Origin of the sequence: Pseudomonas syringae pv. coryli str. NCPPB 4273, from assembly GCF_000972175.1 — a bacterium.
Lineage (GTDB): Bacteria > Pseudomonadota > Gammaproteobacteria > Pseudomonadales > Pseudomonadaceae > Aquipseudomonas > Aquipseudomonas syringae.
The window spans coordinates 1-53,010 of record NZ_AWQP01000045.1; the positions used below are offsets into that span (position 1 = coordinate 1).

Sequence of the window (53,010 nt, forward strand, 5' to 3'; positions counted from 1 at the left end):
CGAGGAACGGCCGGGGTCGCGTTCGACTCTACGTGTTGTAAATGAGCATTCCGAGCCTGTTTTTAACGAAGCATCACCGAGCGCAGCCACTTTTCGTACAGAGCCTAGGGTGTTCTGGGGGGAAACAGCAGCCGTAGTTAGGTCGCTGCCAGCATCGACTGACGATCCGCCGCCGGCTCCACGTATCGAGCGAGGTGACGTCATGAGTATATTCAGCCACTTCCAACAACGCTTCGAAAGCACGCGGCAAGAAGAGCTCTCGCTACAGGAGTATCTGGAGCTCTGCAAACAGGATCGCAGCGCCTACGCCTCTGCCGCAGAACGCCTTCTGCTGGCCATCGGCGAGCCCGAACTGGTGGATACCTCCGCCAACTCCAGGCTGTCGCGCATTTTCTCCAACAAGGTCATACGCCGCTATCCGGCCTTTGCCGACTTCCACGGAATGGAAGAATGCATCGACCAGATCGTTTCGTATTTCCGCCATGCGGCCCAAGGCCTGGAAGAGAAAAAGCAAATCCTGTATCTGCTCGGCCCGGTGGGTGGCGGTAAATCGTCCCTGGCGGAAAAACTCAAGCAACTGATCGAAAAAGTCCCGTTCTACGCCATCAAGGGCTCGCCAGTCTTCGAGTCGCCCTTGGGCCTGTTCAACGCCACCGAGGACGGCGCGATTCTCGAAGAAGACTTCGGGATTCCGCGACGCTACCTGAGCACCATCATGTCGCCCTGGGCGACCAAACGTCTGGCCGAGTTCGGCGGCGACATCAGCCAGTTCAAGGTGGTGAAGCTCTACCCGTCGATTCTCAACCAGATTGCCGTGGCGAAAACCGAACCCGGCGACGAAAACAACCAGGACATCTCTGCACTGGTCGGCAAGGTGGATATCCGCAAACTGGAAGAATTCCCGCAGAACGACGCCGATGCCTACAGCTACTCGGGCGCGCTGTGCCGGGCCAACCAGGGCCTGATGGAATTCGTCGAGATGTTCAAGGCCCCGATAAAGGTCCTTCACCCGCTGCTCACCGCAACCCAGGAAGGCAACTACAACAGTACCGAAGGGCTGGGCGCGATCCCGTTCACCGGTATCCTGCTGGCGCACTCCAACGAATCGGAATGGCACAGTTTCCGCAACAACAAGAACAACGAAGCCTTCATCGACCGTATCTACATCGTGAAGGTGCCGTACTGCCTGCGTGTCAGCGACGAGATCAAGATCTACGACAAGCTGCTGTTCAACAGCTCGCTGTCCAAGGCGCACTGCGCGCCGGACACCCTGAAAATGCTCGCCCAGTTCACCACGCTGTCGCGCCTCAAAGAGCCGGACAACTCCAACATCTACTCCAAGATGCGCGTGTATGACGGCGAGAACCTGAAAGACACCGACCCGAAAGCCAAGTCGATCCAGGAGTACCGCGACAGTGCGGGCGTCGACGAAGGCATGAATGGTCTGTCTACCCGCTTCGCGTTCAAGATTCTGTCCAAGGTCTTCAACTTCGATCCGCACGAAATTGCGGCCAACCCGGTGCATCTGCTTTACGTACTGGAACAGCAGATCGAACAGGAGCAGTTCCCCGCCGAAACGCGCGAGCGTTATCTGCGCTTTATCAAGGAATACCTGGCACCGCGCTATATCGAGTTCATCGGCAAGGAAATCCAGACGGCGTACCTGGAGTCCTACAGCGAGTACGGTCAGAACATTTTCGACCGCTATGTGCTGTATGCGGACTTCTGGATTCAGGATCAGGAATACCGCGATCCGGAAACCGGCGAGATCCTCAACCGCGTGGCCTTGAACGAGGAGCTGGAAAAAATCGAGAAGCCGGCTGGCATCAGCAACCCGAAAGATTTCCGCAACGAAATCGTCAACTTCGTGCTGCGTGCCCGCGCCAACAACAATGGCAAGAACCCGACCTGGCTCAGCTACGAGAAGCTGCGGGTGGTGATCGAGAAGAAAATGTTCTCCAACACCGAGGACCTCCTGCCGGTCATCAGCTTCAATGCCAAAGCCAGCAAAGAAGATCAGCAGAAGCACAACGACTTCGTGACACGAATGGTCGAGAGGGGCTACACGGACAAGCAGGTACGTTTGCTTTCCGAATGGTATCTGCGCGTGCGGAAATCGCAGTAAAGCAGCTGCAAGCTTCAAGCTATCAGCTGCAGGCGAGAAGCGATCAAGACCCGGGCTCGGGATTGATCGTGTACTCGCCTGCAGCTTGAGGCTTACAACTTGAAGCTCCCCGGAGGAGCCTATGAGCTATGTGATCGACCGACGTCTCAACGGCAAGAACAAGAGCACGGTAAACCGCCAGCGGTTTCTGCGGCGTTACCGTGACCACATCAAGAAAGCAGTGGAGGAAGCGGTCAGCCGGCGCTCCATCACTGACATGGAACACGGCGAACAGATCAGCATTCCCGGGCGTGACATCGACGAACCGGTGCTGCATCACGGTCGCGGCGGCAAGCAGACCGTGGTTCATCCTGGCAACAAGGAATTCACCACCGGTGAGCACATCGCCCGCCCTCAAGGCGGCGCTGGCGGTAAAGGTCCCGGCAAGGCGGGCAATTCCGGCGAAGGGATGGATGAGTTTTCGTTTCAGATTACCCAGGAAGAGTTTCTCGAGTTCATGTTCGAAGACCTGGAGCTGCCGAACCTGGTCAAGCGCAACCTGACCGGCACCGACACCTTCAAGACCGTGCGCGCCGGGATCAGCAACGAGGGCAACCCGTCGCGGATCAATATCATCCGAACCCTGCGCTCGGCGCATGCACGGCGTATTGCGCTGTCCGGCAGCAGCCGGGCGAAGCTCAGGGAAGCGACCGCCGAGTTTGAGCGCATGAAGCGCGAAGAGCCGGATAACTTCGGCGACCTTCAGGAACTGGAAGTAGAAATCGACCGACTGAAGGCTCGCATCCGTCGTGTGCCCTACCTCGATACCTTCGACCTCAAGTACAACCTGCTGGTCAAGCAACCCAACCCCAGCTCCAAAGCGGTCATGTTTTGCCTGATGGACGTCTCCGGCTCCATGACCCAGGCGACCAAGGACATCGCCAAGCGCTTCTTCATCCTGCTGTACCTGTTCCTCAAGCGTAACTACGACAAGATCGACGTGGTCTTCATTCGTCACCACACCAGCGCCCGCGAAGTGGACGAGGAAGAGTTTTTCTATTCCCGGGAAACCGGCGGCACCATCGTTTCCAGCGCATTGAAACTGATGCAGGAAATCATGGCCGCACGCTACCCGAGCAGTGACTGGAATATCTACGCGGCACAAGCGTCGGACGGCGATAACTGGAACGATGATTCGCCCATCTGCCGGGAAATCCTCACCAAACAGATCATGCCCTTCGTGCAGTACTACACGTACGTGGAAATCACGCCGCGTGAGCACCAGGCCTTGTGGTACGAATACGAACGCATCGGTGAAGATTTTGCCGACACGTTTGCCCAGCAACAGCTGGTCTCTGCCGGTGATATCTATCCGGTATTCCGCGAACTCTTTCAGCGAAGGTTAGTGTCATGACCGCCAGAGAGCAGAAGCGCCAACCCCTTTCCACGGGGTCAGAGTGGACATTCGAACTGATCCGCGCCTACGACCGCGAAATCGGCAGGATTGCCGAACGGTATGCGCTGGACACCTATCCCAACCAGATCGAAGTGATCACGGCCGAGCAGATGATGGACGCCTATGCCTCGGTGGGCATGCCGCTGGGCTATCACCACTGGTCCTACGGCAAACACTTCCTCAGCACGGAAAAATCCTATTCTCGCGGCCAGATGGGCCTGGCTTACGAGATCGTCATCAACTCCGACCCGTGCATTGCCTACCTGATGGAAGAAAACACCATCTGTATGCAGGCGCTGGTCGTGGCACATGCATGCTATGGCCATAACAGCTTCTTCAAGGGCAACTACCTGTTCCGCACCTGGACTGACGCCAGTTCGATCATTGATTACCTGGTGTTCGCCAAGCAGTACATCATGCAATGCGAGGAGCGCCATGGCATCGATGCCGTGGAGGACTTGCTCGACTCCTGCCATGCGCTGATGAACTACGGTGTCGACCGCTACAAGCGCCCCTACCCGATTTCCGCCGAAGAGGAGCGCCGTCGGCAGAAGGACCGGGAGGAGCACCTGCAGCGGCAGATCAACGACCTGTGGCGCACCATCCCGAAAAGTGCCGACAAGAGCAGCAAGGAAGACAACGCGCGCTTTCCGGCCGAGCCGCAGGAAAACATTCTCTACTTCATCGAGAAACACGCCCCGCTGCTGGAACCATGGCAGCGCGAAGTGGTGCGCATCGTGCGCAAGATCGCGCAGTATTTCTATCCACAGCGCCAGACCCAGGTGATGAACGAAGGCTGGGCGACGTTCTGGCATTACACGCTGATGAATGATCTGTACGACGAAGGGCTGGTCACCGACGGCTTCATGATGGAGTTCCTGCAGTCGCACACCAGCGTGATTTTCCAGCCCGGTTTCGACAGCCCCTACTACAGCGGCATCAATCCCTATGCGCTGGGCTTTGCCATGTATCAGGACATCCGCCGGATGTGCGAACACCCTACCGATGAGGATCGGCAGTGGTTTCCGGAAATTGCCGGCAGCGACTGGCTGACGGCGATCAAGTTCGCGATGACCAGCTTCAAGGACGAGAGCTTCATCCTCCAGTACCTGTCGCCCAAGGTGATTCGCGACCTCAAACTGTTCAGCATCATGGACGACGACCAGAAGGAAGACCTGCTGGTGCCCGCCATTCATGATGAAAACGGCTATCGGACCATCCGCGAAATACTCGCTGCGCAGTACAACCTGGGCAATCGGGAGCCCAATGTGCAGATCTACAGCATCGACAGACGAGGCGACCGCTCGCTGACCCTGCGCCACCAACAGCACAATCGCAAACCGCTCGGTGACTCGACAGACGAGGTGCTCAAACACCTGCACCGGCTGTGGGGCTTTGACATCCACCTGGAAACCTTGCAGGGCGATCAGGTGGTCAAGACGCATCACGTCCCCCCGAAAGGCGAGCATGCCGACAGTGAATATCCCCGGCTTGATATGGCGGTCGTCCACCTTTAAACGCTAGGGCACTAGCGCGTTAAACGCTTGCTCATACAGCTTTAGCCTCCATAAGCACGACACAAGGTTTATCCTGTCGCGCTTACGGAGGCTTTTTATGCAGATTTATAAAGTGGGCGGTGCTGTACGCGACCGTCTTCTGGGTCAACCTGTCACGGACATCGACTGGGTCGTGGTCGGCGCAAGCACCGAGGACATGCTGATCAAGGGCTATCGCCCGGTCGGTACAGATTTCCCGGTGTTTCTGCATCCGCTGACCAATGAGGAATACGCGCTGGCGCGCACCGAGCGCAAGAGCGGCGTGGGCTACGGGGGCTTTGTTTTCCACGCCAGCCCTGAGGTAACGCTCGAGCAGGATTTGATTCGGCGCGACCTGACGATCAATGCCATGGCTGAAGACAAGGACGGCAATTTAACCGATCCCTACAACGGCCAGAAGGATTTGCAAGCGCGGATATTGCGTCACGTTTCACCCGCATTCGCCGAAGATCCGCTCAGAGTCTTGCGTGTGGCGCGATTCGCAGCGCGCTACGCCGGTTACGGTTTTACCATCGCGCCCGAGACCTTGGAACTGATGCGACAGCTCAGTGAATCGGGCGAACTCAAGGCGCTGACTGCCGAGCGAAGCTGGAAGGAAATCTCTCGCGCGCTCATGGAAGAACAGCCTCAGGTGTTCATCCAGGTGCTGCACGACTGCGGCGCCCTCAAAGAGCTGATGCCCGAAGTCGAAGCGTTATTCGGTGTACCGCAGCCGGCGGCGCATCACCCGGAAATAGACACTGGCGTGCACGTGCTCAGTGTCCTCGAGCAATCCGCACGCCACAAACACCCGCTGACGGTGCGCTGGGCCTGCCTGCTGCACGACCTCGGCAAAGGGCTGACGCCGGAAGCCGAATGGCCAAGGCACATCGCCCATGAGCACACCGGCCTGCGGCTGATAAAAGCGGTCAACGAGCGTTTTCGTGTACATCGAGACTGCCAGGAACTGGCGCTGCTGGTCGGCCAGTACCACACTCACGGCCACCGTGCGCTGGAGCTGAAACCCTCGACCCTGCTGGAGTTGCTGCAAAGCTTCGACGTCTACCGCCGCCCGCAGCGCTTTGAAGAGTTCATTGCCGCCTGCGAGATGGACGCACGGGGACGTCACGGCTTCGAACAACGCAGTTATCCACAGGCCGACTACCTGCGCGGCGCCGCCGAGGTCGCACGCGCGGTATCAGTACAGCCGTTGCTGGAACAGGGCCTGAAAGGCAAGGAACTGGGTGACGCGCTGAAGAACGAGCGCTTGAAGGCACTGAAAACCTACAAGGCCGAGCACGTTGCCTGACAGGCAACGCTCATCGTCACACGCAGATCTAACTGCTTATCGTGCCAATGCTCCGCGTTGGCATGCAGTTCATGACGCTCTGCGTCAAAAATCTTCAGTCTGGCGAAACAGCACGGATAAACAAAGCTCAGGCTTTAAGGCGGCCTGCATCTCGTACAGACTGAATCAGGCGGCAACGCTGCACTGTGTGACGCGGAGCGTCACGAACTGCATTCCCACGCGGAGCGTGAGGAACGAGAGGTGTCCGGGGGAGCACTTTTCGTACCTATGCGCAGCCATGGACGCTCTGCACTCGGGCTGAAAGACGAGGATGACCTCAGCTACGCAGCAAATCCTCAGGCGTCAGTGCCAGCCCGCGCCACTCGAACGCCACCGGCCAAAGCTGCTGATCGATCTGCGCATCAGCCCAGAGTTTGCTGAAGGCAATCCCCACACCGGGATGCAGACGTTCAGGGGCAATCAACGCCAATGGCCGCAGTACGAAGGCATTCTTCAGGATTTCCGCCCTCGGCAAGATCAGCCCGTCGAAATTACCGACCTGTTCGCCGTACAGCAGCACATCGATATCCAGCGGCAACCCTTTGCGATCCGGGGCATAGCGGCCATTGTCCGCTTCGATGAATTTCAGGCGACGATCCAGCTCCATCAAGGGCAGATCGGTCAGCGCCGACACCACCAGATTGAAGAATGGTCCGCTCTTGATACCCACGGCATGGCTCTCAAAAACCGGCGAACAGCTCAGGTCGGTCAGGAAGCCATCCAGCGCATCGAGCCCCGCAACCAGATGGCGCTCACGCTCGATGTTGCTCCCCAGGCCGAGGAAAATCCGCGTCAGCGACATCCGCGCTCGATCTCCACGCCCACACCGGCAGCGGCCGCTACAGCACCGGGCTTGGTCAGTTTCAGGCGCAGCCAGGGAATATTGAATTCACCCATCAGCACTTCGGCCAGTCGCTCGGCGAAGGTCTCCACCAACTGGAACTGTGCCTGCTCGGCGAACGCCTGAATACGTGTCGAGACACTGGCGTAGTCGAGAGCCTTGCTCAGATCGTCCCCTGCGGCTGCGGGGCGATTGTCCCAGGCGAAGCTGAGGTCCAGACGCAGGCACTGACGAATGCCGCGCTCCCAGTCATAGGCGCCAATGACCGTATCGACCTCAAGGCCCTCGATGAAAACTCTGTCCAAGCACTACTCTCCACTGCACGACAAGGGCGCGATGCGCCGTTAGAATCAGGGCATCCTCGCCCGGAATGGTTCGCATGTTTTGGTTAATGGCCACCTTCGCCTACCTGCTTGGCTCGCTGTCCTTCGCCATCCTGCTCAGCCGCCTGAGCGGCAGGCCGGACCCGCGCGCCAGTGGCTCCGGCAATGCCGGCGCGACCAACATGCTGCGTCTGGCCGGGAAAAAACTCGCCATCCTGACCCTGCTCGGCGACCTCTGCAAAGGCCTGGTGCCGATCCTGATCGCCAGCGCCTGGAACATGGACACCGCACAACAGGGCTGGATCGGCGTCTGCGCAGTGCTGGGCCACCTGTTCCCGTTGTACTTCCGCTTCCGCGGTGGCAAAGGCGTAGCGACCGCCGCCGGCGTGCTGCTGGGCCTGTATCCGCCCGCCGCTGCCCTGGCGATAGTCGCCTGGCTGCTGACGCTGTACCTGACCCGCACCAGCTCGCTTGCCGCCCTGATCGCCACACCCCTGACCCTGCCATTGCTGGCGTGGCAGGAGTCTCATGCGCTACTGCCGATGAGCGTGTTGACCCTGCTCATCGTCTGGCGCCATCGCGGCAATCTACGCGACCTGCTCGCCGGGCGCGAACGACATTTCTGAGGCGTAGCCCGCCTCGTCTGCCGTCACAGCCCCGATAACTCCTCCATGGGCCAGCGCGCCTGTACGCTGATGCTCAAATCTTCCTTTTGCCCGACCTGCAAACGCTGACATCCGGCGAAGGCGATCATGGCGCCGTTATCGGTACAAAACTCGGGCCTTGCGTAATAGACATGGCCGCGCAAGTCGCCAAGCATGCTTTCCAGCGAAGCGCGCAGTGCCTTGTTGGCGCTGACGCCACCGGCAATCACCAGGCTTTTGAGGCCGGTCTGCTTGAGCGCGCGCTTGCACTTGATGGTCAAAGTCTCCACTACCGCCTGCTGGAAGGCCAGAGCGATGTCGCAGCGGGTTTGCTCACTGTCGTCTCCAGCGTTCCGGCATTGCTGCCAGGTATTGAGCGCAGAGGTTTTCAGGCCGCTGAAGCTGAATTCCAGACCGGGACGATCGGTCATCGGCCGAGGGAAGACAAAACGTCCTGCCACGCCCTGCAGGGCTGCCTTTGAAATCTCCGGGCCGCCGGGGTACTGCATGCCCATCATCTTCGCGGTCTTGTCGAACGCCTCGCCTGCGGCATCATCCAGCGTCTCGCCCAGCAGCTCGTACTGACCGATGCCATCGACGCGCACCAGCTGCGTATGGCCGCCCGACACCAGCAAGGCGACGAACGGGAACTGTGGCGGGTTTTCTTCCAGCATCGGGGCCAGCAGATGACCTTCCATGTGATGCACGCCCAGCGCCGGGATATCCCAGGCGAACGCCAGTGCCTGAGCGCACGAAGCGCCGACCAGCAAGGCGCCGACCAATCCAGGGCCGGCCGTATAGGCAATGGCGTCGATATCAGTGGCCACGCAGTCCGCCTCGGCCAGTGTCTGGCGAATCAGGGGCAGCATGCGCTTGACGTGATCGCGCGAAGCCAGCTCCGGCACCACACCGCCATAGGCACGATGCAGGTCGATCTGGCTGAATAATGCGTCTGCAAGCAAACCGCGTTCGCTGTCGTATAACGCGACGCCGGTTTCGTCGCAGGAGGTTTCTAATCCCAGTACTAGCATGGGGTTGCGCCTTGTAGGGGGCAGATTTGAAGGCGCGCATAATAGTCGCCGACCGAGGTGCCGACCAGCGGTTTTCGATCAGAGGCTTTGCATTCCTCTCAATGAGGGGTTAACATCCGCAACCCTTAAAAACCGACGTACTTTTGTGCAGTGTTTGCACTGAGCGTTGACCCCGGTAATGAATGAAGGTAGCTCTGGATGCCAGCCGTCAAAGTTAAAGAGAACGAACCCTTCGACGTAGCTCTGCGTCGTTTCAAGCGCTCCTGCGAAAAAGCCGGTGTTCTGGCTGAAGTTCGTAGCCGCGAATTTTACGAGAAGCCGACTTCGGAGCGTAAGCGCAAGGCAGCAGCTGCTGTCAAACGCCACGCCAAGAAAGTCCAGCGCGAACAGCGCCGCGCCGTTCGTCTGTATTAATTTACAGACCTTCGTCGCAAGCTTCTGCCTTGCCCGGCCAACCAGCCGGGCTGTCGGCAGTTACAGCTTCGCTGTTTTGCGTTTGCTTTATTGATTGACCCTGTCCAGGCCGCACATGCGACTCGGATATTCAGTCAAGCACGTCACGGCCTGTTCACAGGCTACATCGGTCATGCCCATTCGGGCAGCACATCGACCGATGACAAGACGAGTATGCCTTGATGACTTCGCAAGAAGCTCAGCCAAGGCAGCGTCTTCCGTGTCCTCAGGCTCTGACCACTCACCGTGGGCAAAAAAGCTTGTGGCCTTTCTGATCCACTTGCTGGATCAAGATCTATTCCTTTCAGGCCAACACCGTCCTTCGGATGCAAAGACGTGCCCGTTTATTGCCGACGTCTTCAAAAAGACGGCTGACAGGCTGACGGAACGCTCGTAGAGTCATCCGATACTTTTGCACCACGCTTGAATGATGAGAACGCCATGGCCGGGCTGATTCCCCAGAGCTTTATCGACGACCTTCTGAACCGCACCGATATTGTCGATGTTGTCAGTTCGCGCGTGCAGCTCAAGAAAGCCGGGAAGAATTACACCGCGTGCTGCCCGTTCCACAAAGAGAAAACACCCTCTTTCAGCGTCAGCCCGGACAAGCAGTTCTATTACTGCTTCGGTTGCGGCGCAGGCGGCAACGCGCTCGGCTTCATCATGGACCACGACAACCTGGACTTTCCCCAGGCTGTCGAAGACCTGGCCAAGGCCGCCGGCATGGAAGTGCCTCGCGAACAGAGCGTAAAAGGCCAGAAGCCCCGGCAACCGACCGATTCCCCGCTCTACCCGCTGCTGACCGCCGCCGCCGAGTTCTACCGCCAGGCCCTGAAAAGCCACCCGTCACGCAAGGCTGCGGTGGATTACCTCAAGGGCCGCGGGCTGTCCGGCGAGATCGCCAGAGACTTTGGCCTGGGCTTCGCCCCTCCCGGCTGGGACAACCTGTACAAGCACCTGAGCAGCGACTCATTACAGCAAAAGGTGATGATCGAAGCCGGCCTGCTGATCGAGAACGCCGAAACCGGCAAACGCTACGACCGCTTCCGCGACCGGGTGATGTTTCCGATCCGTGACTCACGCGGGCGCGTCATCGCCTTTGGCGGCCGCGTACTGGGCGATGACAAACCCAAGTACCTGAACTCCCCGGAAACACCGGTTTTCCACAAGGGCCAGGAGCTGTACGGGCTGTTCGAGGCGCGCAAATTCAATCGCAACCTCGATGAAATCATCGTCGTTGAAGGCTACATGGATGTCATCGCCCTGGCCCAGCAAGGCTTGCGCAATGCCGTGGCGACGCTGGGTACTGCAACCAGCGAAGAGCATTTGAAGCGCCTGTTCAGGGTGGTGCCAAATGTGCTGTTCTGCTTCGACGGCGATCAGGCCGGGCGTAACGCTGCATGGCGTGCGCTGGAAGCGACCCTGTCGAACCTGCAGGACGGACGCCGGGCGCGCTTTCTGTTTCTTCCCGAAGGCGAAGACCCGGACACACTGGTGCGCTCCGAAGGCACCGACGCGTTCAAGGCACGCATCAATCAGCACGCGCAGCCGCTGGCCGATTATTTTTTCGAGCAACTGACCAAAGAGTCCGATCCGCGCTCGCTGGAGGGCAAGGCGCACATGGCCACCCTCGCGGCGCCATTGATCGACAAGGTGCCCGGCGCGAACCTGCGTATTCTGATGCGTCAGCGCCTGACCGAAATTACCGGGCTGACCGGCGAGGCCGTCAGCCAGCTGGTGCAGAGCGCGCCGGCAGAGGCGCCACCGAGTTACGACCCGTATGTCGACTACGACGCCATGCCTGATTTTGCCGATTACCAGCCACAAGGCGGTTACGAGCCTCAGCAGGAATGGACGCAGAAGAAAACCGGCGGTCCGAATCAAAAAAAATGGGACAACAAATCCTGGGGCAAAAAAGGCAAGCGCCAGGACTTCGAACCTCGAACGCCGCGTGTTCCCACCGCCGTCGAGCCGCCCATGCAGGCCGCACTGAGAACCTTGCTGCATCACCCCGAATTGGCGGAAAAGGTCGAAAATGCCAGCCATTTCGCTGCAGAAGACCAATCCAACGCACAACTGCTGGTCGCTCTTATCGAGGCCCGGCAAAAGAATCCGAACCTTCGGTCGTTACAGTTGATAGCGCGATGGCACGGGACTGAACAGGGCCGCTTGCTGCGCGCACTGGCAGAAAAGGAATGGCTGATTGAGGCCGATAACCTTGAACAACAGTTTTTCGACACTATAACTAGCTTATCCGCTCGCCAACGCGAGCGCAGTCTGGAACATCTGATCAGCAAGGCTCGGCAGACCGAGTTGAGCGCAGAAGAGAAAATTCAGCTTAGGGAACTGCTAAATCGCAATGTTCCCGCACAAACCCCGACCTCAACTGGCGCGTGAGGTCATAGCTCGGGTATAATCCTCGGCTTGTTTTTTGCCCGCCAAGACCTTCAGTGGATAGGGTGTTATGTCCGGAAAAGCGCAACAGCAATCTCGTATCAAAGAGTTGATCACCCTGGGTCGTGAGCAGAAGTATCTGACTTACGCAGAGGTCAACGACCACTTGCCCGAGGATATTTCAGATCCCGAGCAGGTGGAAGACATCATCCGCATGATCAACGACATGGGGATCCCGGTACACGAGAGTGCTCCGGATGCGGACGCCTTGATGCTGGCCGACGCCGATACCGACGAGGCAGCCGCAGAAGAAGCGGCTGCAGCGTTGGCAGCGGTCGAGACCGACATCGGGCGTACCACCGATCCTGTTCGTATGTACATGCGGGAAATGGGCACCGTTGAACTTCTGACCCGTGAAGGCGAAATCGAAATCGCCAAACGTATCGAAGAAGGCATCCGTGAAGTGATGGGCGCAATTGCGCACTTCCCAGGCACGGTTGACCACATTCTCTCCGAATACACACGCGTCACCAGTGAAGGCGGTCGCCTTTCCGATGTCCTGAGCGGCTATATCGACCCGGACGACGGCATTGCGCCGCCTGCCGAAGTCCCGCCGCCTGTCGACCCCAAAGCCGTCAAGGCCGAGGGTGCCGATGACGACGAAGAAGAGTCGGCAGACGCCAGCGACGAAGAAGACGAAGTCGAGAGCGGTCCTGATCCGGTCATCGCCCAGCAGCGCTTCGGTGCGGTTTCCGATCAAATGGAAATCACCCGCAAGGCCCTGAAGAAATTTGGTCGCGACGACAAGCACGCCATTGCCGAAATGGTTGCGCTGGCCGAACTGTTCATGCCGATCAAACTGGTTCCAAAACAGTTTGAAGGTCTGGTAGAGCGTGTACGCGGTGCCCTCGAGCGTCTTCGTGCCCAGGAACGCGCCATCATGCAGCTGTGTGTACGTGATGCACGTATGCCGCGCGCCGACTTCCTGCGCCAGTTCCCGGGCAACGAAGTTGACGAAAGCTGGACTGACGCACTGGCCAAGGGCAAGAGCAAATACGCCGAAGCCATCGGTCGCCTGCAGCCTGACATCCAGCGTTGCCAGCAGAAGCTGTCCGCACTGGAAGAAGAGACCGGCCTGAAAATCGCCGAGATCAAGGACATCAACCGTCGCATGTCGATCGGTGAGGCCAAGGCCCGCCGCGCGAAGAAAGAGATGGTTGAAGCGAACTTGCGTCTGGTGATCTCCATCGCCAAGAAGTACACCAACCGTGGTCTGCAATTCCTCGATCTGATCCAGGAAGGCAACATCGGCTTGATGAAGGCTGTGGACAAGTTCGAATACCGTCGTGGCTACAAGTTCTCGACCTATGCCACCTGGTGGATCCGTCAGGCGATCACTCGCTCGATTGCCGACCAGGCACGCACCATTCGTATTCCGGTGCACATGATCGAGACGATCAACAAACTCAACCGTATTTCCCGGCAGATGTTGCAGGAAATGGGTCGCGAACCGACCCCGGAAGAGCTGGGCGAACGCATGGAAATGCCTGAGGATAAAATCCGCAAGGTATTGAAGATCGCAAAAGAGCCGATCTCCATGGAAACCCCGATCGGTGACGACGAAGATTCGCACCTGGGTGACTTCATCGAAGACTCGACCATGCAGTCGCCAATCGATGTCGCCACTGTTGAAAGCCTGAAAGAAGCGACACGCGAAGTGCTGTCGGGCCTTACCGCCCGTGAAGCCAAGGTTCTTCGCATGCGTTTCGGCATCGACATGAATACCGACCACACGCTTGAAGAGGTTGGTAAGCAGTTTGACGTAACCCGCGAGCGGATTCGTCAGATCGAAGCCAAGGCACTGCGCAAGCTGCGTCACCCGACAAGAAGCGAGCATTTGCGCTCGTTCCTCGACGAGTAATCGCACCAGCGAGTCAACAAAACCCCCAGCATGCCGGGGGTTTTGCGTTTCCGGGGCAAAAGAAAATTCAAAATTTGCAGGCCCAGTTGTCAATTGACCCAATCAAAAAGAGGTCAGACATCAGTCTAATTGCAGCTCCTGAAAAATTGACCTACAACTATGTATCACACCAGACACCAACGCCTTTCGAACCAAGCCTTGGATCATTGAAGTTACAAGGTTACGCCACACCATCATCAGCGATAGTCAGACACGGACGTAAGCCGCATATGCGTGGAGTAATCAAAAACAGTGACCGGGAAGCGTCATGCCTGTCCGAGGGAAAATTCGCCTCGATCTTCGCTCAATGCCCGGATGCCATGCTGATCGTCAGCCTTGCCGACGGACACATCATGGATGCCAACGAGGCGTTCGTAGAGCGAACCGGCATCCCCCTTGATGAAGTGATTGGCAAGACACCGACAGAACTGAATCTATGGGCAGTCCCAGGCATCGGCCCAAAAGTCCTGCTGCAATTGCAGACCGGCGATATCCATAATCTGGAGATACCCTTTCGGCGCAAGAACGGCGAAACCTTTTCAGGGCTCATGTCCGCCCAACCGTTCGAGCATAGCCCGATACCTGCCGTGCTGGTGATAGTGCGTGACATCACCCAGCTCAAACTGGCCCGACAACAATTACAGCTTTCCGAAGAGAAGTTCGCCAAAGCCTTTCATGCCTCGCCTGACGGGATGGCGATTACCCGGCAGCAGGACGGCATGCTGCTGGAGGTCAACGAAGGGTTCTGCCGCTTGACCGGGTACAGCGAAGAGTATTGCCTTGACCACTCGACATTCGACCTGGGTATCTGGGTTGACCTGAGCGAGCGTTCAATGCTCATCGAGCAAATGAAACAGCATGGTTTCGTCAGGGATATGCGGGTCCGGATTCGTAACAACAATGGCGATGTTCGACTGTGCGAACTGTCCTCTCAACCCCTCATCATTGCCGGTGAAGACTGTCTGCTGACGATTACACGGGATATCACCGAAAGCAGGCAAATGCAGGAGAAACTGCATCTCGCGGCGACTGTTTTCGAGAGCACTGCCGAGGGTGTGCTCATCACCAATACCGACCAGAGCATCAGCGCCGTCAACCGCGCGTTCACGGAAATCACTGGCTACAGCGAAAGTGAAGCCATCGGGCAGACCCCTCGCCTGCTTGCCTCCGGCCAACATGACAGCGCGTTCTATGCCTCGATGTGGCACCAACTGACAGCCGAGGGCCACTGGCAGGGCGAAATCAGCAACCGCCGCAAGAACGGCGAGCTTTACCCGAGCTGGCTGACCATCAGTGCCGTGCGCAACAAAGACAACTTCCTGACCCACTTCGTCGCCGTCTTCGCCGACATTTCCAGCCTCAAACACGCCCAGGCGCGCCTCGACTATCAGGCCCATCATGACCCGCTCACCGGCCTGCCCAACCGAATACTGTTCGAGAGCAGGCTTCAAGCCGCCCTGCTGCACAGCGAAGAATCCGGCAGCCTCGGTGCAGTTCTGTTCCTCGATCTGGATCGCTTCAAGCACATCAATGACAGCCTGGGCCACCCGGTCGGCGACCTGCTGCTCAAAGGCATCGCACACCGGCTCAAGGAGACCCTGCGCGACATCGACACCGTCGCACGCCTGGGCGGCGACGAGTTCATCGTTCTGCTGCCGGGCCTGCTGCAAGCCAGCGACGCACAGGCCATCGCCAATAAATTACTGGCCTGTTTCAACACGCCCTTCGAGGCTGGCGAACATGAGCTCTACATCAGCCCCAGCATTGGCAGCTGCGTGTTCCCCACCGACGGCACAGACGTAGCCACGCTGGTCAAAAATGCCGACGCGGCGATGTACCGCTCCAAGGCAAAAGGCCGCAACAGGGTCGAAAGCTATACCTGCGACCTCAGTGAGCAGGCCAGCGAGCGCATCGCCCTCGAGCAGGAACTGAGACGAGCCCTGGAGCGCAATCAACTGACACTGGCCTACCAGCCCAAAATCAACCTGACGACCCAGACACTGGCAGGCGCAGAAGCCCTGATCCGCTGGAACCACCCGACCTTTGGCGAAGTGCCGCCCGAGCACTTCATTCCCCTGGCGGAAGAAAACGGCATGATCCTGCAGATCGGCGACTGGGTGCTGGAGCAGGCCTGCCGCCAGATGGGAGTATGGCGCAGGAGCTGTCAGCCGTTCGGCCCGCTGTCGGTGAACCTGGCAGGCGCGCAACTGCGCCAGACCAACCTGCTGGAACGCATCGAACAGCTGCTCACGGACAACGGCCTGGAACCCGGCTGCCTGCAACTGGAGATCACCGAAAACTTCATCATGAGCCAGACTCAGGAAGCGCTGGCCGTGCTGCACCAATTGAAGACACTCGGTGTGCAACTGGCGATCGACGACTTCGGCACCGGCTACTCCTCACTGAGCTACCTCAAACGCCTGCCACTGGACATCCTCAAGATCGACCAGTCCTTCGTCCGCGGCCTGCCCGAAGACACCCACGACGCCGCCATCGTCCGCGCCATCATCGCCCTGGGGCGCAGCCTGCAACTGACCGTGATCGCCGAGGGCGTTGAGAACAGCGAACAGCAGCAATTTCTGACCAGCGAAGGCTGCGAACAGATCCAGGGCTACATCGTCAGCCTGCCCCTCGACGCCGAAGAATTCTGCGAGAGATTTCTTCTTATGAATCTTTCGGACTTTTCGGATAGCACAGCCGCGAAACCGCCGTTATAATCCGCGACCTACTGAGGGCCCATAGCTCAGTTGGTTAGAGCAGAGGACTCATAATCCTTTGGTCCACGGTTCGAGTCCGTGTGGGCCCACCACCTTTGAAAGCCGCGCATTGCGCGGCTTTTTGCTGTCTGCCAAAAATATGGACACGCCATGTGGTCCACAGGTACAAAATCAGTACAGTGCCAAAGCAACGGTACGTTTTTGGAGACGAAATAACATGACCACCATCGTCAAAACACACGCTGGCATCTGAAAAGCCTTGGTGCGGAAAACCGGCTGGCCCGCCAATGCTAAGACCTTTCGTACAAAGCGCGATGCCGAAGACTGGGCCCGTCGCACAGAAGATGAAATGGTCAGAGGCGTGTACATCCAGCGAAGTGGCTCCGAGCGAATGACTCTGGTCATGGCCTTGAAACGCTAACTGGCAGAGATCAGCCCAACGAAGAAACCGACGACCCAGCGCGCTGAGACAACCAAGGCTCAATAATTGATCATCCATCTGGGCAAATACTCGATGGCAGCGCTCTCTGCAGAAATCATCGCTAATTACAGAGCTACGCGTCGGGCATCAATCACCAGTCGGGGCAAGCCAACGAGCAACAACACCGTGCGTCTGGAGCTGGCCCTTCTGAGCAATCTGTACACCGTGGCCATTTAGGAGTGGGGGCTGGGGTTAAGCTTCAACCCAGTGCTGAACATCCGCAAGCCAAGCCCCGGCGAAGGCAGAGATCGGCGCCTATCTGCCGAAGAGGAGCGTCGGTTGCTAGCTGCAGTAAATGTTCACAGTAATCCCAGTTGGATTGTTCGAATCGCCTTGGAGACAGGCATGCGCTCGTCAGAGATAACATTGTTGCGCCGGCATCAGGTTGACCTGAAAAAGCGCGTGGTACGCCTATCTGACACAAAAAATGATAGCGCTCGCACCGTGCCGCCAACCCGGTTAGCCACTGACACCTTCCAACTGGCGATGAGCAACCCTATTCGATCAAACGATTGCGACTTGGTGTTTTTTGGGGAGCCTGCCAAAGAGGGTAAGCGCAGCGCATATGCCTTCACTAAAACCTGGGGCAAGCTGAAGACCAAGCTGGGGATTCCTGACCTTCGCTTTCATGACCTTCGCCATGAAGCAGTCAGTCGATTAGTAGAGGGAGGTATTTCTGATCAGGAGGTGTCAGGCATCAGCGGGCATAAGTCGATGCAAATGCTCAAGCGCTACACGCACCTGCGAGATGAGGGTCTGGTGGGCAAATTGGATAAGCTAGAGGCAAGAAAATCCTGATTGGATAACTGCTCGAACTTACACAACGGTTTTAGTCGACTAGAGAAGTCACTCGCCTAAGATTTTCGATGCTCATTTTGGCCATGCCATACACAGAACGACCCGAAACGTCTCTTCATCACTGTCACGAACCGACCGACTATATTGAAAAGGTCGCTTTCTCAAGTCGTCATCGGGCTGATCGGTGAAAGCGCCTTTTCAATACGCGGCTACGTGAAATCTGAGTCCGAATACCTATCCGGTGATTTCAGATTTAAATCTCAGGCGCATACTTTTTTGCCGTAAAAGCTGCGCCCGACTTTTTTCAACAGAGTTCATCAGGAGCTGCCATTCGTTACAGTCATCTCTGAGCCAAGCACAGCAACTGGTCATCACTGAAGCCCAAGATCTATACATAACTTATATAATTTCGCTTCAAACAATAGGCGGTAATATCAGGTAGACCTTTGGCATTTTTTAATACGCCATAAGAGTAATTAGGATGATATAGTCTAGGTTGAGAGTAAAGAATTTCTGATCTATCCGAAAACTCAGGAAAAGCGAGAGCCATTGCAAGGGCGTGCGGTTTCGGACCGAGTGGAATAAAATCAATATTACGAGTCGTTTCTCGACACGTAGTGCGTATCCAGTCAATAGTTGCAAATAAATCCATTGCATGAATTCTCTTGATCTCGGTTTGCCGATCCAATGCAGGTGCGAGCTCATGAAGCAACTTCCAGCTTCTCCTGAATCCTGGAGAACCAGGTGGAAACGGAAATATGAACTTTGGAGACTTGCCTCTATTCTGCTCTAGCAGCTCGGCAAGATTGAAAGCCATATAGCCAACACTGACAATTACCGTTGAGTCGCCAGAGCTTTCGTTAATCCGACCGAATCCGGGTAGAGCTGCTGGAGGCTCTGCATCCTCAGTGAATTGCCCCTCTTTGTAGCCTTCTGGTCTTGTATAACAAATCACCAGATCTTTTACGTTAGGCAACGACATCAAGCGCTTTACCGCAAAAAGGAAAAATCTCTTAGGGAGTGAGCTGATATCCAACAGTATAGAAACTTCAGACTGCGAAGCAATCTGATTCACCATTTTGTACCAAACCCCAGGTTCAGCAAGGAGGTCTTCCTGAACCATTTCAACACGTTTCTCCAAATGCTTTGCTAAGGCTGCCTCGTGAACATCTGTAATCCTCTCTATTTCCTCTGAATAACGACTTTCAGGATCTTTAATCCTTAGGCAAATGTTATCACCTAGAAAATTGCTAGTAGAAAGCCACTCCGCTACAGCTGTACACCTTGGTTCGAAAGAGGCACAAAAAACACCTTTCCACTCAGTTACTCCGATTTTGGGCAGGAGCCACTCAATATTACCCCAAGGATTTATTTTGGTATTGGGCAAGTCCATCAAAAAAGCTCGCTCTGAATTGGCGGATCAAAATCTTCAATGTTTTTGACTCTTGTACTTGGAGAGTTTCCGACTAAAATATCGTTCAATTCAGCAAGCGTAGTATAGATTGGCTCTTTCGTACGAACATGTGGAATGCGGAAATATGGACAAAGCAATGGATTCAAGTACCATTTTATACGCGGAATCCCATCTAGACTTTTCGTAGTATGTTCCGACTCAATTAAATCACCTTGATCACGGCAGCTTTTCAACAAATCAGTAACCGGTAGCGATTTCTCAAAATCTCTTTTGAATATCGAGAAGCCAGTATGACCAGGATACGAGAGAGAACGATCGTTACGGATCGATGTTGATAGCCAAGCTCCGAGAGAATTTATGAAAGAGAGCCTTTTATCACCATCTGCGCCCTCTCTTAATTTATCCGCCCAAATTCTACTGGCTTCATATATACCAATAACTTGTTTATCCATACTTATTTCTGGCAGATTGGTTTTCTGGAGCTCTTCATCTGGAGTACTCCTAAGCCACGCGGCCCAGATAGCTCGGCAAATCGTCATAAACGCAAGAATATTCCATCCAGACAAATCAAGAATGTGGCGATCACCACTCCAAATAAGCATTTCTTTTGCGTCTCCTGCAAGCTGAATCAAAGCTGCCTCATTCCGCTCTTTAATCCAGTAGGGCCGGTCCTTCCAAACAAGAGGCAATTCGACTGTTGTAGAGAGATAAACCTTTTCCTTTTGTTGTTGTTTTTGTCGAAGCCATACCTCGCTTAGCTTGGCAGCCAGTGGATCGACCTCCCATAATCCAGCTATAGTTTTCCTCCATTCAGCGGACCACTCTGAAGGAATATTTAGGCTAAATGGTTTTTCTTTTACGTAGATTCTTGCGCGCTGCGCAGGTGTTAAAGTTTTTCCAAAAACAGCTCTTAATAAATTTAAATTATTTGGGGCCAGATCAAAGCCGTAAGCAGTCAACCTACGTTTAAATACATCCCCAGCAAAGTCATTGAAGGAAATCCCCAGAGACGATTTTTCATGCCTCTTTAATATTTCGTCAATATCGATTATTGAGTAGTCCCTCATATTTTCTAAATGAGCGCCACTGCCCCAAATGGTTACATCAGAACCCCATGCATAGTGTCTTGTGCCAACGCGATATGCCACTCGGCCGTCTCGCATAGCTAATGCTCTATTAATTACTTGACGGAAAACCCTAGCGTTTCCAGACGTTTTTTCGAGCTCATATAACTCTTCGTGCTGATCTATTCGCAGATAAACAAGAGTTTGATGCGAAATCACCCCCGCCTGTCTTAATGCATCTGCAAGTACGGCTGTTGGCTCACCGATATCTGTTTTGGTTGACTCTACATCAGCCGCCAGGCTATCCGTATTAAAGTTGAAGTATTTACGATACTCCGTAATTCGGTTGTTAATTTTCTTTTCGACCGCATCAAAACTTACGCAGTCATCTAAATAACCATACCACGCGGAAGAATCCTTAAGACATTTTGTCAATTTTTCTTGGGTATGATTGGTCCATTTAACTGGCAACTCCGACTTTAATACATCATCTTTAGCCTGCTCGTTCGCAAGGTACTTAACATTTGCGATTAAATCTTGAATAAGTATGTAATTTACATAGTCAGCAAATGTAGTAGCTGCCCAATCTCTTCGCTTTTCAGAAGGTAGCTCAGACAATCTTGACGCGACAATCCTGGCATTATCTCTGATTAGATGAATACCTGCTGCGATGAAAGACTTATAACTGTTCGGCGCGGGATATTTGGCGCCGGAACGAGCATATGCAACTCGGGTGCGCGTATTTAGCAGACTCAACAACATGCTTTTGCCACTGCCTTGGCGACCTTTTATCACAACATTTCCAGTACCGAATAGCTCTTCAGAATGAGAAGCGACAACAGGGCTAAACATCTTAACAAATTCGTCAGGAGCCAGAATCTCCGTAACCCAAAGATCATGAAATGGATTATCAAATCTATTCATTTTGTAACCTTCAGTTCTCTTTCAGAGCGTGGAAAGATAGGCGTCCACGTGCTACTCGCCTGGTGATATATAGGAGGCGTATTATTTGGGCAATTACTATACATAACTACAAGACTGCCTATCTCTTTCCACCCAAACTCATTTCCGTCAAGAAGGCAATCCATTTTCTCATAACCTGTCTTTAGCACATTTCTCAGTTTTGAAAAAAGTGAGGGCTCACCATCAGTTGGATCTTTTGAAATCAGGCATGAATCACTAAGCACTGAAACCGGATAATAATGAAGATTTTCATTTTTGAGTTTTTCAACTGCCGCTCTGACTTCCCTATCTCCGGGAGCACAAATAATCAATGGTATTATTAAGATTGGACCTTTAAAATTTTCTGACGCGAATTTTAATGCACGGCATAGCTGACCACCAGAGCCTACAAAGTCCTCAATTAACACAAGGTACTTTATTCCTTTTTTTATTCTGTAAGCATCTATCTTCTCAGCAGTCGCAAGTTCTTTTAAGCTCAACCAGTCAGGTCGAATACTTTGCCCTTCAAGCCCGGTTATATGAAGAAAGCTGTTAATTCTTAAACTATCTGTAACAGGGCACGGCCAAGTTGCTTTCAACTCTCCCACTAGCTGTTCAACTGCGTCATCACTAAAGATATCGATTCCTGCAATATCCGTTAACCACGGTTTAATGATGTGCTCATAGGCGCAACGGTAAAGTTCTTCAAACTCTTGCTGCCCCACAAAGAAAAGGTATTCAATAGATCTAAAAGCAATCCAACGATCTTCATCACTTTCAAAGCACGCGAGCCAAGACTCTAGCCGAATCATAAAGTCTCGGCTGATCCGCTGCGAAATTTTCTTTGTTGGCTCGAATTGATGAAATAAATGTGTAGCCAAGGTCTCGTATTGACCACGCAACCGGCTCGCGCGCAACGCTCTATTATTATCAGTAGGATGCTGATCTCTTTGTAGTTTTTCGATTATCTCAAGAGTGTTCGCCATCATGGCTTCCCTGAAAGTGCTTTACTGACCATATTCCCTATTACCAACCCCATACTCGGGGGGACTGCGTTGCCAACCAATCGAAACTGCTCTTGTATAGGGCCATGAAACACGTAACTATCCGGAAATCCTTGAACCCTAGCTGCCTCGCGCACACTAAAGCCCCGATGTTCAACAGGATGGAGAAAACATCGGGGATCTCCAAACCGTGTATCCACCGTATAGGATGCACCGTCAACTGCTGGCCTGCGATATTTACCATTAAACGTATTTTTCAGATCTACATACGACTCAAATTTTCGCAAATAACCTTTATTAATAAGCGAATTAATATCATCACTTACTTTTCTTTTTAGATCCAGATAAACATCTTTAGGAGTAACAGGATCCGCATCACCGAAACTCCTCCTTCGAATGCGTCTACGCAGTTTCATAATGCTGAGCAATACTTCTTTTTCATCTTTAGTAACTTGACCAAAAACGTTCGGGATGTCCCAGGTATGAACAGATGCGCTCCCTCCTCTAACATTACATAGCTTTTGTCCAGGTAGAATTTTTTTTGCTATCTCGTACTCACTGGAGTCAATACTGAAAGACTTTGGCTCATGATTTGGGAGCATCGAAACTCCGCTGAGAGTGTCCATTAAATGGACAGCCTCACGAGGCTCTACCTCAACGTCTACTGAAATACTTTTCTTCCACGCAATTAAAAAAGCGCGCTTTCTAGACTGGGGCGTACCTACATTACGAGCGTCTAGTATTAACGTATCTGTTTTGTAACCTGCTGAATTGAGCTTTTTATGCGCGAGGTTCCAGTATTCTTTATGATCGCCTTGCAGAATCCCTAATACGTTTTCAAAAACCATTATCTTTGGCTTCACTCCAATCGCTATCTTAACGGCAGCCTGAAGCAAGTGATTTCTTGGATCGTCTAGATTCCTCTTCCCCACCGTCGAAAAACCCTGACATGGAGAACCAGCCACGACGACGTCGCAATCAATCTTATGTGGAAGCCTTCCGTTCGAAAGATCCCAAATATGAGCGTGATCACCAATATTATTATGGTAGTTTTCGACCGCAAGCGGCCAGATATCGAAGGCAGCGACAGGCGTGAATCCGGCCTGAATGAATCCTAAATCAAGCCCGCCACAGCCTGAAAACAAGCTAATGAATCGGAGAGGCCTAGCTTCTGTAGATTGAGCGTTTGCTGTCATTTGTGATTCAGTTATCGGCGTAAGCGGCGCGTGGAGCCGCCAACCCCCGTCAGTTTCTCCGGGACCAGTTATGAGTATACCGAGATGTCATGATGGGGCCCACTCAAATCGCTGGCCATATGATACAGACGGTGGCACAGCGTCCATCCCCATCAGATAAGCGCCTGGCCCGATAATCTGTAGCCGCCGCGTGCCGGCGCAGCATCACGCCCCCATTGCCGATACCGCCACAACCACCCATTCGAATCGCGCCTGCTCATATGGCGCGCCGCATTCGAGCAACTGATCGGCATGTTGGGCTTTTCTGGATTACTCATCAAGGGTATGAGCTGGCTGAGAGTAGCGGGCACCCAACCTAACGTCATCGCCACCAATCAAAAGCACCAGCCTTTTGCGAACCTAATATTTGAATCCCAGCGATCCAAGTTCTGATGGTCTTGTATGGGTGTTAGCAGCTTACGCAGCCAGTATAGGGAGCTCCGTTTTTCTCGGCTTCGCCAGAGAGCTGTCGATGCAAGGACTCGGATTTGGCAAAAGCGAGCCGCAGTACCTGCTTATGATCCTCTCATTACTAATCCTGCCACCCTACCATGGAGGAAATTGCATTCAGGCAGTTCATCCTTGGCATGCTGCCGTTCAAGCAAAATTTCTTGATAGCTACTGTGGCAGTGACCCTTTCATCAATCTGGTTTATGTACGCGCACTTAGGCCGCTACGATTTCTGGCCCACACACGCGTTGATGCTTACCCTAGGCATGATTTTTTCTGTGGCGAGGATTCAGACAGGCGGACTTTGCTGCCGGTGGTTCTGCACAGCGCGGCGGTGGCAATTGCTGTTACCGCCAACTTCTTTTGGGGCGCTCTGGGTGGGTGAGCTTTTGCGTAATCGTTGTGAATGGTTTCAGACATTCCTCGATGAAGACGGTGATGAACAACTCCCATAAAGAGACGCAGATAGCCTCCGACGGCGTGATACAACGATGAGGGCTATCCGAAAAAGCTGAGGGTTGGCTATCCGCCGAAATCGGATGCATCCCCAAAATGGCATCATAATGCTATCATCAGAATTCCAAGCAAATCAGATTTGGTGACCACATGGAAATAGGTGATAAAACAGCAGCGGGTTCTGCCATCGCCACTGGTGCGGCAGCTGGCATAGCCAATGCTTCGATAGTTTATGGTGGAGCTGTTGCTGCTGCGAATGCGGCAGGCCTGACCGGTGCGGCAGCAACCAGCTCCGCGCTAGCCACGCTCGGAGGAGGTGCCGTCGCTGCGGGTGGAGGTGGAATGGCCGCAGGCGTTATGGCTGTGGCCAGCGCAGCAGCTTGGCCTGCGGCTGCAATTGCGGTTGCCGGGTATAGTGGTTATCGTTTGTACAAGTGGCTGAAATAAGCGGTAAATCCCATAGCCTGATGAGATTGGAATAATCAGACGACTTGGTGGTCTGCTTTAAAATTTCAGGATCATTTCGACTAGTTGTTGGATTAAAAAAGACCCGTACCATTTTTTTTGAATGTTCTGCTCTGTACGAACAGGGATTCAGTGGATCGGGGCCCTGATGCGACAAAAAGTGGCGTAAAACCCACATGTACTCCTTGTTATATGACTGTAAGGAAGCAGCCTGAATGTTTGAAAGTTTTTATGCCAAAGATTGGGTCCAAGTCTTGACCGCCTTTGCCTTTTTAATAGTAATCCTATTCACGCCTCTGATGTATTGGCGTATCAGCCAAAAACTAGAGGGAGATATTAAGAAAAAGTTCATCGAAGCAGCTTTCGACATCTATGGTGTGGTGTTTTTCCTCCTGATTGCACCTGCAGGCTACCTCGTCCTTTATTTTTTTGGATCTCAGTCTAAGTTCATGCTGAACGACCCCATGGCTTGGGTTTGTTTTGTAGGCGGCGCAGCTGCAGTTTACGATCTGATTCGCAGCAGGCTGGCACTGAAGTCCGCTAAAGACTCGTCTCGCTGCAATAAACGGACTGAATTTATTTTTATGCTCGAAAGATTAACCAAGCTTGCGCTATGCCTCTCATCGATTCCACTGCTTTACGGGATGGTGATGATTGGCGTGACAAACCTTATGGACCCAGCCTCTATTAACAACATGATGTGGTTCTTAACATTCATGATAACGGGCTTGGCAGTTACCTATGCCGTTGCTTCCAAATCACTCCTGCTCGTTTCACAAGCCTATGCATCAAACCCTGAGCTTGGCTGCTAAGCAGTATGAGACGGGAAAAGAGGAATTTTCTACTTCCCCCATGCGCTTCGACAAGCTAGCGAGAGGTATTGCAGTGAGTGCGTCATTGGCTTGAGCCATGTCATGGCGGATTTGTGACGCGGTAGCGGCGTACCGGTACAACAGCGGTACAGTAATGACCTATCGCAGATTTCCAAAAACTACGCCAAACCCACGGTTTACGGTGCTTTCAGCTTTGTGTACTTACGCTAAGCTATGTGTGGTTTTACTAAGCTTGCAGAGTTTCTAGGCAACTCATAATCCTTTGGTCCACGGTTCGAGTCCGTGTGGACCCACCATACTCAAAGCCGCGCACTGCGCGGCTTTTGTGTTTCTGGTGAGGTCCTCTCAGATACAGTCCTGTAGTGGTCTAGTGATTCCAGACACTCATTCAGGCGAGAATATCGCCAGATAGAAGTGTCTGATTACCACTACAGCTGCCTGCATGACAGGGACAGGTCAGCTTTTACGCTCTCCCCCTATCCCAGCCTTTCCCGGTGCGGTTCAGGTTCAAGCCCGCTTCGGCAACTTCCAGTTCGGCCGGATGAAGTGGCAGGTATAACCGTTCGGTATCCGCTCCAGATAATCCTGATGCTCCGGCTCCGCCTCCCAGAACTCACTCGCGGGCTCGATTTGCGTGACCACACGCCCCGGCCACAGCTTGGAGGCGTCCACGTCAGCCGCGGTATCTTCGGCAATATCCCTTTGCTGTTCGCTCAGGTAGTAAATCGCCGAACGATAACTTGGCCCAAGATCATTGCCCTGCCGGTTAGGCGTGCTCGGGTCATGGATCTGGAAAAAGAACTCAAGAATCTGCCGGTAGCTGATCACCGCCGGGTCAAACACGATCTCAATCGCTTCGGCATGATTGCCGTGGTTGCGGTAGGTGGCGTTCGGTACGTCACCACCGGTGTAGCCGACTCGCGTATGCAGCACGCCGGGGTAGCTTCGCAACAAATCTTGCATGCCCCAGAAGCAGCCGCCGGCAAGGATGGCAGTTTCGGTTGGGTTGGTCATGGTCTGTCCTTGCGGTTTATGGAGACAGGGATAGTTATGGGGTGATGCCGGGCAATACCAAGCCGGATGCAGTAAAAAACAGGATCGTGTTGCGAAACGAGTAAACGTTTTACAGAAGCCTTGGCGCCTTGCTCCTTTGCCTGCAGTTGCGTCAGAATCCGCCGGCTTGAGCGCTTGAGTCAGCGTTTCCAAGATGGCTCGGTCGCTGACAACTCAGTGATCGGGTTTAGTCGACCCACTACAAACCTGCCAACCAAACAACTATAAGCCCAATCCCCGCGCAAACCTGCCCAGTCATCGACCCTCTCAATCACCCGATCAAAACATCCGATTAGCCATCCTCAGAAACATTCCGTAACGTTGTTTCCCGGTGCGACAGATGCGCGCACCGCTTGAGCTTTTAATCCCCACGCTCAGCCCACGACCACGCACGAGCCCACCATGTCTTTGAACACCCCGCAGCAAATCGCTGAAATTGCCGTCGAAAGCGGCGTCAAGAAAGCCCACCTGGGCCTGTCTTCGTTGATGATTCTGGGCTTTCTGGCAGGGGCGTTCATTGCCCTCGGGTTTCTTCTCGATATTCATGTCAGCACCATGATTCCGCACGAGTGGGCGTCGCTGGGCAATCTGCTTGGCGCTGTGGTGTTCCCGGTCGGGCTGATTCTGGTGGTGCTGGCTGGCGGCGAGTTGCTGACCGGCAACATGATGAGCCTGCCCATGGCGCTGTTCGCCGGGCGTATCGGCCTGGGTCAGCTGGTGCGTAACTGGGTGCTGGTGACGCTGGCCAACCTGATCGGTGCGCTGTTCGTTGCTTATTGTTTCGGCCATGTGGTGGGGCTGACTGAAGGCGCCTTCATGGCCAAGACCGTGGCCATCGCCAATGCCAAGGTGGGGGCCAGCTTTGAACAGGCCTTCATCTCGGGTATTGGCTGCAATTGGCTGGTGTGCCTGGCGGTGTGGCTCAGCTACGCGAGCAAGGATGTGATCGGTAAAGTGGTCGGCATGTGGTTTCCGGTGATGGCATTCGTCGCGATCGGCTTTCAGCACATCGTCGCCAACATGTTCGTCATTCCTGCAGCGATCTTTGCCGGCGCCTTGAGCTGGGCGCAGTTCGGCGACAACTTCGTTCCGGTATTTTTGGGTAACGCGGTGGGCGGCGCGGTGTTCGTCGGCCTGGCCTATCACTTGGCCTTCTTCAATGCGGCAACACGACCTGCTGAGCTATCCAGGACCAGCGGCGCGCAAGCACCGGAATAATCTGACGCCATATAAGCTCTGCGGTGAGAAGAGATGACGACCGCAGAGCTGAAAGTTCTGCGGGGGGTGAGTGTCAATGTGGCTCAACAGGCCGCAAACCCCAATAGCGGAGAGCACCGCCTGAGCTCAGAGGACGAGATCAATCAAGGTGCCGCATGCCGCTCAGCCTGATTAGGGTACTCCATCAAAACCTGACTCAACGCCACCACACCCACCATCCCCTCCCCCAATTCAACCTCAACCCCCACACCCTGCAGCCCGCCCTCGGCTGTCCACTCCTCAAGCGCCAAGCCATGCAACTTCAAAAAAGCTTCGCGCCTGCACCATGCCTTGGCGAACGCAATCGGGCGAACCGACTCGGGCGTGCTTGACAGACCGGTAGCAACATCAGCCCCCAGATAGTCCTGCGCGACAGCGTGCCAGTCTGGCACCGCCTGAACCTGCATCAAGTCCACGCCCACTGCGCCTTGGAGATTGATGGCAGCCAGCGAGCATCCGGCTTCGTGGCTGATGGAAAATCCGGGCTCCGGCAGCCCGTCGATAAGCAGTCGCGGCGCGACACCTGAGGCGCTGATGAACGTGATCGCCCCGGATGGCAATTCGAGCCACTGTTCCACGGCGGTACGCACGCAAGTCCGAATGCGGTTTCTGGCTTCATCCCTTGCACAGCCCGGCCTGGTAACGCAGCTGACCAGCAATACATTCTGCCGAGGGAAAGGCTTTGGAGGAGCAAGCCGGCCATCTTCATCGAATGCCCAGCTCGCCCCGCACTTCATGCCCTGTCAGGTGACGCGGGACAACCAGCCCAACGGCTGCCGGCAGGGATGTGTTCGCCCTTCATCACCAGGGTCAGTGCGCCAAGGTGCGCATCGTTGCCGACGACGGCGCTGTACAGCACGGCGCTGCGTGGGCCCATGTACACGCGCTGGCCGATGCTGACGTGGTCGATCTTCATGACTCGGTCTTCGAACAGGTGGGTCTGCGGGCAGGCGCCGGCGTTCAATTCGCTGTCTGCGCCGATGCTGACGCAGTCGAATTCGGTGATGTCGGTCGTGTCCATGTAAACCCCGCGACCAATCTTGCAGCCGAGCACATTGAACGCCAGCGGCAACCACGGCGTGCCGCGCAGGTAGCGCATGAAGTTTGGTGCGGCCATGCCTTCATACAGACTGGTGATGCCCTCCGAAAGCCATACGAAGGGCGTCCACATCGGGTCAGCGCGTTTGCGATAGCGGCCCATCACCAGCCATTTCAGGGCCGCGATCAGCAGAAAGTTACCCACGCTGTACGCCACGCCGATCACTGCAAGGTAGGCCAGCACCGCGCCCCAGCGCTCGTCGTCGGCGAGTGGCATCAGGTCAAGCATGACCGTGTAGCCGACGGCGATCACTACCGCGTGCGGGGTGACGATGCGCACGCCTTCGACAAGGCCGCGGGCCAGGCGGCGCAGTGGTGAAGGTTTGAAGGTCAGCGATTCAGGAGCGCCACTGACCTGCTCGCGGGCCGGCAGGTGGATCGGTGGGGAGCCCAGCCAGGTGTCGCCGTCGACCATTTTGCTGTTGTGCGGTGCGCAGGAATGGACGCCGATCAGGACGTTTTCCGGCAGTACCGTGCCGTCCGCGATGTATCCGCCGTTGCCGACAAAGCTGCGATGGGACACGACCGTGGGCTGCATGGTCATCCAGCCGCCGTCGATGCGCTCATCACCGAGCATCACCGCATCGGCGATAAAGGTTTCATCGCCCAGGGTCAGCATGTCGGGGATGACGCCCTGTGCACTGGAGATCTCGGCGTCGCGCCCTACTTTCGCGCCCAACAGCCGATACCAGAAGGGCGAATACACCGTGGCGTAGATGCCGGACAGCACGTTGAGGCTCGCTTCCTGAATCTGGCTGATCAGCCATTTGGCGCAGTAGGTATTGCTGTGCACCTCATAACGACCCGGTTTGAGGCGCGGGAAAACGAGCCAGCGCAATGCCGCCGACGCCAGAACAGTCGCGACAATCAGCACCGCACTGGCCGGGAAGGCGATCAGGAAATAGCGCGCCAGTTGTCCCAGTGGTCCGCTGCCCTCGAACCATGGCAAGACGTTCTGCGTGTCGAACCAGTCGATCAGGAAGAAGGTCGGGAAGACCGGGATGAAGAATAACGTCGCGATCAGCAGTACGCCGAAGGCGAAGAACAGTTTTTCTGCCCGCAAACGCGCAGGGCTGGTCACAGGCCGCGCAGGTTGACCGAGCGTATCGAACGCGCCGACATCACGCGCTGGCGAGCCCTGCCAGATGCGTCCAGCGGGAACTTCCCGACCATCGGCCATGGCCGATTGGGCTTCCAGATGCCCCCACGGGCCTACAGCCGTATTGCCTTCCATGATCACGTAAGAGCCGACACAGGCATTGTCCTGCAAGGCGATACGCCCCAAATGCAACTGGCCCCGTTCAACCCGCGCATTTTCGAAGCTGACACCGTTGCCGACGCTGACCCCGTCACCGATTTCCAGCAGGTCATGAGCCCGTACTGTAGCCCCGCCGATAATCACGTCCTGCCCGATTTTCGCGCCCAGTGCGCGCAGCCACAGAGGATAAAGTGAAGAGCCGCTCAGCAGATAAGTCGGCGCCGACTCGACCATGCGGTCTGCGGCCCACCAGCGAAAGTAGGTAACGCCCCACAGCGGATAGATCCCAGGCTTAAGGCGGCCGACGATCAGCCACTTGGCTGCCAGCGCGATGAAAAACTGCAGAACGGTGGCAATCAGAAACACCGAGATCGACGCCAGAGTGGCCAGCGCGACAGAGTCGTCGGGCGAGCCGGTGAGCAAGTGGTAGGTAAAGAACGGTGCGAGCCATTGGGTCATGCGCAGGCTGACCATGACCGGCAATGCCAGCGCCTGGGCCACGCCGCAGCGCCAGCGACGCCAGGCTGACGGAGGTGTCCACTCCACCGGCGCGTCCACCTCTTGTGGCGCCTGGTCCAGCACTTCGGCAATCGCCCCGATACGCCGATGCTGGTAAATGTCGCGCACCGTGACTTGGGCGAAGCGCGGGTTGGCCCGCAGGGCCGAGGCCAAACGCGCGGCAAAGAACGAATGCCCACCCAGATCGGTAAAAAAGTCCGCATCGCGACGGATCGGCATGCCGGGGAACAGCGTGCTCAGCGCGGCAAAAAGTGCAATCTCACCTTCGGTTTGCGCCACATCAGAGTCTGCGCTGGCGGCCTTGGCATCGACCGTCAACGGCCGGGCCTTGAGCGTTTTGCGGTCGATTTTGCCGGACGTGAGGCGCGGCATGCTGTCGAGCAATTCGAAGTGTCCCGGGACCATGTACGGCGGCAACTGCGCCTGCAGGGTTTTGCGCAACTGACTCGTGAATGCGGAAGGCGTCGAGGTGTCGCTCACCAGATAGGCAATCAGCTGATCAACGCCCGCCTCGTTGCGCAACAGAACGGCAACGGTGCCCACGCTAGGCTGTTGCGCCAACAGCGATTCAATCTCGCCCAGCTCGACACGAAAGCCCCGAATTTTTACCTGATCGTCGGCCCGCCCTAGGCACTGCACCTGCCCTTCGTCGTCGATCCGGGCAAGATCGCCGGTTCGATACAAGCGCGCATCGTGATAGCCGGTGGACCATGGGTTCGGCAGGAATTTTTCCTGGGTCAGGTCCGGTCGGCCAAGATACCCCTCGGCCAGGCCGGGGCCGATAATGCACAGCTCACCGACCTCACCACGCGGCAGCAGGCTGGGCGCCAGGGTGCTCCCGACCGCAGAATCGTTGGCGATGACCAACAGCCCGTAATTGGGTAACGGTGTGCCAATCGACACCGGGCGACCACGCGACAGACGCGCCAGGCTGGCCGATACAGTGGCTTCGGTAGGGCCGTAGGTGTTGAACATCTGCCGGTTCGGCGTTGCCCAGCGATCGACCAGCGATTCAGGGCACATCTCGCCGCCCAGGTTGATCAGGCGCAGGCCGGGAACGTCTTCGCTGAACAGCGCCAGCAAAGTGGGCACCGCATGCAACACGCTGATGCGCTGCTCATTCAGCAAACGCGGCAGGGTTTCGGGGTCACCACTGGTTTCCTTCGGGCCTATCCACAGCGTCGCGCCCACCAGATAGGCGATCCAGATTTCTTCGAAGGACATGTCGAAGGCCACGGAAAAGCCCTGGTAAACCCGGTCGCTGGCCCGAATGCCGAGTATCGCGTTCTCGCTGCGCAGAAAATGGCAGATGCTGCGCTGGGAAATCAGAATGCCCTTGGGCTTGCCCGTAGAGCCGGAGGTATAGATCACATAGGCAGGATGGTCGGGAAGCACACCACTGCGGCGCACCAACGCTGCGTCGTTCGGCCTCAGCAGATTTTCGGCAGTCCACACCTTCAAGCCGGTATCGGCCAACACCGGCATCAACGCATCACAGGAAACCAGCCCGACTGCGCTGGCGTCGTCCAGGCAAATCTGCAGGCGCTCCACCGGCGTGTCCTGATCCAAGGGCAGCCAGGCAGCGCCCGCCTTGGCTATGCCGGCCTGCATGACCAGCAGCTCGATGCCGCGTGGCAGCCACAGACCGACGATATCCCCCGGACGAACACCCGCATCGATCAGCGCAGAAGCCACCTGATCGGCCTGCCGGTCCAGCTCGCCATAACTGATCTGACGCTCGCCGAAGATCAATGCCACTTGCTGCGGATTGCGCCGGGCACTGGCTTCCAGCAGATCGGCCAGCACTTCCTCACGTAGCAGCTCAGGTTGAATAGGACCGTAAATCACATCCAGCGATTGTTCGTTCTGGCCTAGCGTCGACAGGTTCAGGTTATTCATGGCAGCAGGTATTAGCTCGTCTGAAGGAGGTGCCTGAGATTTTCTGGTTATGAGCCGGTCCGTCAGCGATTGGCGCGAATTCTGTGGTGGTTGCGTGTCCGGAATATGTCCGTTTTGATACATTTTGGCTGGAGCGCTGCAGCTCTCACCGAGGCAAGAGAACAGGCTGGCAAGGCGAATATGGCAAAGGCTGGCTGTACGAATCTTGAACAACAAAACGAAGGTGGCGGATTGCCCACCAGGTGTTCATGTGTCGGACTTGTAACTCAATGAGCAAAAGCAGGGGTCGTTGAACAGCGCCCTGGTCCGGGGCTACAGCTATACGCCGGTCCGGTTGATCCATCAGGAATGCGGTGTGAGAGTCACCCTCCACATTGCCGCGCGAGTTACAGCAGACGCCTCACACTTCGGGTTCAATGACTCACAGACCGTGATGAGCTCTCACGTAATCCGTGCCGCCTCGATGAGCACATCTGGACGGTGAGCCGAATAATCACCACAATCGGCTCACTCCATGAGCCGATTAACTTTTTATTCGGCTCACTGCATAGGCAGATACGATGTCCGAACATCTCTGGATCTGGCAACAGCCGAACTGGCCACGCTTCCATTGGCGCGAAGAACGCCTTGCACCGTTGATACGAGCGTGCGCCAAGGCTCAAGGTCGCTTGCTGGGTATGAGCCGTGCAGTGGGTGGCGATGCGCAAATGTGCGAGGGCTTGAATGCCCTGCTGCAGAATATCGTCACTTCGTCCGCCATCGAAGGCGAGCGACTGAATGCAGATTCTGTCAGGTCGTCGCTGGCACGCCGCCTGGGGATCGCCGATGACGGCAAGCATAGCCCTCGCAGCGAGGGGTTGGCCGAGCTGATGCTGGACGCCACACGTGGTCATGATCAGCCACTTGACTTGCAACGTCTGTGTACCTGGCATCGCTGGCTGTTCCCGGAAGAGGACAGCTTTGTGTCTGCTCGCATCCTGGTCGGTCAATTGCGTAGCGACGAACCTATGCAAGTGGTCTCAGGGAGACTTGATCGACCCATCGTGCATTTTGAAGCGCCACCGCGGGCTGGACTTGAGCAACAGCTGGACGATTTTCTCGACTGGTTTGCCAGCAGTCAAAGTGATCCGACGCTCGATCCATTCGTGCGGGCAGGTATCGCGCATTTCTGGTTTGTAACCCTGCATCCGTTTGACGACGGCAATGGTCGCCTGACTCGGGCCATTACAGACCTGGCGCTGACTCAGGGCGATCAGCAAGCCATACGACTGTTTGCCATGTCCGCCAGCATCCTTGCTGACCGCGCCGGCTATTACCACGTTCTGGAGACCAGTCAGAAAAGCACGACCGATATCACCGAGTGGCTGGAATGGTTCCTGCGCACATTGTTGAAAAGCATTGAAAACGCCTTGGTTCATATAGAACGAGTACTGGGCAAAACGCGATTTTGGCAATTACATCGCGACAACGACCTGAGCGCCGAACAGGTCAAGGTGCTGAATCGGCTACTGGATGGCGGCGAGCGTGGCTTTGAAAACGGTCTGAGCGCAGCGCAGTATCAGGCAGCGGCGAAGGTCTCGAAGGCCACCGCTACCCGCCACTTAAGTGATCTGCTTGCCAAAAACTGCCTGGTTCGCCTACCCGGTGGAGGCCGCAGCACTCGCTACCAGATCAATCTGCCCTTGCCGTAGAACCCTGTACAGCAGAAGGAGCTGCTAGCGTTTCAGACGTGCGCCACTGGTCGCATCGACTGCAGCATCCAGTTCCGCACCGGACAGGAACTGGCTGTAGTAATCATGCAGTTCGGCTTCCCAACCGGCCACCTCGTCCAGCGCCGCCTCGGCTTGTTCCTTGCTCAAGGCAAAGTGAGCGTGCTGACTGAGCAGATTGCCTCGGTTGAGACGCGACCCTTCGATGCCGACTGACATGGCAAGTGCCTGAGCAGGCCCTTCGTCCAGAATGGGCAGTACGTCGTACATCGGCGATAACCTCCAGCCACCTTCTTTCCAGATGACTGCGTGGTTACGGGGATGGTCATCGGCATTGCCGACCAGCACGTTGTAGGCCATGCGCCGATACAGCTCATGCCGATCAACGTCAGGTGCACCACGACGATACAGCTCATCGGCGAGTGCCGCATATTGCCAGTCGGGGTGCGTACGAGCCTTCCACTCGGCGTCCATCAAGGTCAAGCCGCTGAGCATCGGCAGTCGGCGGAAGCGATGGGTTTGCTCATCAAAAGCGCGGTCGAAACGCTCGACCAACAGTGTATTGATCCGCTCGCCGCGATACAGAGAGGTGTTGGCCGCCTGCAACCCTTTAAGCCCGGCGAAGGTCATGCAGGCATGCTCAACGGAGGGCAGGTCATAGTGATCGAATTTGTCGCGAGGCTTGGCCAGAATCAGTTTTCTGTCGCCCAGATAAGTTCGCTTGGGGCGTGCGCCGCCAGCGGAAGATCGCTGATCCCTTACCTTCAGAACCTCCAGCTGCTCGGCGCTGAGCTGGCTGTCATAGATCGCTTCACAGGCATCGATGAAATGATCGAGCCCTTTGGCACGAAAGGTCTTGGGAGGCGTCTGGCCCAGCCCGTCCTGCGCGACACGCGACAGGCCAGCCATGATATTGCCCGCTCTGTCGCTGTTGGGCGACTTGAGCAGCAGCTGTATCGAGTCCAACGGGCCTTTTTCAACCCGATGCAGCAACCGCTCTCCCCAACCATCGGGCATGGCATCATCGATAAAACCCGGGACGCCACCATTTTTAGTCACGGTGTAGGACCGCGTGGACAGCGGATACCTGAAAGGATCCGGCACCCAGATGTTTTCCTGCACCGCATCCGGTGCATATTGGAATGTTCCGACTCCAGCCTGAATCGTCAGCTTACCCAGCGTCAGTGTCTCTCCGCTGACAGGGCATTCCATGTAGATATAAGCCTGGGCCATCAGAAGTCCTCCGGCTTGTGTCGAGGCAGGCGGACACGCTTTCGGTCGGCAGCTTCAAGCTGCTCGACACTGAACGACTCGTCATCCCGAAGCCCTTGAAACAATCGCTCCGACACTCCCAGCCCCCAGACCACCAACATGAAGTCACGCAGCGATACGCCTTCGGCATTGCCTGCCTCGATACGTCGAAACGTACGAAGCGAGATGCCCAGCCTTTCGGCAAGATCGACCTGGCGGATGCCTTGCTGCAACCTGGTCTGCTTTACCAGCAGGGCAATGCGCAAAAGCGTGTCGGTGCACTGAACGGGGAAAAAAGCCTTCATGAGCAGTTACCAGCGGGCAGGCGCAGGAGTTCGAGAAAAAACAAAGTAACACGGATAGCTACGTGGACCCGAAAATAATAGATCACGAAAGAACACATTAACCCTCATAAAGTGTCATTATGTGACATCTTAATTACACATAAAAATCGTGATTACTGCCCTCAGCGCTTCATTCCTACATCTTAAGTGCACAATGCCACGTCACTGATCATCGACATACCCCACCCATCCCCCATCAAAATGTGGCTTACTGAGGACTGCCATCATCCAATCAGGGAATCTCTTCCCTACCCTCGCGGTCTCTTAACGCATGACGAATTCGCGCTCTGCTTTCATACCCTCCTGGCTTCGCCCTGTTCTGCGTCCTTTGCTGGACCCGTATCGCCGTTATCGGCATGCGCGGCTGATCCACGCGGCGCGGATTGCGGTGGGCCTGCTGGTGACTATTCTGCTGACCACCGGCCTCAACCTGCCTCACGGCGAGTGGGCGTCGGTGACCATGCTGATCGTGATCGGCGGTTTGCAGCATCACGGCAATATCGGCAAGAAGTCGGTCGAACGGGCCTATGGAACCTTGATCGGTGCCGGCCTCGGTCTGATCGTGGTGGTTCAGCAGGGCTATCTGGAAATGCCATTGCTGACCTACGCAATGATGTCGGTGATGTGCGGTTTCTTCGCCTATCACGCCATCGGCAAAGGCGGTTACACCGCGCTGCTGTCGGCGATCACGCTGTTCATCGTCGCCGGTCATGGTTACAACCCGATCAGTGACGGGCTATGGCGTACCGTCGATATTCTGATTGGTATCGCACTGGCCCTGGCGTTCTCCTTCGCCCTGCCGCTGTATGCGGTGTTTTCCTGGCGCTACAACCTGGCCAGTGGTTTGCGTGACTGCGCCAAGGTCTACGGGCGAATCGTGCAGGGCCAGCCGGTTACCGCCGACGAGCATTTGAAACTGACCGCCAGGCTCAACGGCACGATGCTGCAATTGCGCTCGCTGCTGCCGTCGGTGTCCAAGGAAGTGAAGATGTCCATGGTCGAGCTGGACGCCATTCAGGGCCACTTCCGCATGTGCCTGAGCACCCTCGAGATTCTCGCCAATATTCGCCCGGCGAACCTGAATCAGCTTGCTGACGAGACACTCAAGGCATCGTTGGACGCTGACTACCGCCAGATTCGCCGGCAGCTGATCGGCATGGCCCGCGCCCTGCAAACCGGGGCCACCGAGCGTCTGGAACGCACCACTGAAACACCGGAGACACCGGAGACGCCGGAAACACCACCAGTGAAAGCCGTCATTCCTACCGAGCTGAAGGGCTACCACTTGATGACTCAGCAGTTGGCGCTCAACCTCGACGGCCTGCAGGCGCGTCTGGCCAAGACCGCCAAACGCTGGAAGTTTTAAGGAACCGCCCGTGCCCGATACCCGCCCGCCTGTGCTGGATGAAATCGATCGCCAGCTGATTGCCGCGCTGCAAATCAACGCGCGCGAAAGCGTCGCCATGCTCGCCCGGCAACTGGGCATCGCCCGTACCACCGTCACCTCGCGGCTGGCGCGCCTGGAAAGCAGCAAAGTGATTACCGGTTACGGCGTGCGCCTTGGCCAGCGCGTGGTCAGTGGCGGGTTGCAGGCGTATGTCGGCATCACCGTACAACCCCGCTCGGGCAAGGAAGTGGTGCGGCGCCTCAGTGCCATGGCGCAGGTTCAACAACTCTGTGCAGTGAGTGGCGAGTTCGATTATGTCGCCTGGCTGCGCACGGACTCTCCCGAGCAACTGGACCAGCTACTGGACCTGATCGGCAGCGTGGATGGCGTGGAGAAGACCACAACATCGATCATCCTCAGCAGCAAGATCGACCGCGGCCAGCCGGTGTGACTGCACGCTGCTATCAAGCAGCCATACAAACCGACCAGCAGGTTCGTCACTTAGCCAAAACAAACAGCATATCGACGACACTTTGCGTCTTATTAACGTGCCCGCCCTTCTCTAGACTGTTGTTTTTCGCCGTTGCCCATCAAGGTCCGTCATGAAGAACAACCGTCACCCCGCCAACGGCAAAAAGCCAATCACCATGTTTGGCCCCGATTTCCCCTTCGCCTTCGATGACTGGATTGAGCACCCGAAAGGCCTGGGCAGCATCCCTGTGGAGAACCACGGCGCTGAGGTGGCAATTATCGGTGCCGGGATAGCCGGTCTGGTGGCGGCCTACGAATTGATGAAGATGGGCCTCAAGCCGGTGGTGTACGAAGCCTCGAAAATGGGTGGCCGCCTGCGCTCGCAGGAGTTCGAAGGCGCCAAAGGCATCGTGGCCGAACTGGGTGGCATGCGCTTTCCGGTGTCCTCGACAGCGTTCTTCCATTACGTCGACAAGCTGTGCCTCGAGTCCAGGCCGTTCCCCAACCCGCTGACCGCGGCGTCCGGCAGCACCGTTATCGACCTGGAAGGCACCACGTACTACGCACAGATGCTCTCGGACCTGCCGGCACTGTTTCAGGAAGTCGCCGACGCCTGGGCCGACGCACTGGAAAGCGGCTCGCAATTCGGTGACATCCAGCAGGCCATCCGCGACCGTGATGTGCCACGTCTCAAAGAGCTGTGGAACAAGCTGGTGCCGTTATGGGACGACCGCACGTTCTATGACTTTGTCGCGACCTCCAAGGCCTTCGCCAGGCTGTCTTTCTTTCACCGCGAAGTGTTTGGCCAGGTGGGCTTCGGCACGGGCGGCTGGGACTCGGACTTCCCCAACTCGATGCTGGAAATCTTCCGCGTGGTAATGACCAACTGCGATGAGCACCAGCATCTGATCGTCGGCGGCGTGCAGCAAGTGCCGGTCGGCTTGTGGAGCCATGTACCCGAGCATTGCGCGCACTGGCCCAAGGGCACCAGCCTGTCGTCGTTGCACCGCGGCGCACCACGTCCCGGCGTGAAGCGCATTGCGCGCGCCGAGGATGGCAGTTTTGCGGTGACTGACAATTGGGGCGACACCCGGCAGTACGCTGCCGTGCTGACCACCTGCCAGAGCTGGCTGCTGACCACGCAGATCGAGTGTGAAGAGTCGCTGTTCTCGCAGAAGATGTGGATGGCCCTGGACCGCACCCGCTACATGCAGTCCTCGAAGACCTTCGTGATGGTCGACCGCCCGTTCTGGAAGGACAAGGACCCGGAAACCGGCCGCGACCTGATGAGCATGACCCTCACCGACCGGCTGACCCGTGGCACGTACCTGTTCGATAACGGCGACGACAAACCCGGCGTGATCTGCCTGTCCTACTCGTGGATGAGCGATGCTCTGAAGATGCTCCCGCAGCCCATCGAGAAGCGGGTGAAGCTGGCGCTGGATGCCTTGAAGAAGATCTACCCGAAAGTGGACATCGCAGCGCGGATCATCGGTGATCCGATTACCGTGTCATGGGAAGCCGATCCGCACTTCCTGGGTGCGTTCAAGGGTGCGCTGCCGGGCCATTACCGCTATAACCAGCGCATGTACGCGCACTTCATGCAGCAGGATATGCCCAGCGAACAGCGCGGCATGTTCATCGCCGGCGACGATGTGTCCTGGACACCGGCGTGGGTCGAAGGCGCTGTGCAGACTTCACTGAACGCCGTGTGGGGGATCATGAACCACTTCGGCGGCAAGACTCACGCCGAGAACCCCGGCCCCGGTGATGTGTTCCACGAAATCGGCCCGATTGCACTGGGCGACTGACAGAAGGAAAACCCCATGCGCGTTGCGCTGTATCAATGCCCACCATTGCCGCTGGATGTCAGCGGCAACCTGACTCGCCTGGAACAGCAGGCTCAGGCCGCCGCCGAGCGAGGGGCACAGGTGCTGATCTGCCCGGAAATGTTCCTCAGCGGCTACAACATCGGCGCTCAGGCTGTCGGTGAGCTGGCGCAGGCGCAGGACGGTCCGGCAGCGACGCGCATTGCCGCCATCGCACAGGCCTGCGGCATTGCGATCCTCTACGGCTATCCGGAGCGCGCAGCTGATCGGCAGATCTACAACGCCGTGCAGTTGATCGACAGCCAGGGCACGCGCCTGTGCAACTACCGCAAGACGCACCTGTTCAGCGAGCTCGACAAGTCGATGTTCGCTGCAGGCGACGATCATTACCCGGTGGTCGAATTGAATGGCTGGCGCCTGGGACTGCTGATTTGCTACGACGTGGAGTTCCCCGAAAACACCCGTCGGCTGGCCTTGGCAGGAGCCGAGTTGATTCTGGTCCCCACTGCAAACATGCTGCCTTACGATTTTGTCTGCGACGTGACGGTTCGGGCGCGGGCTTTCGAGAATCACTGCTACGTGGTGTACGCCAACTACTGCGGCAGCGAGGGCGCGATTCGTTACTGCGGGCTCAGCAGCCTCTGCGCGCCGGATGGCAGCCGCCCATTGTTGGCAGGTCAGGACGAAGCACTGCTGGTCGGCACGCTGGACAAGTCACTGCTGGCCCAGGCCCGAACCGCGAACGACTACTTCATGGATCGCCGCCCGGCGCTTTATACGTCGCTGACTTGATCCTGAAGCGGCCAGTTCTCGTTGCCTATCGTGCCCATGCTCCGCGTTGGCATGCCGTTCTGGACGCTCTGCGTCCTCTATTCCGCAGCTTTGAGCAGCAGGCTCGCGAACGGGTCAGCTAATCCGCTAGCATGACGCCTCGCCTCGCACAGCTTTCCGGACGCCCCTCATGCCTGCCGCACACGCCACTGACACTCAACGCCTCACGCTGGCCAACGGCCTGAATGTGGTGCTGTGTCACGAGCCACGGCTCAAGCGCTGTGCGGCCTCGTTGCGCGTAGCAGCCGGCAGTCACGACGCGCCGAGGGCTTGGCCTGGGTTGGCGCATTTTCTGGAGCATCTGTTTTTCCTCGGCACCGAACGCTTCCCGGCCGGGGACAACTTGATGACCTTTGTGCAGCATCATGGCGGGCAGGTCAATGCCAGTACCCGCGAGCGCACCACTGACTTCTTCTTCGAACTGCCGCAGGCCGCCTTTGCCCAAGGGCTGGAGCGCCTGTGCGACATGCTTGCCAAGCCGCGCATGGACATCGCAGATCAATTGCGCGAACGCGAAGTGCTGCACGCCGAATTCATCGCCTGGCTCGGCGATAGCGCATCCCGCGATCAGGCGCGCATGCTGACAGCGATCAACCCTCAGCATCCGTTGCGTGGCTTTCACGCCGGCAATCGCTACAGCCTGCCAGTGCCCAACCCGGCTTTTCAGCAGGCATTGCACGACTTTTATCAAGGCTTCTATCAGGCCGGACAGATGATCCTGTGCCTGAGTGGCCCACTGCCGATGGCTGAACTGCAGGCGCTGGCGACAAACCACGGCGCAGTTTTCTCCAGCGGGATGAAGCTCAAACAGCGCCCGCCTCCAGCATTGATGGCCAGTCCTCGACAGGCTGGCGAGCAAAACCATCTGCTGTTTGCTGTTGAGGACTTGCCGGACAAGGCTGACGAAGCTGTGGCATTCTTCTGTCACTGGCTCAATGCAGCGCAGCCTGGCGGACTGGTCGCCGAGCTGGCCCGCAGGGGCCTTTGCACCTCATTGAACGCCGCGCCGCTTTACCAGTTCGGCGGGCAGCTTTTGCTGGATATAGAGTTTAAGGGCGAACCGGCGAACGCGACCGCTATCAGCAGCCTGCTTTTCAGCTGGCTCGGTTTCTTCAAGGCTCACTGGCCAACGCGAATCGAGGAATACCACCGTCTCGAACGACGCCGTCTGCAGATGTGCGGAGCATTGGCTCTGGCAAACCATCACTGTCGCGAAACGCCCGCGCAGTTGAGCGAGCACGGCCAAAAAGCCTTAAGCGCATTACTGTCGAAGCTCACCGCTGATGTGGATAACCTCGATCCAGAGCCTGTCACTTGGCGCCTGCCAGCGCCAAATCCGTTTCTTGATACGGCAGCGGACGACCCCGCTGAAGCCGCGCTGTACCTGCGTTGGCAACTGCCGTCCCCGCAGCCCGCTTTTTGGCGGATACTCGATGCCGCGCTCAAGCCACTGGTCGAAGACGCACGTCAGGCCGGGGCAACCCTGACCTTCACTGCGTACGGCCCGTACTGGCAGCTTCAATTGAACGGCTTGCGCGAACCGATGGTGGCGGTCCTGCAACAAAGCCTGCAGCGCTTGCAGCACCCCGATGCACACACGCTGGAACACGACGAGCCGGTATTGATCCCGATTCGTCAGTTGCTCAAGCAGCTTGCCGATCACTACCTGCGCAGTGACCCGGAGGTGGCCATAAGCGACCTGCCAGACGTATGGGCGGCTTCGCGCTGGAGCAGTTTAACCAGCGGTTTCGACCCGGCCAGCCAGTCAATGCTGGACGCGGTGTTGAATGCAGTACCTAGCGTTCAGCGAACCTCCCCGAGCGATGTGCCAACCATTCGCGCTGGCAAGCACTGGGCGGCGCAAGCTTCGTCCTCCTCGGAAAACGCGGTGCTGGTGTTCTGCCCGGCCCCCTCGACTTCCATCGAAGATGAAGCCGCCTGGCGTCTGCTCGCGCACCTGGCCCAAGCGCCGTTCTATCAGCGGCTGCGGGTCGAGCTGCAATTGGGTTACGCAGTGTTCAGTGGCCTCAGGCAGATCGATGGGCGGACCGGCTTGCTGTTCGGCGTGCAATCCCCCACCAGCAGTGCCCAACAGCTGTTTGCGCACATCGAGGCCTTTATCGGCAAATTGCCGCAACTGGTCCGCGACGCAGATCTGCCTGAGCAGACCAAAGCCCTTGCAGCGCAGTTCGAGCCGTCGAGCCTGCCGGAGCAACAGCGTGCCGACCTGCAGTGGCAGGCACACCTTGCCGGGCACCAGGGTGACCATGCGCAGACCTTGCAGCAGGCTCTGTCAAATCTGGATACACACTCGTTGCTAGCCTCTGCGGATCAATTGATCAGCGCCACAGGTGGCTGGCTGATCGTGGCCAATCGCCCTGCCAGCGCGGCGGTTCCGCAATCCTTACCTGAACAGTAACGGTCTTTCATGCAGATTCTAGCCCTGCTGAATTGTGAAAATGAGTAACATAGCTCCCTAAGCATCTGAACGTATGCCTCCAGCGATGCACTAAGATGTAGTCACCCACCGCTGCACTTATCCGAGGAGATTTTTATGTCGTGGACTAAACCTGCTTACACTGATCTGCGTATCGGCTTCGAAGTCACCATGTACTTCGCAAGCCGTTGATTTCAGTGCGCTGTGAAGCCTCGGTTCGCCGGGGCTTTTTTTATGGTTATGGCTGTTTTTTATTTCAGAGCGTGTCCCGGGAGCTGTCATGTACATCCAGATTCTAGGTTCTGCTGCTGGCGGTGGATTCCCCCAGTGGAACTGCAACTGCGTCAATTGCGCAGGTTTTCGCGACGGCAGCCTGCGTGCCCATGCGCGGACCCAGTCGTCCATTGCGCTGTCCGACGACGGTATCAACTGGGTGCTGTGCAACGCCTCCCCGGACATTCGCGCGCAATTGCAGGGCTTTGCGCCGATGCAGCCCGGGCGCGCGCTGCGCGACACCGGCATCAGCGCGATCGTGTTGATGGACAGCCAGATCGACCACACCACCGGCCTGCTCAGCCTGCGCGAAGGCTGCCCGCATCAGGTGTGGTGTACCGATATGGTTCATGAGGACCTGAGCACCGGTTTCCCGCTGTTCGAAATGCTCAAGCACTGGAACGGCGGCCTGACCTGGAACCGCATCGAGTTGCAGGGCAGCTTCGTGATTCCGGCCTGCCCGAACCTGCGCTTCACGCCCTTCCCGCTGCGCAGCGCCGCCCCGCCCTACTCGCCACACCGTTTCGACCCGCACCCGGGCGACAACATCGGCCTGCTGGTCGAAGACACCCGTACTGGCGGCAAGCTGTTCTATGCCCCAGGCCTGGGCAAGGTCGATGAAGCGCTGGCCGAGAAGATGCGTGACGCCGACTGCCTGCTGGTCGACGGCACCATGTGGGACGACGACGAAATGCAGCGCCGTGGCGTGGGCACGCGTACCGGCCGGGAGATGGGCCATCTGGCACAGAACGGCCACGGCGGCATGCTGGAAGTCCTCGAAGGCTTCCCCGAGCAGCGCAAGGTGCTTATCCACATCAACAACACCAACCCGATTCTCGACGAAGACTCCCCGGAACGTGCGGAGCTGGTTCGTCGCAACGTCGAAGTGGCCTTCGATGGCATGAGCATCGAGCTTTAGGAGCTGACATGAGCGAAGCGACTGCGCTGTCCCCCGCCGAATTCGAACAGGCCTTGCGCGCCAAGGGCGCCTATTACCACATCTATCACCCGTTCCATGTGGCGATGTACGAGGGCCGAGCGACCCGCGAGCAGATTCAGGGCTGGGTCGCCAACCGTTTCTACTATCAGGTGAACATTCCGCTCAAGGACGCGGCGATTCTGGCCAACTGCCCGGATCGCGAGATCCGTCGCGAGTGGATTCAGCGCCTGCTCGATCATGACGGTGCGCCCGGCGAAGACGGCGGCATCGAAGCCTGGCTGCGCCTCGGCCAGGCCGTGGGACTGGACCCGGACCAGCTGCGCTCGCAGGAACTGGTGCTGCCAGGCGTGCGTTTTGCCGTCGACGCCTACGTGAACTTCGCCCGCCGCGCCAACTGGCAGGAAGCCGCCAGCAGCTCGTTGACCGAGTTGTTCGCACCGCAGATCCACCAGTCGCGTCTGGACAGCTGGCCGCAGCACTACCCGTGGATCGACCCGGCCGGCTACGAATATTTCCGCACGCGCCTGGGTCAGGCCCGACGCGATGTAGAGCACGGCCTCGCCATCACGTTACAGCACTACACTACGTACGAAGGTCAGCAGCGTATGCTGGAAATCCTGCAGTTCAAACTCGATATCCTGTGGAGCATGCTCGATGCGATGTCCATGGCCTACGAGTTGAACCGCCCGCCGTATCACAGCGTCACAGACCAAAGGGTCTGGCATAAGGGGATTACCCTATGAAGCACGATCCGCAGTTCCGAGCGTTGACACCCAAATGGCATCAAGGCTATCGCTTTCAGTACGAGCCTGCGCAAAAGGCGCATGTGGTGCTTTACCCTGAGGGCATGATCAAACTCAATGACAGCGCGGCCCTGATTGGCGGGTTGATCGATGGCAAGCGCAGCATCGCCGCCATCATTCATGAGCTTCATCAGCAGTTCCCCAATGTTCCCGAGCTGGGCATGGACGTCGACGAGTTCATGGAAGGCGCCAAAAAGAAAAACTGGATCGATCTTGTCTGACATAGCACCCGTCACCAACACCCCGTACATACCGCCCACTCCCGAGGTCGGGCTGCCATTGTGGCTGCTCGCCGAGCTGACCTATCGCTGCCCGCTGCAGTGCCCGTATTGCTCCAACCCTCTGGATTTTGCCAAACAGGGCCAGGAGCTGAGCACCGAGCAGTGGTTCAGGGTCATGCAGGAAGCGCGGGAAATGGGCGCGGCGCAGATCGGTTTTTCCGGCGGCGAGCCGCTGGTACGCCAGGACCTCGCCGAACTGATCGCCGAGGCGCGGCGTCTGGGCTTCTACACCAACCTGATCACCTCGGGCATCGGCCTTACCGAAGAGAAGATCATCGCCTTCAAGGAAGCAGGCCTGGACCACATCCAGATCAGCTTTCAGGCCAGCGACGAGCAGGTCAACAACATGCTCGCCGGCTCGAAAAAAGCCTTCGCGCAGAAGCTGGAGATGGCCAAGGCGGTTAAAAAGCACGGCTACCCGATGGTGCTGAACTTCGTGACCCACCGGCACAACATCGATCGCATCGACAAGATCATCGAGCTGTGTCTCGCGCTGGAAGCGGACTTCGTCGAACTGGCGACCTGTCAGTTCTATGGCTGGGCGCACCTGAATCGCCTCGGTCTGCTGCCGACCAAAGATCAACTGGTCCGCGCTGAAGCCGTCACCAATGAATACCGCGCCCGGCTGGAGGCAGAGAATCATCCGTGCAAGCTGATTTTCGTCACCCCTGATTATTACGAAGAGCGTCCCAAAGCGTGCATGAACGGCTGGGGCAATATCTTCCTGACCGTGACACCGGATGGCACGGCGCTGCCCTGCCACGGCGCGCGGCAGATGCCGATCCAGTTCCCCAATGTGCGCGATCACAGCATGCAGCACATCTGGTATGACTCGTTCGGCTTCAATCGCTTCCGCGGTTACGACTGGATGCCCGAGCCGTGCCGTTCGTGTGACGAGAAGGAAAAGGACTTCGGCGGCTGTCGCTGCCAGGCTTTCATGCTGACCGGCGACGCCGCCAATGCCGACCCGGTGTGCAGCAAATCCTATCACCACGGGATCATCACTCAGGCTCGTGACGAGTCCGAAACCGCTACTCAAACCATTGAAGAGCTGGCCTTTCGCAATGACCGAAACTCACGACTCATCGCAAAATCCTCCTGAACGCCTGAGCGCCGCCCAAGCGGTCGCGGCAGGCGTCGACTTCGCCGAACTGGATGTCAGCTCGGCGGGCCTGTTCTGGAACGAATACCGCCCCGAAGACGGCGCCAGTCGCATCTGGCACTGGTACGCCAACAGCAAGCGCTGCCTGACGCCACAAGGCTTCAGCGTACGCAGTCGGGTGTATGAATACGGTGGTGGTTCGTTCTGCCTCGCCGACGACGCCGTAGTCTTCGTCAACGAGCGCGACCAGCAACTGTATCGACAGGCACTGGACGCCAGCGAGCCGGTGGCGCTGACCGAGGGCGACAAGCGCTACGGCGGCGTGTTCTTCAGCGGCGGCCAGATTCTGGCCGTTGAAGAGGACCGCAACACGCATCGACTGGTGGCTATCGAGCTGGCTGACGGCAAGCGTCAGTTGCTGGCCGAAGGCGCTGATTTCTACTCATCGCCGATTGTCAGTGCCGACGGCAGACGCCTGGCCTGGATCGAATGGCAGCGCCCGCATCAGCCGTGGACCAGCACCCGCTTGATGTGTGCGACCAAACAGGACGACGGCAGTTGGGCCACTGCGAAGTGCATCGCAGGCGATGGTGCGCAAGAGTCTCTGCAACAACCGCGCTTCGATGCCCATGGGCGTCTGTATTGCCTGACTGATCGTGCGGGTTTCTGGCAGCCGTGGGGCGAATCGCCTTCCGGGTTTGCGCCGCTTCCCGCCTGTCCGGCGGATCATGCATCCGCGCCCTGGCAAATGGGCAGCTGCACCTGGCTGCCGATCAACGATGGTTACCTGGCGAGCTGGTTTGCAGACGGTTCAAGTGTTCTGGGGCTGTGCCAGGCCGACGGCAGCGTCGAGGATTTCAGCGCAGGCTACAGTCGCTTTCGCAGCCTCGCCATTGACGAAGAGTTCGTCTATTGCATTGCGGCCTCGGCCATCAGCACCTCTGCGGTACTGGCCATTTCTCGCCACGACGGCAGTGCCCAGGTGCTTGCCGGAGGCGGATCGCCGCTGCCGGCCGACCAGATCAGCCGTCCTCAGACATTGCGTTACCCCAGTGGCGGGGCCGAGGCTCATGGCTACTTCTATCCGGCCATGACCGGCGCAGAAAAACCGCCGCTGGTGGTGTTCATCCATGGCGGCCCGACCTCTGCCTGCTACCCGGTGCTGGACCCGCGCATTCAGTACTGGACGCACCGCGGCTTCGCCGTCGCAGACCTCAATTATCGCGGCAGCAGCGGCTACGGTCGCGTGTACCGGCAAGGCCTGCACCTCACCTGGGGCGTGGCGGACGTCGAAGACGCCTGTGCAGTCGTGAAACATCTGGCCGAGCGCGGCCTGATTGACGAACGACAGGCTTTTATTCGCGGCGGCAGTGCGGGTGGCTACACCACGCTCTGCGCGTTGGCCTTCCACGACGTATTCCGCGCGGGTGCCAGCCTGTACGGCGTCAGCGACCCGGTGGCACTGGCCAGGGCGACGCACAAATTCGAAGGTGATTATCTGGACTGGCTGATCGGCGACCCCGACAAGGACATCGAACGCTATCAGGCTCGTACGCCCCTGCTGCATGCCAACAGCATCAGCGTGCCGGTCATTTTCTTTCAGGGCGAGCTGGATGCCGTGGTGGTTCCGCAACAGACCCGGTCCATGCTCAAGGCCTTGCAGGACAACGGTATCAAGACCGAAGCGCACTTCTATGCGGACGAGCATCATGGGTTCCGCAAGGCAAATAACCTGGCAGATGCGCTGGAGAAGGAATGGCGTTTCTATCGGGATGTGCTGGATGCCTGATCAGGCCGTGTGATCGTTCCCGCATCAGGGAACGATCAGCGAGTGCAACGAGGTGTTACTTACGCGAAACGATGATGTAGATCGCGTGGATGATGCCCGGGATGTAACCCAGCAGGGTCAGCAGAATATTCAACCAAAAAGCGCCAGCAAAGCCTACTTGCATGAACACGCCTACCGGAGGCAGCAGAATGGCGAAAATGATACGAATGATGTCCATGAAAAGCTCCTGATTGATTGGCTCTGATTGGCCATACAGCTAATCGACCCTGGCCGGCGGTGAGGGTTCAACCGGCTCTGGCACCGCGCCATTATTCTTTAGCGGGAGGGGCTCAGGACAAGCGTTGCAATGCGGGCACAGCAGCGTGTGCTGCGAGCGGAAAGAAAACAGAATCGTCAAAACGCAAACAAAGAAAACCCCGCCGAAGCGGGGCTTTCCAGACTGTTTCCCTGATTTCCCTTTCACCCCGCCATCCTGGCAGGCTTCCCTACGTGTCCCTGTTATGTCTTGTTGCGCTTCCTGCGCTACGTCCATAAGCAAAGATTAACTTTGGATCCCTTTCTTGGGAAGAGGCCAATTGGCGTCACGTAGTGTAAGCAAATGCTTACAAGACTTTTCCGGGTCAGAATTGTGACGCCTTCAACAGGTACAGCGACTCGCTGCCGGCGCGCACCGAGGCATCCAGCGAGTGAATACGCGGCAGCAGACGTGCGAAGTAGAAGCGTGCGGTACCCAGTTTGCTTGCGTAGAACTCCTCCTGCTGCTCTTTACCCAGTGCTGCCTTGGCCATCATGGCCCACATGTAGGCATACGCCGTGTAACCGAACAGATGCAGGTACTCCACAGAGGCTGCGCCGATTTCATTGGGATTGTTGCGCGAGCGATCCAGCACCCAGCCGGTCAGTTCATCGAGCATGTTCAAGGCTTTGCTCAGCGGCTGAGTGAACTCGCTGAGCGCGTTGTCCGAGCCGCTGATGAACTGGCGGACTTCATCGGAGAACAACTGATAGAGCGCGCCATTCGAACCGACGATCTTGCGCCCGACCAGGTCCAGCGCCTGAATGCCGTTGGTGCCTTCGTAGATCTGCGTGATACGCACGTCACGCACCAGTTGTTCCTGGCCCCACTCGCGGATATAACCATGACCTCCGAATACCTGCTGGCCATGCACGGTGGTTTCCAGACCGATATCACTCAGGAACGCCTTGGAGACCGGTGTCAGCAGCGCGGCCAGATCATCGGCACGTTTGCGCGCGGTATCGTCTTCGCTGAACTTGGCAATATCCAGTTGCAGAGCGACGTAGCTGGAAAACGCCCGACCGCCTTCGTTGAAGGCTTTCATGGTCAACAGCATGCGACGCACGTCGGGGTGGACGATGATCGGGTCAGCGGCCTTGTCCTTGTTCTGCGCGCCGGTCGGGGCACGGCTCTGCAGACGGTCCAGCGCATACTCGACGGCGGCCTGATAAGAGCGCACGCCAGACGCCAGGCCCTGAATACCGACGCCGAGGCGCTCGTAGTTCATCATCGTGAACATCGCCGCCAGGCCCTTGTTCGGCTCACCGATCAGGTAACCGGTGGCGGCGTCGAAGTTCATCACGCACGTCGCCGACGCCTGGATGCCCATCTTGTGCTCGATCGAACCACAACTGACGGTGTTGCGCTCGCCGATGCTGCCGTCGTCGCCAACCATGAACTTGGGCACCAGAAACAACGAGATGCCTTTCGGGCCAGGCGGTGCATCCGGCAACTTGGCCAGCACCAGATGGATGATGTTTTCGGTCAGGTCGTGTTCGCCACCGGTGATGAAAATCTTGCTGCCGGTGATCTGGTAAGCGCCGTCCGCCTGGGGTTCGGCGCGGGTGCGAATGATGCCCAGATCCGTACCAGCGTGAGCCTCGGTCAGGCACATCGACCCGGCCCAGACGCCTGAATACATATTGGGCAGAAATTTGGTCTTGAGCGCTTCGGTCGCATGGGTGTCTATCGACACGCAGGCGCCGGAGGTGAGCATCGCGTACAGACCGAACGCCAGGCTGGCAGAGTTGAGCATCTCTTCGACCTGAGCCGACACCACCTTGGGCATGCCCATGCCGCCAAACTCGGGGTTACCGCCCACACCGACCCAGCCGCCTTCGGCGTAGATCTTATAGGCCTCGGGAAAACCTGCAGGTGTGGTGACGACGGTGTCCTTCCAGTGGCAGCCCTCCTCGTCACCGTTGCGGCTCAGCGGCGCAATGGTCTTGCTGGTCACTTTACCGGCTTCTTCGAGAATGGCTTCGACCGTTTCAGCGTCGACGGTTTCGGCCAACTCGGGCAATTGAGCCCAGAGCTTTGAAACCTCGAAGACTTCATTGAGGACGAAGCGCATATCGCGCAGTGGCGCTTTATAGTCAGCCATGGCAAACCTCGTGAACACGGATCGAAATGCTTTGGGAAGCCGATCGATGCATCCAGCGACGCAGATCAGCAGTCGAGTTCCACGAGTCTAACCGAACAACATTTCAGAGACATAGGGTCGTGTCATGACTGAATAGTCATAACAGGTCACGGGAAGTGCCAGGGTTTGCTCAGGTTGCCGCTTCAGTCGTGCGCACAGCGCCGCGTCGGTTCAACTGCCCGTAAGCCACCACACAATTGCGCCCGGCGCCCTTGGCCGCATACAGCGCCTGGTCGGCGCTCTTGAGCACTTCCTCGGGCGTGCGATGCTCCGGCTGGCGTTCGGCAACGCCGATACTCACCGTCACCGACACGCTGCCTGCCTGCGCGCCACTGCGACGCTGGCGGCCTTGCTGGTCGTCCTGAGGGCGATTGTCCTTGTTGCGCAGCTGAATCTCGTAGCTGGCGATAGTCTCGCGAATGGCTTCCAGGTGCGGCATGCATTCATCGATGCTCTTGGCGGCGAACACAATGGCGAACTCCTCACCCCCATAGCGATAGGCCTTGCCGCCACCATTGGTGATTTTCGACAGCTTGCTGGCCACCAGACGCAGCACCTGATCGCCCACATCGTGGCCGTGGGTGTCGTTGAATTTCTTGAAGTGATCCACGTCGCTCATCGCCAGCACATAGTTGCGACCCAGGCGCTGCATGCGCTCATTGAGCGCCCGCCGTCCAGGCAACCCGGTGAGCTCGTCACGGAAGGCCATCTGATAGGCCTCATGAGCGACCGCAGCGGCAATCATCAGCATCACCTGACTGCAAAGGATGTTCAGCGTGAACGGCAGGATGAAGGTCTTGGGCAATGCCCAGAACAAACCCAGCAAGCCGACAATCTGCGCCGCGTGCAGCGGTCGCGGCTTTTCCAGGTATTGCCAGATCAGCACCCCGAAGGACACCAGAAACATCGCATAAGAAAGCTGAATCAGGCTCATCCATGCGCCATGCAGGGCAGGCCAGCGGATGTCGGCCAGCCAGACTTGCAGCTCGACCGGATAACTTTGCTCAAGCCCCACCGCCACGCCGCCCAGCGCCACCAGCACCGCGAGCCGCGCGACCATGTCCTGGAACAGATGCGTGCGTTCCTCCCATGCCGCATACAGCCCGAACAGCAGCGGCAGCAGCAGGCAGACCAGGTGAAAGATCACCGCCGCATCCTCGCGGACCTTGCCGTGGTCACGGTAGTAATCGGTCTGGGTGTCGAGCAGGTAGTAGGCGATATACACCGTGACCATCAGAAACAGCTCGCGCTGACGTCGGTAAACACAGCAGTACGCACCGCCCAACAGCAGAACCAGAGTAGGAAGCACGTTGAACAGCGAAGTGAAGAAGACGTTCAGGTCCTTTACATACGCAGCCGCGAGCCCCGCCACCAGCAAACCCAGTGAAGGCAGAAAATGACTCAAGCGTGCAGCTGATGGACGCAACAAAAGGGGTTATCTCCTACCCGGCATCTGGATGACTGGCTGGCCTGATGGCATTGTGCCCCTCCCCAGCAAACAATGCATCGGCAGGATCAACAAACAACTTAATTTCTGTAACGGCAGGAAGTGGGAAATGTTTATTGCGGGCGTCTAGCGCCAATGCGTTGGCATGCATTAGGTAACGCTTCGCGTCGTGCTGCAGCGCAACGTCATGCTTTACCTGTCATCACTGCACATAAAAGCGCTTTTTTATCGCGATATTACTGACGACGCAGATCGCGACGTAAGTGACAGGGGCTTTGGTCACTTTGGCCCCATCAAAGTGACTCGCCGAGGGGCGAAAAGGTGACCTGAGTCGAACCTCAATCTACCTGACATCAAAAAACCGCTGTGTGACGCGGAGCGTCACGAACTGCATTCCCACGCGGAGCGTGAGGAACGATAGTCATCAGGTTCCGGGCCGTACCTCTAGCCCGACTACTTTAAAGTGCTTTTCGATCACGGTGGCACTGACGACGCAGAGTGCGACGTAAGTGACGGCTGAGTCCTGGCGCTGATCCGGGGGTAGCCTGGCAGGACGCCAGGCTAGCCGCACCGCGCCATGGATGGCGCGTTGCGGCGACCCCCGGATCAGTGACAGGGCGAAGGAACCCGACGAAGTCGGGCCGGA

The 53,010-nt window shown here is 57.1% G+C and carries 39 protein-coding genes, 1 tRNA gene and 1 pseudogene; 26 read left to right on the plus strand and 15 right to left on the minus strand.

What is annotated here, in order from left to right; genetic code table 11:
- Nucleotides 1–202: 202 nt before the first annotated feature.
- The 4 genes from P406_RS18260 (at nt 203) to P406_RS18275 (ending at nt 6,404) form a co-directional block, all read left to right on the plus strand.
- Nucleotides 203–2,125 (plus strand): PrkA family serine protein kinase, encoded by a 1,923-nt coding sequence (locus tag P406_RS18260; protein ID WP_003341169.1) that lies wholly within the window; start codon nt 203–205, stop codon nt 2,123–2,125.
- Nucleotides 2,126–2,246: 121 nt separating this feature from the next.
- Nucleotides 2,247–3,518, plus strand: coding sequence for a YeaH/YhbH family protein (locus tag P406_RS18265; protein ID WP_003316246.1), 1,272 nt, complete (start codon nt 2,247–2,249; stop codon nt 3,516–3,518).
- A complete protein-coding gene (locus tag P406_RS18270; protein ID WP_024649577.1) occupies nt 3,515–5,077 on the plus strand; it encodes a SpoVR family protein in 1,563 nt (520 codons plus the stop codon). The genes P406_RS18265 and P406_RS18270 overlap by 4 nt, the downstream gene beginning before the upstream one ends.
- 97 nt (nt 5,078–5,174) lie before the next feature.
- Nucleotides 5,175–6,404 carry a multifunctional CCA addition/repair protein gene (locus P406_RS18275; protein WP_046236941.1) on the plus strand — a complete coding sequence of 410 codons (1,230 nt, stop codon included), beginning with the start codon at nt 5,175–5,177 and terminating at the stop codon, nt 6,402–6,404.
- A 316-nt stretch (nt 6,405–6,720) separates the two neighbouring features.
- Here the strand turns inward: P406_RS18275 and folK are convergent, their stop codons facing one another.
- Nucleotides 6,721–7,245 carry a 2-amino-4-hydroxy-6-hydroxymethyldihydropteridine diphosphokinase gene (folK, locus tag P406_RS18280; RefSeq protein ID WP_003351503.1) on the minus strand — a complete coding sequence of 175 codons (525 nt, stop codon included), beginning with the start codon at nt 7,243–7,245 and terminating at the stop codon, nt 6,721–6,723.
- Nucleotides 7,236–7,589: a dihydroneopterin aldolase gene (gene folB, locus P406_RS18285; RefSeq protein ID WP_003316242.1), complete on the minus strand. Its 354-nt coding sequence runs from the start codon at nt 7,587–7,589 to the stop codon at nt 7,236–7,238. Before folB ends, folK begins: the two co-directional genes overlap by 10 nt.
- A gap of 74 nt (nt 7,590–7,663) precedes the next feature.
- On the opposite strand from folB, the gene plsY reads away from it, so the two are divergent.
- The gene (gene plsY, locus P406_RS18290) at nt 7,664–8,233 is read left to right on the plus strand and encodes a glycerol-3-phosphate 1-O-acyltransferase PlsY (protein WP_046236942.1); all 570 of its coding nucleotides are present in this window, start codon (nt 7,664–7,666) and stop codon (nt 8,231–8,233) included.
- A gap of 23 nt (nt 8,234–8,256) precedes the next feature.
- On the opposite strand, the gene tsaD is transcribed toward plsY, so the two are convergent.
- Nucleotides 8,257–9,282 carry a tRNA (adenosine(37)-N6)-threonylcarbamoyltransferase complex transferase subunit TsaD gene (gene tsaD, locus P406_RS18295; RefSeq protein ID WP_046236943.1) on the minus strand — a complete coding sequence of 342 codons (1,026 nt, stop codon included), beginning with the start codon at nt 9,280–9,282 and terminating at the stop codon, nt 8,257–8,259.
- A gap of 198 nt (nt 9,283–9,480) precedes the next feature.
- Between tsaD and rpsU the strand changes: the two genes are divergently transcribed.
- From rpsU to P406_RS18325, 6 genes and pseudogenes are all read left to right on the plus strand, one after another.
- Entirely contained in the window at nt 9,481–9,696 is a 216-nt protein-coding gene (rpsU, locus tag P406_RS18300; RefSeq protein WP_002551877.1) for a 30S ribosomal protein S21, read from the plus strand.
- Between the two features lie 480 nt (nt 9,697–10,176).
- Nucleotides 10,177–12,132: a DNA primase gene (gene dnaG, locus P406_RS18305; protein WP_046236944.1), complete on the plus strand. Its 1,956-nt coding sequence runs from the start codon at nt 10,177–10,179 to the stop codon at nt 12,130–12,132.
- 67 nt (nt 12,133–12,199) lie between these two features.
- Complete coding sequence (gene rpoD, locus P406_RS18310) at nt 12,200–14,050, plus strand: RNA polymerase sigma factor RpoD (RefSeq protein WP_003411788.1); 1,851 nt, start codon at nt 12,200–12,202, stop codon at nt 14,048–14,050.
- Between the two features lie 269 nt (nt 14,051–14,319).
- Entirely contained in the window at nt 14,320–16,806 is a 2,487-nt protein-coding gene (locus P406_RS18315; RefSeq protein WP_046236945.1) for a bifunctional diguanylate cyclase/phosphodiesterase, read from the plus strand.
- A gap of 15 nt (nt 16,807–16,821) precedes the next feature.
- A tRNA-Ile gene (locus P406_RS18320) sits at nt 16,822–16,898 on the plus strand.
- A 167-nt stretch (nt 16,899–17,065) separates the two neighbouring features.
- Nucleotides 17,066–18,085: pseudogene (locus tag P406_RS18325) on the plus strand (site-specific integrase).
- A 388-nt stretch (nt 18,086–18,473) separates the two neighbouring features.
- Here P406_RS18325 and P406_RS29010 read toward each other — a convergent pair.
- Genes P406_RS29010 through P406_RS28055 form a run of 4 tightly spaced genes read right to left on the minus strand, consistent with a single transcriptional unit; the run spans nt 18,474 to nt 23,705 of the window.
- Nucleotides 18,474–19,478, minus strand: a complete 1,005-nt coding sequence (locus P406_RS29010; protein WP_144430823.1) for a hypothetical protein — start codon at nt 19,476–19,478, stop codon at nt 18,474–18,476.
- Complete coding sequence (locus P406_RS18335) at nt 19,478–21,487, minus strand: ORC-CDC6 family AAA ATPase (RefSeq protein WP_046236947.1); 2,010 nt, start codon at nt 21,485–21,487, stop codon at nt 19,478–19,480. The genes P406_RS29010 and P406_RS18335 overlap by 1 nt, the downstream gene beginning before the upstream one ends.
- A complete protein-coding gene (locus tag P406_RS18340) occupies nt 21,484–22,491 on the minus strand; it encodes a phosphoribosyltransferase-like protein (protein WP_046236948.1) in 1,008 nt (335 codons plus the stop codon). The genes P406_RS18335 and P406_RS18340 overlap by 4 nt, the downstream gene beginning before the upstream one ends.
- Nucleotides 22,491–23,705, minus strand: coding sequence for a DNA cytosine methyltransferase (locus P406_RS28055; protein ID WP_082100855.1), 1,215 nt, complete (start codon nt 23,703–23,705; stop codon nt 22,491–22,493). Before P406_RS28055 ends, P406_RS18340 begins: the two co-directional genes overlap by 1 nt.
- Before the next feature lie 626 nt (nt 23,706–24,331).
- Between P406_RS28055 and P406_RS18350 the strand changes: the two genes are divergently transcribed.
- Both P406_RS18350 and P406_RS18355 read left to right on the plus strand, forming a co-directional pair.
- Nucleotides 24,332–24,649: a hypothetical protein gene (locus P406_RS18350; RefSeq protein WP_370737609.1), complete on the plus strand. Its 318-nt coding sequence runs from the start codon at nt 24,332–24,334 to the stop codon at nt 24,647–24,649.
- Between the two features lie 681 nt (nt 24,650–25,330).
- A complete protein-coding gene (locus P406_RS18355; RefSeq protein ID WP_046236950.1) occupies nt 25,331–25,927 on the plus strand; it encodes a hypothetical protein in 597 nt (198 codons plus the stop codon).
- A gap of 528 nt (nt 25,928–26,455) precedes the next feature.
- Here P406_RS18355 and msrA read toward each other — a convergent pair.
- Entirely contained in the window at nt 26,456–26,962 is a 507-nt protein-coding gene (gene msrA / locus P406_RS18360; protein ID WP_003316223.1) for a peptide-methionine (S)-S-oxide reductase MsrA, read from the minus strand.
- Nucleotides 26,963–27,403: 441 nt separating this feature from the next.
- On the opposite strand from msrA, the gene P406_RS18365 reads away from it, so the two are divergent.
- Nucleotides 27,404–28,219 (plus strand): formate/nitrite transporter family protein, encoded by an 816-nt coding sequence (locus P406_RS18365; protein ID WP_046236951.1) that lies wholly within the window; start codon nt 27,404–27,406, stop codon nt 28,217–28,219.
- 143 nt (nt 28,220–28,362) lie between these two features.
- Here P406_RS18365 and P406_RS18370 read toward each other — a convergent pair whose 3' ends face one another.
- Both P406_RS18370 and P406_RS18375 read right to left on the minus strand, forming a co-directional pair.
- The gene (locus P406_RS18370) at nt 28,363–28,995 is read right to left on the minus strand and encodes a 4'-phosphopantetheinyl transferase family protein (RefSeq protein ID WP_046236952.1); all 633 of its coding nucleotides are present in this window, start codon (nt 28,993–28,995) and stop codon (nt 28,363–28,365) included.
- A complete protein-coding gene (locus P406_RS18375; protein WP_046236953.1) occupies nt 28,992–33,032 on the minus strand; it encodes a Pls/PosA family non-ribosomal peptide synthetase in 4,041 nt (1,346 codons plus the stop codon). The genes P406_RS18370 and P406_RS18375 overlap by 4 nt, the downstream gene beginning before the upstream one ends.
- 560 nt (nt 33,033–33,592) lie before the next feature.
- On the opposite strand from P406_RS18375, the gene P406_RS18380 reads away from it, so the two are divergent.
- Nucleotides 33,593–34,723 carry a Fic family protein gene (locus tag P406_RS18380; RefSeq protein ID WP_046236954.1) on the plus strand — a complete coding sequence of 377 codons (1,131 nt, stop codon included), beginning with the start codon at nt 33,593–33,595 and terminating at the stop codon, nt 34,721–34,723.
- Nucleotides 34,724–34,747: 24 nt separating this feature from the next.
- On the opposite strand, the gene P406_RS18385 is transcribed toward P406_RS18380, so the two are convergent.
- Together P406_RS18385 and P406_RS18390 are read right to left on the minus strand one after the other, a co-directional pair.
- Nucleotides 34,748–35,974, minus strand: coding sequence for a type II toxin-antitoxin system HipA family toxin (locus tag P406_RS18385; protein ID WP_046236955.1), 1,227 nt, complete (start codon nt 35,972–35,974; stop codon nt 34,748–34,750).
- Entirely contained in the window at nt 35,974–36,297 is a 324-nt protein-coding gene (locus tag P406_RS18390; RefSeq protein WP_003316216.1) for a helix-turn-helix domain-containing protein, read from the minus strand. The genes P406_RS18385 and P406_RS18390 overlap by 1 nt, the downstream gene beginning before the upstream one ends.
- A gap of 310 nt (nt 36,298–36,607) precedes the next feature.
- On the opposite strand from P406_RS18390, the gene P406_RS18395 reads away from it, so the two are divergent.
- The 11 genes from P406_RS18395 (at nt 36,608) to P406_RS18440 (ending at nt 48,479) form a co-directional block, all read left to right on the plus strand.
- Entirely contained in the window at nt 36,608–37,702 is a 1,095-nt protein-coding gene (locus P406_RS18395) for an FUSC family protein (protein ID WP_046236956.1), read from the plus strand.
- 10 nt (nt 37,703–37,712) lie between these two features.
- Nucleotides 37,713–38,174 (plus strand): Lrp/AsnC family transcriptional regulator, encoded by a 462-nt coding sequence (locus tag P406_RS18400; protein WP_003395085.1) that lies wholly within the window; start codon nt 37,713–37,715, stop codon nt 38,172–38,174.
- Between the two features lie 151 nt (nt 38,175–38,325).
- Nucleotides 38,326–40,005, plus strand: a complete 1,680-nt coding sequence (locus tag P406_RS18405; RefSeq protein ID WP_046236957.1) for a flavin monoamine oxidase family protein — start codon at nt 38,326–38,328, stop codon at nt 40,003–40,005.
- A 15-nt stretch (nt 40,006–40,020) separates the two neighbouring features.
- A complete protein-coding gene (locus tag P406_RS18410; protein ID WP_046236958.1) occupies nt 40,021–40,815 on the plus strand; it encodes a carbon-nitrogen hydrolase family protein in 795 nt (264 codons plus the stop codon).
- Nucleotides 40,816–40,984: 169 nt separating this feature from the next.
- A complete protein-coding gene (gene pqqF, locus P406_RS18415; protein ID WP_046236959.1) occupies nt 40,985–43,273 on the plus strand; it encodes a pyrroloquinoline quinone biosynthesis protein PqqF in 2,289 nt (762 codons plus the stop codon).
- Between the two features lie 135 nt (nt 43,274–43,408).
- Complete coding sequence (gene pqqA, locus P406_RS28070) at nt 43,409–43,483, plus strand: pyrroloquinoline quinone precursor peptide PqqA (RefSeq protein WP_003422658.1); 75 nt, start codon at nt 43,409–43,411, stop codon at nt 43,481–43,483.
- Between the two features lie 88 nt (nt 43,484–43,571).
- On the plus strand, nt 43,572–44,483 hold the full coding sequence (pqqB, locus tag P406_RS18420; RefSeq protein ID WP_046236960.1) for a pyrroloquinoline quinone biosynthesis protein PqqB: 912 nt from the start codon (nt 43,572–43,574) through the stop codon (nt 44,481–44,483).
- A gap of 8 nt (nt 44,484–44,491) precedes the next feature.
- On the plus strand, nt 44,492–45,247 hold the full coding sequence (gene pqqC, locus P406_RS18425; RefSeq protein WP_003402120.1) for a pyrroloquinoline-quinone synthase PqqC: 756 nt from the start codon (nt 44,492–44,494) through the stop codon (nt 45,245–45,247).
- Nucleotides 45,244–45,528 carry a pyrroloquinoline quinone biosynthesis peptide chaperone PqqD gene (gene pqqD, locus P406_RS18430; RefSeq protein ID WP_024961472.1) on the plus strand — a complete coding sequence of 95 codons (285 nt, stop codon included), beginning with the start codon at nt 45,244–45,246 and terminating at the stop codon, nt 45,526–45,528. The genes pqqC and pqqD overlap by 4 nt, the downstream gene beginning before the upstream one ends.
- The gene (gene pqqE, locus P406_RS18435; RefSeq protein WP_046236961.1) at nt 45,521–46,690 is read left to right on the plus strand and encodes a pyrroloquinoline quinone biosynthesis protein PqqE; all 1,170 of its coding nucleotides are present in this window, start codon (nt 45,521–45,523) and stop codon (nt 46,688–46,690) included. Before pqqD ends, pqqE begins: the two co-directional genes overlap by 8 nt.
- The gene (locus tag P406_RS18440) at nt 46,653–48,479 is read left to right on the plus strand and encodes a S9 family peptidase (RefSeq protein WP_046236962.1); all 1,827 of its coding nucleotides are present in this window, start codon (nt 46,653–46,655) and stop codon (nt 48,477–48,479) included. Before pqqE ends, P406_RS18440 begins: the two co-directional genes overlap by 38 nt.
- A gap of 55 nt (nt 48,480–48,534) precedes the next feature.
- Here P406_RS18440 and P406_RS18445 read toward each other — a convergent pair whose 3' ends face one another.
- From P406_RS18445 to P406_RS18455, 3 genes are all read right to left on the minus strand, one after another.
- Nucleotides 48,535–48,696: a YqaE/Pmp3 family membrane protein gene (locus tag P406_RS18445; RefSeq protein ID WP_002555565.1), complete on the minus strand. Its 162-nt coding sequence runs from the start codon at nt 48,694–48,696 to the stop codon at nt 48,535–48,537.
- 403 nt (nt 48,697–49,099) lie between these two features.
- Nucleotides 49,100–50,878 (minus strand): acyl-CoA dehydrogenase C-terminal domain-containing protein, encoded by a 1,779-nt coding sequence (locus tag P406_RS18450; protein WP_046236963.1) that lies wholly within the window; start codon nt 50,876–50,878, stop codon nt 49,100–49,102.
- A 169-nt stretch (nt 50,879–51,047) separates the two neighbouring features.
- Nucleotides 51,048–52,346, minus strand: coding sequence for a GGDEF domain-containing protein (locus tag P406_RS18455; RefSeq protein ID WP_003419815.1), 1,299 nt, complete (start codon nt 52,344–52,346; stop codon nt 51,048–51,050).
- Nucleotides 52,347–53,010: the final 664 nt, after the last annotated feature.

What these genes read in the sequence shown, in the direction of transcription:
- P406_RS18260 (WP_003341169.1), top strand. Translation starts at nt 203, where the DNA reads ATGAGTATATTCAGCCACTTCCAACAACGCTTCGAAAGCACGCGGCAA.
- P406_RS18265 (WP_003316246.1), top strand. Translation starts at nt 2,247, where the DNA reads ATGAGCTATGTGATCGACCGACGTCTCAACGGCAAGAACAAGAGCACG.
- P406_RS18270 (WP_024649577.1), top strand. Translation starts at nt 3,515, where the DNA reads ATGACCGCCAGAGAGCAGAAGCGCCAACCCCTTTCCACGGGGTCAGAG.
- P406_RS18275 (WP_046236941.1), top strand. Translation starts at nt 5,175, where the DNA reads ATGCAGATTTATAAAGTGGGCGGTGCTGTACGCGACCGTCTTCTGGGT.
- folK (WP_003351503.1), bottom strand. Translation starts at nt 7,245, where the DNA reads ATGTCGCTGACGCGGATTTTCCTCGGCCTGGGGAGCAACATCGAGCGT.
- plsY (WP_046236942.1), top strand. Translation starts at nt 7,664, where the DNA reads ATGTTTTGGTTAATGGCCACCTTCGCCTACCTGCTTGGCTCGCTGTCC.
- tsaD (WP_046236943.1), bottom strand. Translation starts at nt 9,282, where the DNA reads ATGCTAGTACTGGGATTAGAAACCTCCTGCGACGAAACCGGCGTCGCG.
- rpsU (WP_002551877.1), top strand. Translation starts at nt 9,481, where the DNA reads ATGCCAGCCGTCAAAGTTAAAGAGAACGAACCCTTCGACGTAGCTCTG.
- dnaG (WP_046236944.1), top strand. Translation starts at nt 10,177, where the DNA reads ATGGCCGGGCTGATTCCCCAGAGCTTTATCGACGACCTTCTGAACCGC.
- rpoD (WP_003411788.1), top strand. Translation starts at nt 12,200, where the DNA reads ATGTCCGGAAAAGCGCAACAGCAATCTCGTATCAAAGAGTTGATCACC.
- P406_RS18315 (WP_046236945.1), top strand. Translation starts at nt 14,320, where the DNA reads ATGCGTGGAGTAATCAAAAACAGTGACCGGGAAGCGTCATGCCTGTCC.
- P406_RS29010 (WP_144430823.1), bottom strand. Translation starts at nt 19,478, where the DNA reads ATGGACTTGCCCAATACCAAAATAAATCCTTGGGGTAATATTGAGTGG.
- P406_RS18335 (WP_046236947.1), bottom strand. Translation starts at nt 21,487, where the DNA reads ATGAATAGATTTGATAATCCATTTCATGATCTTTGGGTTACGGAGATT.
- P406_RS18340 (WP_046236948.1), bottom strand. Translation starts at nt 22,491, where the DNA reads ATGGCGAACACTCTTGAGATAATCGAAAAACTACAAAGAGATCAGCAT.
- P406_RS28055 (WP_082100855.1), bottom strand. Translation starts at nt 23,705, where the DNA reads ATGACAGCAAACGCTCAATCTACAGAAGCTAGGCCTCTCCGATTCATT.
- P406_RS18350 (WP_370737609.1), top strand. Translation starts at nt 24,332, where the DNA reads ATGCTGCCGTTCAAGCAAAATTTCTTGATAGCTACTGTGGCAGTGACC.
- P406_RS18355 (WP_046236950.1), top strand. Translation starts at nt 25,331, where the DNA reads ATGTTTGAAAGTTTTTATGCCAAAGATTGGGTCCAAGTCTTGACCGCC.
- msrA (WP_003316223.1), bottom strand. Translation starts at nt 26,962, where the DNA reads ATGACCAACCCAACCGAAACTGCCATCCTTGCCGGCGGCTGCTTCTGG.
- P406_RS18365 (WP_046236951.1), top strand. Translation starts at nt 27,404, where the DNA reads ATGTCTTTGAACACCCCGCAGCAAATCGCTGAAATTGCCGTCGAAAGC.
- P406_RS18370 (WP_046236952.1), bottom strand. Translation starts at nt 28,995, where the DNA reads ATGAAGTGCGGGGCGAGCTGGGCATTCGATGAAGATGGCCGGCTTGCT.
- P406_RS18375 (WP_046236953.1), bottom strand. Translation starts at nt 33,032, where the DNA reads ATGAATAACCTGAACCTGTCGACGCTAGGCCAGAACGAACAATCGCTG.
- P406_RS18380 (WP_046236954.1), top strand. Translation starts at nt 33,593, where the DNA reads ATGTCCGAACATCTCTGGATCTGGCAACAGCCGAACTGGCCACGCTTC.
- P406_RS18385 (WP_046236955.1), bottom strand. Translation starts at nt 35,974, where the DNA reads ATGGCCCAGGCTTATATCTACATGGAATGCCCTGTCAGCGGAGAGACA.
- P406_RS18390 (WP_003316216.1), bottom strand. Translation starts at nt 36,297, where the DNA reads ATGAAGGCTTTTTTCCCCGTTCAGTGCACCGACACGCTTTTGCGCATT.
- P406_RS18395 (WP_046236956.1), top strand. Translation starts at nt 36,608, where the DNA reads ATGACGAATTCGCGCTCTGCTTTCATACCCTCCTGGCTTCGCCCTGTT.
- P406_RS18405 (WP_046236957.1), top strand. Translation starts at nt 38,326, where the DNA reads ATGAAGAACAACCGTCACCCCGCCAACGGCAAAAAGCCAATCACCATG.
- P406_RS18410 (WP_046236958.1), top strand. Translation starts at nt 40,021, where the DNA reads ATGCGCGTTGCGCTGTATCAATGCCCACCATTGCCGCTGGATGTCAGC.
- pqqF (WP_046236959.1), top strand. Translation starts at nt 40,985, where the DNA reads ATGCCTGCCGCACACGCCACTGACACTCAACGCCTCACGCTGGCCAAC.
- pqqB (WP_046236960.1), top strand. Translation starts at nt 43,572, where the DNA reads ATGTACATCCAGATTCTAGGTTCTGCTGCTGGCGGTGGATTCCCCCAG.
- pqqC (WP_003402120.1), top strand. Translation starts at nt 44,492, where the DNA reads ATGAGCGAAGCGACTGCGCTGTCCCCCGCCGAATTCGAACAGGCCTTG.
- pqqD (WP_024961472.1), top strand. Translation starts at nt 45,244, where the DNA reads ATGAAGCACGATCCGCAGTTCCGAGCGTTGACACCCAAATGGCATCAA.
- P406_RS18440 (WP_046236962.1), top strand. Translation starts at nt 46,653, where the DNA reads ATGACCGAAACTCACGACTCATCGCAAAATCCTCCTGAACGCCTGAGC.
- P406_RS18445 (WP_002555565.1), bottom strand. Translation starts at nt 48,696, where the DNA reads ATGGACATCATTCGTATCATTTTCGCCATTCTGCTGCCTCCGGTAGGC.
- P406_RS18450 (WP_046236963.1), bottom strand. Translation starts at nt 50,878, where the DNA reads ATGGCTGACTATAAAGCGCCACTGCGCGATATGCGCTTCGTCCTCAAT.